The sequence below is a fragment of the Vibrio sp. 1F279 genome, from assembly GCF_041439815.1.
Lineage (GTDB): Bacteria > Pseudomonadota > Gammaproteobacteria > Enterobacterales > Vibrionaceae > Vibrio > Vibrio tasmaniensis_A.
In genome coordinates this window covers 1-57671 of sequence record NZ_JBGOOU010000034.1, presented here as the reverse complement: position 1 = coordinate 57671, position 57671 = coordinate 1, and the positions used below count along the sequence as shown (strand labels likewise).

General features: G+C 44.0%; 46 protein-coding genes and 2 pseudogenes (1 of these 48 running past the window's edge). 15 read left to right on the top strand and 33 right to left on the bottom strand.

Features of this window, described 5'->3' with window-relative positions; genetic code table 11:
- The 3 genes in view from nrdE to nrdH are tightly spaced (each overlapping or abutting the next) and all read right to left on the bottom strand, a layout consistent with a single transcriptional unit that may run on beyond the window.
- Window positions 1-1790 carry the 5' portion of a class 1b ribonucleoside-diphosphate reductase subunit alpha gene (gene nrdE, locus ACED60_RS20425; RefSeq protein WP_371728332.1) on the bottom strand. Its footprint begins 343 nt before the window's first position, so 1790 of the gene's 2133 nt are visible here — the first part of the coding sequence; it begins with the start codon at window positions 1788-1790; its stop codon lies off the left edge, out of view.
- A complete protein-coding gene (nrdI, locus tag ACED60_RS20420; protein WP_012604288.1) occupies window positions 1783-2181 on the bottom strand; it encodes a class Ib ribonucleoside-diphosphate reductase assembly flavoprotein NrdI in 399 nt (132 codons plus the stop codon). The genes nrdE and nrdI overlap by 8 nt, the downstream gene beginning before the upstream one ends.
- Complete coding sequence (nrdH, locus tag ACED60_RS20415; RefSeq protein WP_009847124.1) at window positions 2181-2402, bottom strand: glutaredoxin-like protein NrdH; 222 nt, start codon at window positions 2400-2402, stop codon at window positions 2181-2183. The genes nrdI and nrdH overlap by 1 nt, the downstream gene beginning before the upstream one ends.
- A gap of 185 nt (window positions 2403-2587) precedes the next feature.
- Here nrdH and ACED60_RS20410 point away from each other — a divergent pair, with 185 nt between their 5' ends.
- Genes ACED60_RS20410 through ACED60_RS20385 form a run of 6 tightly spaced genes read left to right on the top strand, consistent with a single transcriptional unit; the run spans window position 2588 to window position 8058 of the window.
- Complete coding sequence (locus ACED60_RS20410; RefSeq protein WP_009847125.1) at window positions 2588-2956, top strand: iron-sulfur cluster assembly accessory protein; 369 nt, start codon at window positions 2588-2590, stop codon at window positions 2954-2956.
- Window positions 2957-2958: 2 nt separating this feature from the next.
- Window positions 2959-4434: a Fe-S cluster assembly protein SufB gene (gene sufB / locus ACED60_RS20405; RefSeq protein WP_371728331.1), complete on the top strand. Its 1476-nt coding sequence runs from the start codon at window positions 2959-2961 to the stop codon at window positions 4432-4434.
- A gap of 1 nt (window position 4435) precedes the next feature.
- Window positions 4436-5182: a Fe-S cluster assembly ATPase SufC gene (gene sufC, locus ACED60_RS20400; RefSeq protein WP_371728330.1), complete on the top strand. Its 747-nt coding sequence runs from the start codon at window positions 4436-4438 to the stop codon at window positions 5180-5182.
- Window positions 5172-6428 (top strand): Fe-S cluster assembly protein SufD, encoded by a 1257-nt coding sequence (sufD, locus tag ACED60_RS20395; RefSeq protein WP_371728329.1) that lies wholly within the window; start codon window positions 5172-5174, stop codon window positions 6426-6428. The genes sufC and sufD overlap by 11 nt, the downstream gene beginning before the upstream one ends.
- Complete coding sequence (locus ACED60_RS20390) at window positions 6421-7653, top strand: SufS family cysteine desulfurase (protein WP_135382630.1); 1233 nt, start codon at window positions 6421-6423, stop codon at window positions 7651-7653. The genes sufD and ACED60_RS20390 overlap by 8 nt, the downstream gene beginning before the upstream one ends.
- Window positions 7654-7656: 3 nt before the next feature.
- Window positions 7657-8058 (top strand): SufE family protein, encoded by a 402-nt coding sequence (locus ACED60_RS20385; RefSeq protein ID WP_102258314.1) that lies wholly within the window; start codon window positions 7657-7659, stop codon window positions 8056-8058.
- Window positions 8059-8190: 132 nt separating this feature from the next.
- Here ACED60_RS20385 and ACED60_RS20380 read toward each other — a convergent pair whose 3' ends face one another.
- From ACED60_RS20380 to ACED60_RS20340, 9 genes and pseudogenes are all read right to left on the bottom strand, one after another.
- A complete protein-coding gene (locus ACED60_RS20380; protein ID WP_017103455.1) occupies window positions 8191-10074 on the bottom strand; it encodes a methyl-accepting chemotaxis protein in 1884 nt (627 codons plus the stop codon).
- 297 nt (window positions 10075-10371) lie between these two features.
- Window positions 10372-11943 carry a BCCT family transporter gene (locus tag ACED60_RS20375; RefSeq protein WP_009847132.1) on the bottom strand — a complete coding sequence of 524 codons (1572 nt, stop codon included), beginning with the start codon at window positions 11941-11943 and terminating at the stop codon, window positions 10372-10374.
- Between the two features lie 271 nt (window positions 11944-12214).
- Window positions 12215-13803: pseudogene (locus ACED60_RS20370) on the bottom strand (BCCT family transporter).
- A 169-nt stretch (window positions 13804-13972) separates the two neighbouring features.
- Entirely contained in the window at window positions 13973-14611 is a 639-nt protein-coding gene (locus ACED60_RS20365; RefSeq protein ID WP_012604298.1) for a response regulator transcription factor, read from the bottom strand.
- Window positions 14604-15959: pseudogene (locus tag ACED60_RS20360) on the bottom strand (cache domain-containing protein). Before ACED60_RS20360 ends, ACED60_RS20365 begins: the two are co-directional and overlap by 8 nt.
- A 104-nt stretch (window positions 15960-16063) precedes the next feature.
- Window positions 16064-17347 (bottom strand): TRAP transporter large permease subunit, encoded by a 1284-nt coding sequence (locus tag ACED60_RS20355; protein ID WP_009847136.1) that lies wholly within the window; start codon window positions 17345-17347, stop codon window positions 16064-16066.
- 9 nt (window positions 17348-17356) lie between these two features.
- On the bottom strand, window positions 17357-17902 hold the full coding sequence (locus ACED60_RS20350) for a TRAP transporter small permease subunit (protein ID WP_052879091.1): 546 nt from the start codon (window positions 17900-17902) through the stop codon (window positions 17357-17359).
- 495 nt (window positions 17903-18397) lie between these two features.
- Window positions 18398-19492: a TRAP transporter substrate-binding protein gene (locus tag ACED60_RS20345; RefSeq protein WP_009847138.1), complete on the bottom strand. Its 1095-nt coding sequence runs from the start codon at window positions 19490-19492 to the stop codon at window positions 18398-18400.
- A gap of 584 nt (window positions 19493-20076) precedes the next feature.
- Window positions 20077-20469: a hypothetical protein gene (locus ACED60_RS20340; RefSeq protein ID WP_012604302.1), complete on the bottom strand. Its 393-nt coding sequence runs from the start codon at window positions 20467-20469 to the stop codon at window positions 20077-20079.
- A gap of 220 nt (window positions 20470-20689) precedes the next feature.
- Here ACED60_RS20340 and ACED60_RS20335 point away from each other — a divergent pair, with 220 nt between their 5' ends.
- Window positions 20690-21490 carry a DUF2982 domain-containing protein gene (locus tag ACED60_RS20335; RefSeq protein ID WP_371728328.1) on the top strand — a complete coding sequence of 267 codons (801 nt, stop codon included), beginning with the start codon at window positions 20690-20692 and terminating at the stop codon, window positions 21488-21490.
- Between the two features lie 107 nt (window positions 21491-21597).
- Here the strand turns inward: ACED60_RS20335 and ACED60_RS20330 are convergent, their stop codons facing one another.
- The 15 genes from ACED60_RS20330 to nrfB all read right to left on the bottom strand — a co-directional run bounded on the left by ACED60_RS20330 (window position 21598) and on the right by nrfB (window position 36373).
- Window positions 21598-22251, bottom strand: coding sequence for an MBL fold metallo-hydrolase (locus ACED60_RS20330; RefSeq protein WP_004733386.1), 654 nt, complete (start codon window positions 22249-22251; stop codon window positions 21598-21600).
- Window positions 22252-22350: 99 nt separating this feature from the next.
- A complete protein-coding gene (locus ACED60_RS20325) occupies window positions 22351-22899 on the bottom strand; it encodes a YcbK family protein (RefSeq protein ID WP_009848830.1) in 549 nt (182 codons plus the stop codon).
- A 199-nt stretch (window positions 22900-23098) separates the two neighbouring features.
- On the bottom strand, window positions 23099-24637 hold the full coding sequence (locus tag ACED60_RS20320) for a murein L,D-transpeptidase (RefSeq protein ID WP_009848831.1): 1539 nt from the start codon (window positions 24635-24637) through the stop codon (window positions 23099-23101).
- Window positions 24638-24718: 81 nt separating this feature from the next.
- On the bottom strand, window positions 24719-25807 hold the full coding sequence (locus ACED60_RS20315; protein WP_371728327.1) for a DUF1513 domain-containing protein: 1089 nt from the start codon (window positions 25805-25807) through the stop codon (window positions 24719-24721).
- The gene (locus ACED60_RS20310) at window positions 25797-26858 is read right to left on the bottom strand and encodes an imelysin family protein (RefSeq protein WP_371728326.1); all 1062 of its coding nucleotides are present in this window, start codon (window positions 26856-26858) and stop codon (window positions 25797-25799) included. The genes ACED60_RS20315 and ACED60_RS20310 overlap by 11 nt, the downstream gene beginning before the upstream one ends.
- Before the next feature lie 158 nt (window positions 26859-27016).
- Complete coding sequence (locus tag ACED60_RS20305) at window positions 27017-28405, bottom strand: di-heme oxidoredictase family protein (RefSeq protein ID WP_371728325.1); 1389 nt, start codon at window positions 28403-28405, stop codon at window positions 27017-27019.
- Window positions 28406-28516: 111 nt separating this feature from the next.
- Window positions 28517-29776, bottom strand: coding sequence for an imelysin family protein (locus ACED60_RS20300; protein WP_009848835.1), 1260 nt, complete (start codon window positions 29774-29776; stop codon window positions 28517-28519).
- 177 nt (window positions 29777-29953) lie between these two features.
- The gene (gene ribA / locus ACED60_RS20295; protein WP_009848836.1) at window positions 29954-30550 is read right to left on the bottom strand and encodes a GTP cyclohydrolase II; all 597 of its coding nucleotides are present in this window, start codon (window positions 30548-30550) and stop codon (window positions 29954-29956) included.
- Window positions 30551-30799: 249 nt separating this feature from the next.
- The gene (locus ACED60_RS20290; RefSeq protein WP_009848837.1) at window positions 30800-30976 is read right to left on the bottom strand and encodes a hypothetical protein; all 177 of its coding nucleotides are present in this window, start codon (window positions 30974-30976) and stop codon (window positions 30800-30802) included.
- Between the two features lie 89 nt (window positions 30977-31065).
- Entirely contained in the window at window positions 31066-31506 is a 441-nt protein-coding gene (locus ACED60_RS20285) for a cytochrome c-type biogenesis protein CcmH (RefSeq protein ID WP_371728324.1), read from the bottom strand.
- A complete protein-coding gene (locus ACED60_RS20280; protein WP_017103446.1) occupies window positions 31503-32090 on the bottom strand; it encodes a DsbE family thiol:disulfide interchange protein in 588 nt (195 codons plus the stop codon). Before ACED60_RS20280 ends, ACED60_RS20285 begins: the two co-directional genes overlap by 4 nt.
- Window positions 32071-33993 carry a heme lyase CcmF/NrfE family subunit gene (locus ACED60_RS20275; protein WP_371728323.1) on the bottom strand — a complete coding sequence of 641 codons (1923 nt, stop codon included), beginning with the start codon at window positions 33991-33993 and terminating at the stop codon, window positions 32071-32073. The genes ACED60_RS20280 and ACED60_RS20275 overlap by 20 nt, the downstream gene beginning before the upstream one ends.
- A gap of 128 nt (window positions 33994-34121) precedes the next feature.
- Entirely contained in the window at window positions 34122-35096 is a 975-nt protein-coding gene (gene nrfD / locus ACED60_RS20270; RefSeq protein WP_371728322.1) for a cytochrome c nitrite reductase subunit NrfD, read from the bottom strand.
- A gap of 2 nt (window positions 35097-35098) precedes the next feature.
- A complete protein-coding gene (nrfC, locus tag ACED60_RS20265) occupies window positions 35099-35785 on the bottom strand; it encodes a cytochrome c nitrite reductase Fe-S protein (RefSeq protein WP_077680270.1) in 687 nt (228 codons plus the stop codon).
- Window positions 35786-35788: 3 nt separating this feature from the next.
- Window positions 35789-36373, bottom strand: coding sequence for a cytochrome c nitrite reductase pentaheme subunit (nrfB, locus tag ACED60_RS20260; protein ID WP_135382619.1), 585 nt, complete (start codon window positions 36371-36373; stop codon window positions 35789-35791).
- 481 nt (window positions 36374-36854) lie between these two features.
- Here nrfB and nrfA point away from each other — a divergent pair, with 481 nt between their 5' ends.
- Together nrfA and ACED60_RS20250 are read left to right on the top strand one after the other, a co-directional pair.
- The gene (gene nrfA, locus ACED60_RS20255) at window positions 36855-38285 is read left to right on the top strand and encodes an ammonia-forming nitrite reductase cytochrome c552 subunit (RefSeq protein WP_017101428.1); all 1431 of its coding nucleotides are present in this window, start codon (window positions 36855-36857) and stop codon (window positions 38283-38285) included.
- 127 nt (window positions 38286-38412) lie between these two features.
- Entirely contained in the window at window positions 38413-38757 is a 345-nt protein-coding gene (locus ACED60_RS20250; RefSeq protein ID WP_009848845.1) for a rhodanese-like domain-containing protein, read from the top strand.
- 51 nt (window positions 38758-38808) lie between these two features.
- On the opposite strand, the gene ACED60_RS20245 is transcribed toward ACED60_RS20250, so the two are convergent.
- Window positions 38809-39438, bottom strand: coding sequence for a tetratricopeptide repeat protein (locus ACED60_RS20245; protein WP_012604320.1), 630 nt, complete (start codon window positions 39436-39438; stop codon window positions 38809-38811).
- 279 nt (window positions 39439-39717) lie between these two features.
- Window positions 39718-42390 (bottom strand): DNA topoisomerase (ATP-hydrolyzing) subunit A, encoded by a 2673-nt coding sequence (gene gyrA / locus ACED60_RS20240; RefSeq protein ID WP_017106649.1) that lies wholly within the window; start codon window positions 42388-42390, stop codon window positions 39718-39720.
- A gap of 258 nt (window positions 42391-42648) precedes the next feature.
- Here gyrA and ubiG point away from each other — a divergent pair, with 258 nt between their 5' ends.
- The 4 genes from ubiG (at window position 42649) to yfaE (ending at window position 47697) form a co-directional block, all read left to right on the top strand.
- On the top strand, window positions 42649-43395 hold the full coding sequence (gene ubiG, locus ACED60_RS20235) for a bifunctional 2-polyprenyl-6-hydroxyphenol methylase/3-demethylubiquinol 3-O-methyltransferase UbiG (protein ID WP_017101817.1): 747 nt from the start codon (window positions 42649-42651) through the stop codon (window positions 43393-43395).
- A 504-nt stretch (window positions 43396-43899) separates the two neighbouring features.
- The gene (gene nrdA / locus ACED60_RS20230; protein ID WP_371728321.1) at window positions 43900-46182 is read left to right on the top strand and encodes a class 1a ribonucleoside-diphosphate reductase subunit alpha; all 2283 of its coding nucleotides are present in this window, start codon (window positions 43900-43902) and stop codon (window positions 46180-46182) included.
- A 103-nt stretch (window positions 46183-46285) separates the two neighbouring features.
- Complete coding sequence (gene nrdB, locus ACED60_RS20225) at window positions 46286-47419, top strand: class Ia ribonucleoside-diphosphate reductase subunit beta (RefSeq protein ID WP_004733365.1); 1134 nt, start codon at window positions 46286-46288, stop codon at window positions 47417-47419.
- Window positions 47419-47697, top strand: coding sequence for a class I ribonucleotide reductase maintenance protein YfaE (yfaE, locus tag ACED60_RS20220; RefSeq protein ID WP_009848850.1), 279 nt, complete (start codon window positions 47419-47421; stop codon window positions 47695-47697). The genes nrdB and yfaE overlap by 1 nt, the downstream gene beginning before the upstream one ends.
- 249 nt (window positions 47698-47946) lie before the next feature.
- Here the strand turns inward: yfaE and ACED60_RS20215 are convergent, their stop codons facing one another.
- The gene (locus ACED60_RS20215) at window positions 47947-49182 is read right to left on the bottom strand and encodes a CinA family nicotinamide mononucleotide deamidase-related protein (protein ID WP_029223972.1); all 1236 of its coding nucleotides are present in this window, start codon (window positions 49180-49182) and stop codon (window positions 47947-47949) included.
- Between the two features lie 208 nt (window positions 49183-49390).
- On the opposite strand from ACED60_RS20215, the gene ACED60_RS20210 reads away from it, so the two are divergent.
- Together ACED60_RS20210 and ACED60_RS20205 are read left to right on the top strand one after the other, a co-directional pair.
- The gene (locus tag ACED60_RS20210) at window positions 49391-50302 is read left to right on the top strand and encodes a DUF3943 domain-containing protein (RefSeq protein ID WP_135442602.1); all 912 of its coding nucleotides are present in this window, start codon (window positions 49391-49393) and stop codon (window positions 50300-50302) included.
- A gap of 252 nt (window positions 50303-50554) precedes the next feature.
- Entirely contained in the window at window positions 50555-51067 is a 513-nt protein-coding gene (locus ACED60_RS20205) for a glycine cleavage system protein R (RefSeq protein WP_009848853.1), read from the top strand.
- Window positions 51068-51177: 110 nt separating this feature from the next.
- Here the strand turns inward: ACED60_RS20205 and nspC are convergent, their stop codons facing one another.
- The 3 genes from nspC to ACED60_RS20190 form a co-directional block, all read right to left on the bottom strand.
- Complete coding sequence (nspC, locus tag ACED60_RS20200) at window positions 51178-52311, bottom strand: carboxynorspermidine decarboxylase (RefSeq protein ID WP_371728320.1); 1134 nt, start codon at window positions 52309-52311, stop codon at window positions 51178-51180.
- A 240-nt stretch (window positions 52312-52551) separates the two neighbouring features.
- Complete coding sequence (locus ACED60_RS20195) at window positions 52552-53802, bottom strand: carboxynorspermidine synthase (RefSeq protein ID WP_065680464.1); 1251 nt, start codon at window positions 53800-53802, stop codon at window positions 52552-52554.
- An 8-nt stretch (window positions 53803-53810) separates the two neighbouring features.
- Window positions 53811-56762 carry a pyridoxal phosphate-dependent class III aminotransferase gene (locus ACED60_RS20190; RefSeq protein ID WP_371728319.1) on the bottom strand — a complete coding sequence of 984 codons (2952 nt, stop codon included), beginning with the start codon at window positions 56760-56762 and terminating at the stop codon, window positions 53811-53813.
- Window positions 56763-57671 lie beyond the last annotated feature (909 nt).

Genomic DNA, 57671 nt, shown 5'->3' with positions numbered 1-57671 from the left:
GAAGCGGTAGAGTCGTTGATATAGCTAATTGAGCCTGTAGGAGGAATGGCCTGTAAGTATCGGTTGTATAGCCCTGAGCTCATGACGAGTTGTTTCAATTCGTTCCACTCAGACACGGTGGGTATTCGTATATCTAAACGGCTAAAGAGATCTTGGACCACGTCCAATTTTGGCGAGAAATCCTGCTGCAAATATTTGTCGAAGAAAGACCCATCACTGTAACTAGACTCTTCGAACCCTTTGAACGTACTCTTTTTCTCTTGCGCCAACTTATTAGAAGCGACAAGGCAGTGATATAAGACACAGGCAAAATAACTACTGGTAAAATCAATAGCCTCTGGAGAATCATAGTGAATGCGTTCTCTAGCCAAAAAACCATGCAGATTCATCTGACCTAAACCAATAGCATGACTTTCATCGTTGCCCTTTCTTATCGAAGGAACACTGTTGATTGCGCTCATCTCTGACACTGCATTTAATGCTCGAATTGCGGTGTCAACGGTTTGAGATAGTCGACCTCCATCCAAGGCTTTAGCAATATTGATCGAGCCTAAATTGCACGAAATATCTCGCCCGACATGACTATAGTTCAAGTCATCATCATAATTTGACGCCTCGTTGACCTGCAATATTTCAGAACACAAGTTAGACATATTTACACGCCCCTGAATGGGGTTAGCCTGATTAACCGTATCTTCGAACATAATGTATGGATAGCCCGACTCAAATTGGATCTCGGCAAGCGTTTGGAAAAGCCCTCTTGCACTCATTTTCCCTTTGCGGATCCTCGGGTCGTCCACCATTTCATGGTACTTCTCCGTCACGCTAATTTCAGAGAAAGGTACGCCATACACTCGCTCAACATCATGAGGAGAAAACAAGTACATATCTTTGTTTTGCTTGGCTAATTCCAGAGTAATATCGGGAATGACAACACCAAGGCTCAAGGTCTTAATTCTGATTTTTTCATCGGCATTTTCTCTTTTTGTATCAAGAAATTGCATGATGTCTGGATGATGAACATTGAGATAGACAGCACCGGCGCCTTGCCTAGACCCCAATTGGTTTGCATACGAGAAACTGTCTTCAAGCAATTTCATCACTGGGACGACACCTGAACTTTGATTTAAGATCCCCTTAATGGGCGCACCTTGCTCTCTTAAATTCGTCAGAAGTAAAGCAACACCACCGCCACGACGTGAGAGTTGCAACGATGAGTTAATCGCACGACCGATGCTCTCCATATTGTCTTCGATTCTCAACAAAAAGCAGGAGATCAATTCACCACGGCTCTTTTTACCGGAGTTAATAAAAGTGGGCGTAGCCGGTTGAAAGCGTTGATGAATGATTTCTTCCATTAGTGCCAGAGCAAATTCACAGTCACCACGAGCCAGTAACAGCGCAGTCATAACCACTCGGTCTTCGAACCTTTCTAAATATCGCTTACCATCACGAGTTTTCAGTGCATAGGAAGTAAAAAACTTATAAGCACCTAAGAACGTGCGGAATCGAAATTTGGCTTGATAGGCGTTTGCCCAGATTTGATGAAGAAAACTGCGATCATATTGCTCAATAACTTGAGCCTCGTAATATCCCTCTCTGAGCAAATAGTCGATCTTCTCGTCTAAATTATGAAAGAAAACGGTATTTTGATTAACGTGTTGTAAGAAAAACTGTCGAGCCGCTTGCTTATCTGCCTCAAACTGAATCGTCCCTTGTTCATCAAGTAGATTCAACATTGCGTTTAAAGCATGGTAGTCAAGGGACTCGTTCTCAAAGTGGTTATCCATGATGTTTCCAAAATTGTTCTAACCCATTTGTCACGATATCAATATCGCTCTGGGTTCCAGATAGTTCGAAACGATACAACAGCGGTACATTGCATTTTTCAGCTACAATGGCACCTCCGCGAGCAAAAAGAGCTCCAAAGTTTCGATTTCCCGATGCAATCACACCTTTAATCAATGCTCGATTATTCGGGTTATTCAATAGACTTATAACAGAGTTAGGCACAGCTCCTCGCCCCTCACCATCGGCATAAGTCGGGCATATGAGTACGAATGGTTGCTCAATCTCTAGCGCCCTTTCATTGGCCTCAGTAGGAAGCCTGATCGCAGGTAATCCTAGCTGTTCGACAAACCGCTTCGTATTCCCTGAAGCGCTAGAATAATAAACAATCATTAACCCAACGCGCTGATCATGTCAGGTCTAAAACCGGACCAATGGCGGTCATTGGCGACAACCACGGGAGCTTGTCGATACCCCATTGATTGAACCCTTTCCATTGCGATTTCGTCGCACGTTAAATCAACAACTGTATGCTCAATACCTTTGCTCTGTAACGCCTTAACCGTTGCTGTGCATTGCACACACTGTGGCTTGGAATAAACGATGACATCCATATTATACAACCTCAATTAAATCTTAATGATAATCATTATTAACAAATAATGGCACATATAGTATTTGGGATTTATGTTTTGTCAACATATTGATCCCCGACCTAAAGACCATAGACAATACATGGTTGATATGCAAATGATAATCAATATCATCTATTATCACCAGTCAAATATGGAGCAGTAAGGTGAGTATTTCGAGTTCCGGTTCTAATGACATATCCATACATGATATGGAGTGGCAAGGCGTTACGTTAAGTGAAAGTGCCGCAAACAGAATTTCCCAGTTATCACATGGGCAAAAGCACTTCCACCTCACGGTTAAGTCCTCTGGCTGTACGGGGTTTGCATATGAAGTGGCGCTGATCGATTCGCCATCCGATGACGACATCAAGTACGAATCACATGACGTCATTTTCTATATTGCACTCAAAGCCCTACCTATGATCGATGGCACAGAGATCGACTTTGTGCGTCAGGGTTTAAACAGTAATTTTGTATACAATAATCCCAAAGTGAAGAACCTTTGTGGATGTGGCGAGAGTTTTGGAGTTTAACCATGTGCGCATTAGAAACGCAGCCTGAAGTTACAGAGTTACTGCACAGCAGTCACTATCGTGAAGGTTTCTACACTGAGTTATCTTCAGATACTTTGTCGAAGGGAATCAACGAACAAGTCGTTCGAGCAATCTCCGCAAAACGTAACGAACCCGAATGGATGTTGGAGTTTCGTCTCAAAGCATTCCGTAAATGGCGAACGATGAAGGAACCGCATTGGTTAAAAGCCGATTATCCAGACCTAAATTACCAAGATTACAGTTACTACTCCGCGCCAAGTTGTTCTAGCTGCGACAAAGATAGTTGTGATAAAGATAGTGGTGATGGCTCGAATGAATTTTTAACCGAAGAAGTCGAGACAGCCTTTGAAACACTTGGGATTCCAGTTAGAGAAGGTTCTGAAATTGCTGTCGATGCAATCTTTGATTCAGTTTCCGTCACCACTACCTATCAAAACGAACTGAAAGAACTCGGAATCATCTTCTGTTCATTCAGCGAAGCTATCCAAGAATACCCTGAACTTGTGCAGCAATACCTAGGCACCGTTGTTCCACCTGAAGATAACTTCTTTGCGGCTTTGAATGCCTCTGTTGCCTCTGACTGCACTTTTGTTTACATCCCGAAAGGTGTGAGATGCCCAAGAGAACTCTCTACCTACTTTCGAATAAACCAAGCAAAAACAGGCCAGTTTGAAAGAACAATTTTAGTGGCTGATGAGGACTCATACGTCAGCTACATTGAAGGTTGCTCTGCCCCGATGAGAGATACCTATCAGCTTCACGCCGCCGTCGTAGAAGTCATCATTCACAAGCGTGCTGAAGTTAAATATTCCACTGTGCAAAACTGGTTCTCAGGAGCAGAGGATTCACAAGGCGGCATACTCAATTTCGTAACCAAACGTGCGGTTTGCGAAGGCGAGTACAGCAAAATGTCTTGGACTCAATCAGAAACAGGTTCTGCGATAACGTGGAAGTACCCAAGCGTAATTCTCAAAGGAGACTACTCTGTTGGTGAGTTTTTCTCCGTCGCTTTAACGAATGGCGTTCAACAAGCCGATACCGGCACTAAGATGGTTCATATAGGAAAACACTCTCGCTCTACCATCATTTCAAAAGGGATTTCAGCAGGCAAAAGCCAGAACAGTTACCGAGGGCTGGTTAAAGTCACCCCTAACGCAGAAGGTGCGAGAAACTTCACTCAGTGCGATTCAATGTTAATCGGCGCTGAATGTGGGGCTCACACTTTTCCTTATATCGAAGTCAAAAACCCGTCTGCTCACGTTGAACACGAAGCGACGACCTCTCGAATTGGCCAAGATCAACTGTTTTACTGCACCCAAAGAGGGATCAGTGAAGACAACGCCATATCCATGAGCGTCAATGGTTTTTGTAAAGACGTATTTTCAGAATTACCACTCGAATTCGCTGTTGAAGCGCAGAAACTTCTATCAATCAGCCTCGAGCATAGTGTGGGATAAAATGTTAGAAATTAAAAATTTACATGTTAGAGTTGAAGAAAACAGCATCCTAAAGGGCATTAACCTAACCGTTAAACCTGGTGAAGTTCACGCAATTATGGGACCGAACGGTTCAGGAAAAAGTACCCTATCCGCCACACTGGCAGGCAAGGATGATTACGAGGTCGTCAGTGGTGAGATTGTTTTCAAAGGTCAAGATCTTACAGAGCTAGATCCAGAACAAAGAGCCGGTGAAGGGGTATTTTTAGCCTTTCAGTACCCTGTCGAAATTCCAGGTGTCAGTAACAAACTCTTTCTAAATACAGCTCTCAACGAGATTCGTGAATATCGAGGATTAGAACCGATCGATCGTTTTGACTTTGAAGATCTATTGGAAGAAAAAGCGCAATTGTTGAAGATGCCAGCAAATTTACTCCAACGCTCTGTCAATGAGGGATTCTCTGGTGGAGAGAAAAAGCGCAATGACATTCTACAAATGGCGGTGCTCTCACCTGATCTTTGTATACTAGACGAGACCGACTCAGGTCTAGATATTGATGCCCTTAAAGCCGTCTCTGAAGGTGTAAACGCGCTACAGAATGAACAACGAGCTTTCATTTTAGTCACGCACTATCAACGTATCCTCAATTACATCAAGCCAGATTTCGTGCACGTGTTGTACCAAGGAAAGATTGTAAAATCTGGTGACCACACGTTAGCTCAAGAATTAGAAGAGAAAGGCTATGGGTGGATCATTGATGAACAATAAACATTCATTGCTTGATTCATTTGAAACCCTTGTTCGACCGCATGAGTGGCAAAAAAAACAATGGTCTAAATTGCTTGGGGTTGAGCTACCGTCCCCTCAGCATGAGGACTGGAAATACACGCCTCTTGACCGATTAAACGAACTAGAGCTAAGCAGCGCACCACAGCAGTCGACAGCTAACACGCCATACAACAAATTCAGTTTAGACATTGATGCTTATCGATTAGTCTTCGTCGACGGCTTCTTTTTAGCTCGATACTCCGACTGGATTCCAAAAGTTCGAGTGACTCCCATCTGCGCGCTCTCTCCAATTGAAATCGATGAGCTATCTCGTTCAATAAAGCCAGACGCTTTTACCTATATTACTGATGCTACCGCTTCAAGTGGCATATTAATCGAAGTCGAAGCGAATACGCAGATATCGAAACCTATTTATCTTCTGCATATCAATTCCGAAAAACAAGGTGATGTATCAAGCCACAGAAGCCATATTGAAGTCGCAGATCATGCGGAAGTCACCGTCATCGAACACCATGTTTCACAAGGTAGTGGTAGAGGCGTAACATTATCTCGCTTAACACAACACGTTGGTTGTGGTGCTCACTATCATCACACTAAAATTGTCGAAGAGGCCTTAAGTCAACATCACTTCGGTCACAACGATTTGATAGTTAATGCGCATGCTAGCGCCTACTCTTGTTGCTTGCTCTACTCCGGCCAATTGATACGACATCAAGTAAGTTCAGAACTGACTGGCGAACAAGGTTTTGTCGCTATGGACAGTATTTCCCTACCTCAAGGTGAGGCAGTTTTTGATACTCGCACCTATTTGAAACACAACTCTCCCCACTGCCAAAGTGAACAAAATCATAAAACCATCGCTCGAAACCAATCTAAGTCTGTTTTCGACGGCATGATCTATGTTGACCCTACCGCGCAAAAAACAGACGGGCAAATGGACACCCACAGTCTGATTCTAGGCGATGACGCCCAAGTTAACTCTAAACCTCAATTAGAGATTTATGCCGATGATGTTAAATGCAGCCATGGTGCAACAACAGGGCAAATCGACCCAAACCAAATCAACTACTTACGCTCTAGAGGTATACCAAAAGAACGAGCCGAACACATGATTACCTCTGCGTTTGTCATTGGCGTTACCGAGAGAATTAAACACCCCGCCCTAAGACAATCTGCGATAGATAAAATCAATGCGTCACTCAATAAAGGATGTCCTAATGATTGATTCGAGCGAAAAGACAAGCCCTTGGTTTAACGACTTCCCAGCTCTAAGAACTCAAGTTTACGACAAGCCTTTGGTCTATTTAGACAGTGCTGCAACGGCCCAAACCCCTCAAATCGTTATCGACCGCATGACTCAGTTTTATCAACATGATTATGCGAGTGTTCATCGCGGTGTCCATTACCTAAGCTCTAAAGCAACCGAAGAAATGGAACAAGTAAGAGAAAAACTTGCTCAGTTCATTTCAGCTAAATCCCGAGAAAGTATTGTGTTCACCAAAGGGACGACAGAGGCCATCAATCTCGTTGCGAATAGCTATTTGCGCCCTAGGTTAAAAGCGGGTGACGAAATCATCGTGACGGAGATGGAGCATCACGCCAACCTTGTTCCTTGGCAGATGCTTTCTGAAATTTATAATGTCAACATTCGTGTTTGGCCAATGGCAAAAAATGGCTATTTGAATCTCAACGACCTTGTGTCGTTAATGAATACAAAGACAAAACTGCTGGCGATTAGCCACGTATCGAATGTTCTAGGTCGCATAAACCCAATTAAAACGATAGTCAAAGCTGCACATAAAGCAAAAGTCCCCGTGTTAGTAGACGGTGCTCAAGCTGTCATGCACGATGAAGTCAATGTGACGGACCTCGATTGTGATTTCTACGCCTTCTCTGGGCACAAACTGTATGGCCCGACAGGCATCGGCGTGCTTTATGCAAAAAAAACACATCTCGACAACATGGTGCCATGGGAAGGCGGCGGAGCCATGATCGATCAAGTGACCCTGCCTTTGGGAACCTCGTTTGGCCAAGCGCCATGGAAGTTCGAAGCAGGTACTCCGAATATTGCCGGCATTTTAGGTTTAGGCGCCGCTCTAGACTACATTGAAGCTATCGGCTTCAAAGAGATCTCTGGCTATGAAAAAAATATAATGAATTATTTGGTGGAGAGCATTAGACAGGTACCAGCAATAGAGCTCTATGGCGACGATGATAACCGCACCGGCGTTTTGGCCTTTAATATGAAAAACCAACACTCTTTTGATGTCGGTTCATTCTTAGATAGGTATGGTATTGCGATTCGTACCGGGCATCTCTGCGCAATGCCCCTTTTAAAACGACTCGGTCAAAACTCGCTGTGTCGCGCATCGATTGGCATGTATACAAGGCCCAAAGACATAGACGCCTTGTGCCAGTCACTAAAACGAATCCACCAACTATTAAGGTAATTTATGTCCCCTGAAAAGCTCCAGAGAAACTTCGAGCGATGCGTTGATTGGGAAGAACGTTATATGTATTTGATAGAATTGGGAGACCGGTTAGAGCCCTTCCCTATGGAAAAGATGAATAAAACACATCTTATCGCAGGCTGCCAAAGTAACGTATGGCTAGATCTTTACATCGGTCAACAGAATAAAATGTCGATACAAGCGACCAGCGATTCTTCATTAGTTAAAGGTTTGCTGGCGTTGGTGTTGATCGCCTATAACAACCAACAACCCGCGAGCGTTCTAGAATTCGATATTAAAGACTGGTTCCGCCAGTTAGATTTAAAATCTCAGCTTAGCGCCAGTCGGAGTCAAGGTTTAGAAGCCATAATAAAACATATTCGGTGTCACGCTCGGGCTGTTTAACCTTCAATAAACAATAGCCCAGCATGATTAGATCACGACATTTTGCTTCTTCTAAAAAGCGAACATAAAAAAGCCCCAACCTAAGTTGGGGCTTCTATCTATCTATCTATCTATCTATCTATCTATCTATAATTACAGCTTAAAACGGCTGATTTCATTTTCTAGTTCATTAGACAGTTCAGAAAGCTGAGCAGCTTGTTCTGCAGCTTGGTGCGCTTCACCTGCTAGCTCGTTAGATACGTCACGGATTCCTTCAGTGTTACGAGTAATCTCAGACGTTACTGACGCTTGCTCTTCTGCAGCAGAAGCGATTTGAGTCGCCATATCACTGATACGTTCAACAGCAGCATGAATTTGCGTTAAGCTAGCGGCCGCTGAGTTTGAATCATCAACACTTGTTTCGGCAAGCGTTCGGCTATCGTTCATGATACTTACCGCTTTGCCCGTTGTACCTTGCAGTAATTCAATCGTTTGTTGAATTTCTTGAGTTGAACCGTGTGTACGTTGGCTCAAAACTCTCACTTCATCAGCAACAACCGCAAAACCGCGACCTTGTTCGCCAGCACGGGCAGCTTCAATCGCTGCGTTAAGTGCAAGTAAGTTAGTTTGTTCAGCAATGCCTTGGATATTGGACAAGATAGCGTTGATGCTATTGCCGTGCTCTTCAAGCTCAAGAATCACGTTCGTTGCAACTTGAACTTCTTGTGCAAGGTTTTGGATTGAGCTTTGAGTCTGTGTAACTTGACCCGTACCGTGCTCACACGCGCCAACAGCTTCAGATGAATTCTGTGCAGTTTGATCAGCATTACCCGCAATCTCTTGTGTTGCTGCAGCCATTTCGTTCACGGCTGTTGCTACCATATTGATTTCGTCTTGTTGCATCTGAATGCGAGCACTACGCTCTTCAGCTTGAGAAGCTGTTTGACGTGCTTGGTTACCCAATGCAGCAGACACTTCACTTAGCTTGAGTACCATGGTGTGCATGTTGCCCACAAAATGATTGAAATTTGCCGCAAGTTTACCAATTTCGTCATCACTTTTGAGCTCAAGACGTTGAGTCAAGTCGCCCTCGCCTGAAGCAATTTCTTCAAGTGCCGCTGAAACGCGGTTTAAGTCGCGGAATAGGAAACTAACCAACATAGAAACCAACACGATAACGATCAGAGTAATTACAACCGCTGTAGTAATGAGTTGCGTAAGAAGTATTGAGTGATTCGCTTCTTCTGTTGCTTTGTCCATCTGAACTGCGAAAATCCAGTTCGTATTAGGCACATTAGTGAAGTAAAGAAGCTTCTCAGCACCGCGCTCTTTGATAATCTCGATGCTACCCGTACGCACTGCGTTTTCGATGATAGGCATAGAAATGTCGTTTGAAAGCTGGCTTACAGGCTTAAGGCTCAGTGCTGAGTCTGGGTGTGCTAGGAATGTGCCGTCAGAGGCATCAATGAGCATTGCGTAAGCGTTGTCACCAACATCTAAGCTGATAACATCGTTGACTAGCTGATCAATAAGTACATCCGCACCAACAACACCAATAAGCTTACCGTTATGACGAACAGGTTCAGCAATCGTAACTAGAAGCGCTTGGGTAATCGCATCTTGATAAGCGGTCGTAATAATTTGCTTACCGGCTGCGTTTGCTTCTTGGTACCAAGGGCGTTGACGAGGGTCGTAATCTGCACGATTACGTTCAGGATGTGAACGGTACATTCCGCCTTCTGGAGTACCTAAAAAGATATCGTCAAAGCCACCCGCTACACGAGCTTGCTTAAGGAAAGGAACAACATCATCCTCTCGTGAAAAGTCATTAAACGCTGATGCGATATCCGTGCGAATATCAATCCAGTTTTTAATACCTTCAGATGCTGCTTCAGATACGCTTTCAGCTCGTTGGTATACGCCATTACGAGTCTCTTCAAATAATTGGTTTGCTGATAACCAAGTCAAGGCTGTTGCCATGACGATAACAGCAGATAGGCTAGCACCTATCAACTTCTGCTTAAGTGTTAATTTCATTAGTAAGTTTCACGAGTGGTGGAAAATCTAGCGAATACTACCCAATTTAAGTAAACGATTCGAGCTATTTCACAGTTTCACATCACATTATATTTGCAATAAAACCAAAAACTTATCTTTCGCCAATTACTTGGCTTTTCGCCAAATTCAAGGCGCCATTTCAACGACGATTCCTACGATATATACAGTGTTACAGGCTGTAAAATGGATAAAAAAAAGGCAGGAGAGTTTCCTCTTCTGCCTTTTGTTTTACTTTGTATTCAACATCAAAAAATGAAAAATCGAATAGTAGCTAGTCTATCTTTTCTCTGTTCGCATACCCATTAGTAGGCTCACACACATCAATAATAGAATGATGGTGAATGGCAACGCGGTTGAGATTGCACCCGCTTGCAGAGCTTGAACGGCTTCAGTTCCGCCAACCCACAATAGAGCTACTGCAATCGCACCTTCAAGGAACGCCCAGAACACACGTTGAGGTACAGGCGTATCAACTTTACCACCAGCAGTAATGCTGTCGATAACTAAAGAGCCCGAGTCAGACGATGTAATAAAGAATACGAGAACCAATACAACCGCAATGATTGAAAGCAGAGTACCAAACGGCAATACATCAAACATTTGGAACATTGCCAGTGATACATCAGTTAAGCCATTTTGACCTAGGGTACCAACCTTATTCACGATTTGATCAATTGCCATACCACCGAACACTGACATCCAAATGATAGTCACTGTCGTTGGAACAATCAGTACCGCTGTAATGAACTCACGAACAGTACGACCTTTAGAAACACGCGCGATAAACATACCGACAAATGGAGACCATGAGATCCACCAGGCCCAGTAGAATACAGTCCAACCATGTAACCAAGCTTCATCTTCACGACCGTGAGGGTTGCTCAACGGAATGATGTTCTCGATGTATGCCATCAATGTTGTAGGGATTGAACCTAGAGTCACTGCGTAGCCGATTAGAGCTACTAGGATAAGCAGTAGGAAAGCAACCAACATGTTGATGTTACTGATCACTTTAACGCCACCATCAATACCACGAAGTACGGATACGACCGCTAGCAAAGTTACTACGGTAATAACAATGACTTGTAACCCTAAGCCTGCCTCAATGCCGAATACATGCTGAATACCACTTGCCGCTTGTTGCGCACCAAGGCCAAGCGATGTCGCCAAACCAAACAGGGTTGCAAGTACAGCAAGAATATCAACGATGTGACCAGCCCAGCCCCACGCTCTATCACCTAAAATTGGGTAGAAGATAGAACGAATTGAAAGCGGTAATCCCTTGTTGTAAGAGAAGAAAGCCAGTGAAAGCGCCACAACACCATAAATAGCCCAAGGGTGAAGCCCCCAGTGATACATGGTTGCACCGAGTGCTAGTTTTGCAGCTTCTGGTGTATTTGCCTCTACGCCAAGTGGCGTTTCATACCAACCTGTGTAGTAAGCCGCAGGTTCTGCAACACTCCAGAACATCAAGCCAATACCCATACCTGCAGCAAACAGCATCGATAACCAAGACATGAATGAGTAATCTGCCGTTGCATCAACACCACCAAGGCGGATTTTACCAAACGGAGAAACAATCAAGCCTAAGCAAAAAATAACGAAAATATTACCGGACCAAATGAACAACCAATCAAATGAATTGATAATTTGCCATTTAACACCATCCAATGCTGACTTCGCTGAAGCGGTATCTGTAAGCAGCACACCGATCAAGAACAAAGTGATGAGTCCCGCACTGATACCAAACACTGGGTTATGAACGTCAAAACCCCATTTTTGGACGTTATCTTGACCAACAGTGTAATCCGTACTGTCGATACTGTATTTATCTATACCTTTAGTCATTATTCCTCTCTACGGAATACTTATAAGGTCTGTTGACCTCATATCCCTTACTTTCCTGTGACTGAATCACAAACTCGAACATACGATCCAAGTAGTACAAGCTGTTGTCACGATAATTCAAATACTTGGATGTCTGAAGTTTAGCAGGTTAACTTATTGTTTTCAGTAAACTAGAATCAGTTCGATGGATTTTCAAACAAAATATAGGTAATCACTTATGTTTGCGGCGAAAAAAAGGCCGACTAAGTCGGCCTCTATTTGAAAAATACTTTTAGCTCAAAGCACTTTGCTGCTTAACCAATTGATTCTCTGTACGTAAACCAAGAAACAAACTTAGGCTAATATGAAGGCAAATGGTAGTGCCATTGAGACTGTTCCAGCTTGTAATGCCTGAATAGATTCAGTACCACCAACCCACAGTAGAACCGCCGCAATCGCACCGCCCATCAATGCCCAAAATACACGCTGTGGAACAGGTGCATCGACTTTACCGCCAGAAGTAATGCTATCAATAACCAATGAACCTGAGTCTGATGAGGTGATGAAGAACACCATAATCAAACCAATCGATACCACTGAAAGCACTGAGCTCATTGGCAGCGCATCATAAGTGTGGAATAGAGAAAGTGTAATATCTTGCAGACCATTTATACCAATCTCACCCACTTTATTCGCCACCTGGTCAATCGCAATACCACCGAAAATAGCCATCCAAATGATAATGACAGACGTCGGGATAAATAAGACTGCAACGATGAATTCACGAATTGTACGACCTTTAGAGATACGAGCGATGAACATGCCTACGAATGGTGACCATGAAATCCACCAAGCCCAGTAAAATACCGTCCAACCTTGCATCCATGTTTCATCATCACGACCATGAGGGTTGCTAAGAGGAATAAAGTTCTCAATGTAGCCCATTAGCGCGGTTAGTATCGCCTTAATACCCGCCATGCCACCCGCGATAGTTACGAAGATCAGCAAGCCTAATGCAACAACCATGTTGACGTTGCTGAGAACCTTAACACCACCGTTAATGCCGCGAATCACCGACATTGTTGCCAACAGTGTTACCACTGCAATAACAATAAGCTGCATACCAATACCGCCATCGGTACCAAATACATGGTTAATACCGCTTGCGGCTTGCTGTGCACCTAGGCCAAGTGATGTTGCAAGGCCAAACAATGTTGCAAGTACTGCGACAATATCAACGATATGACCAAACCACCCCCAAGTTCTATCACCGAGTAGCGGGTAAAAGATTGAGCGAATAGAAAGCGGTAATCCTTTATTGAAAGTAAAGAAGGCAAGAGACAAAGCAACAACGGCGTAGATTGCCCAACCGTGCAAGCCCCAGTTGTAGATGGTTGCACCGAGTGCCAACTTAGCCGCTTCAGGAGAATACGCTTCAACACCGAGCGGTGTTTCATACCAACCGGTAAAGTAAGCAACGGGCTCTGCCACACCCCAGAACATGAGGCCAATACCCATACCTGCAGCAAATAGCATCGACATCCATGATAGATTAGAGTGCTCTGCTTTAGCATCATCACCACCTATACGTATCTTTCCGTAAGGGGAGATAATGAGGACAAAACAGAAAAATACGAAAAGGTTCGCAGCCCACATAAAGAAACCATCGAAGTTACCGATGACTTTCCACTTAACGCCATCAAGTGCCGCTTTAGCTGTTTCAGGTTCTGCAACCAAAAGCGCAATCAGGAAAGCAATTATCGCCCCAGCGCTGATTCCAAATACAGGGTTATGAACATCAAAACCCCATTTCTGAACATTATCTTGTCCTACGGTATAATCAGTATTATCAATACTATACCTATCCTTTACAGGCTCCATGCATCCTCTCTAATTAGTAGCGCACAATTTGCAACATTGCATTTGGCACTTAAATTTCGAAAGGAAGAATAACAACTCGTCGCAAAAATACTAAAAAAACCATCAAAAAACGGGTGTAAACGGCACATTTGGTAATTAAATTACACATTCACTGTAATTTAGCGTAACATCACTCAACAAGCCCAGAGCTAACAGCATACTTGGCAAGCTCTGCCGTAGAGTGAATGTCGAGCTTATGCTTGATATTTTGTCTATGGGTTTCAACCGTTCGGTAACTGATATTTAATCCCTTCGCGATCTCTTTACTGCTCTCCCCTTTAGCCACTAATTTCAACACAGCTTCCTCACGCCTACTCAATGGGTTCTTCACAGATTGTGTGGGAGTAATAGGCTGGGTAAACAAGTTCTGAGTCACTTTTTCACAGAAATAGGTTGAGCCTTGATTGACCGTCTTGATTGCTTGCACCATTTTTTCAGCCGAAATTTCTTTCAACATATAGCCGACAGCACCCGATTGCATCACCTTCATGATGTATTCACGGTTGTTATGCATGGTCAGCATCAGCACTTTAGCTTGAGGATCTTCCTCTTTAATCAGGTGAGTGGCATCAATACCATTCATGATAGGCATGCTGATATCCATCAACACCACATCAGGGCGCAGGTCTTTAACCACTTCAACGGCTTCTAATCCATTGCTAGCTGTACCTATCACGCTAATATCAGGCTCGAGTTCTAATCTCGCCATAAAGCCATCCAGTACCACTTGGTGATCATCTGCAATCACAACTCGAATAACTTCACTCATTCACTAATCCCTCTAGTGTCAGTAACACTGTAATTTCCGTTCCAAAGCCAACCTCACTCATCAATTCAAAGTCACCACCGATGAACTCCACCCGTTCTCTCATGTTACGTAACCCAATACCTCACTTTTCCATTGCTTTATAGGTATTGAAACCGACTCCATCGTCTTGGATGAGCAACTGCAACACATTTCCAATTTGCTGTGCAATAACCGTTACTTTGGTCGCTTGTGCGTGTTTCTCTATATTATTCAGTGACTCTTGCACCACTCGATATAAAGTCGTCGCAGCTTCTGATTTCAACTTTCCCGGCTGCGTATTAAACAAGGTTTCCACTTCAATGCTCGAGTGCGCCTGAAAATCTAATAACAGCGAAGACAACGCCGCTTCTAAGCCGATATCATCCAATGAACTTGGACGAAGTTGATGCGAAATATGCCTCACCTCTTCGATTGCCCGCATCAGTGAATGCTGAGACTTATTCAAATGCGCTTTAAGGTCTTCGCTTTGTAGCTTATTACCGAGCAGTTCTAAGTGACAGCGACTCGACACTAATAACTGGTTAATACCATCATGCAGCTCACGCGCTAGATGCTTCTTTTCGTCCTCTTGAAACATCACCGTCTTATGAGCTAGTTCCTTCAAGTTGTTATCCGCTATCCGATGTTCATGCATGTTAATGGCCAAGGTCAGTACAATGATGACCGCGACCGTCACACTCAGAATCACCACAATCGAAAAGAACGTGGTTTCAATATTCTTGTTAATTGCGGCCTGCATCGAGGCCACTTCTTGATGCACATCCTCAATATACAAGCCGGTGCCAATCATCCAGTCCCAGCGCTCTAACCAAGCGGCGTAACTCAGCTTCGATACCACCTCACCTGTCGAAGGTTTTTGCCACAAATATTGGTGAAATCCTCCGCCTGTTTGTGCTTCTCTTAACAAGGCTTCTATCAGAAAGTCGCCATCTTCATCTTGCAGTTGAAGTAAGTTTTGCCCTATCAACTCTGGCTGGATTGGATGAACCAAATTGGTTCCGTGGCGATCATACGCAAAGAAGTAACCGTCAGAGCCATACCTTAGTTTAGACAATATGGTTCGAACTTCTCTTTTGGCTTGTGCTTCTTGGATATCGGGATCATTGTAGATATGTTCGATGGCATCAAATGCGAGATCAACAGTGTCTTTGAGGGCGTTTTCACGCGACTTAATTAAGCTGTCTCGGAAGATTTCGACCTCTTTCTCACCCAACGTCTTAGTTTGGTGTAACGAGATCCAACTAATGCTCGCCGTTACAATCAGCAACGGGAGTAGCGTCAGCAAAATCAGCTTAACTTTTAGAGGCATTCCTTTTCCTCACAAAAAACGGCTTATTGAACATCAATAAGCCGTTTTACTTTATCAATTTATGGATAGCCGTTGAAACATATCATTCACATTCTAGGCTTCACTCACATTCCATAGAAAGATGGGAAAGCGAGAAGTGATCCAAGTACGAGGATTTGAATCAAAATGAAAGGCATCACGCCTCGGTAGATATCCTTGGTAGTCACACCTTTTGGTGCCACCCCTTTTAGATAGAACAAACTGAAGCCAAACGGTGGCGTCAAGAATGAGGTTTGAAGGTTCATCGCGATAAGGATTGCGAACCAAGTCATGTTGATTCCCATCAGTTCAGCAACAGGCGCAATAATCGGCACAATGATGAAACAGATTTCTACGAAGTCGATGAAGAAACCCAGAATCAAAATCACCAACATGGTAATGATCAAGAAACCCCACTTCTCACCCGGCAACTGCAGCATCCATTCTTCAACCAGATAATCACCGCCAGTATAAGTAAACGCCATTGAGAATGCCGTTGCACCCAACAAGATAGCAAATACCATTGCCGTTACTTTGACCGTCTCTTTAGAGGCGTCATACACCATCGACCAACTAAACTGACCGTAGAGCAAAGCGAGTACCATCGCACCCGCACCACCCAGAGCAGCAGACTCTGTCGGCGTAGCAACACCCGCAAAGATAGAGCCCAATACGACAATAATCAGCGCGAGTGGCGGTATGATTGCTTTCAATGCGTTGATGACTTCTTGTTTACGGCTGATGGAATCATCACGCTCAATTGGTTGAGCGGCTTCAGGGTTAAGCTTCGCGTATATTAAGATATAAACGATATAAGCCCCCACTAACATCACGCCCGGCCAAATCGCGGCTTGGAACAAGTCACCTACCGGAACACCCAATACGTCCCCCAATAGAATCAAGACGATGGATGGCGGAATGATTTGCCCTAACGTACCAGACGCACAGATGGTGCCGCAGGCTAAGCCTTTGTCGTAGTTGTACTTGAGCATGACGGGCAACGAGATAAGCCCCATTGCAACCACAGAAGCGCCTACCACACCGGTTGAAGCGGCAAGCAGTGAACCTACGAGAACTGTCGAGATTGCGATACCACCTCGTACACCACCAAACAGTCGTCCCATAGACTCAAGTAACTGCTCAGCAAGCTTAGTCTTTTGTAGAACAAGTCCCATGAAAACAAACAATGGAACGGCCATCAGCACCGTATTTTCCATGATTGATTGAATTCGATATGGCATGAAGGCAAACATTTCGATGCCTTCCGCCCAAACACCAAAGATTAGCGCGATACCACCAAAGGTAAACGCCACCGGGAAGCCTAGTAAAAGTGCAAACAAGGCTACGAAAAACATTACTATTCCAATCATGTTCAGCCTCTACTTATTCTTTGTATGAGTATTGTTTGCATGGATAAGGTGCGGATTAAAAATTTTGTTCAACGAGTGCAGGATCAAACCGACTCCGCTGAGTGCCATCAAGAAAAATGACAGTGGAATCATGGCTTTGATGATCCATCGATATGGCAGGCCACCCGGGTCACCTGAGGTTTCGCCGAGGTTATAACTCTCTTTGGCAACATCAATACCAAACCAAGCAACCAGCAAACAGAAAGGCATCAGAAAGATCAGTGTGCCTAGCAGGTCAATAATGGCTTGCGCTTTAAAGCTCAATTGTTCGTAGAACACGTCTACTCGAACATGACCACCTGCCTTGATGGCATAAGGAACACCTAATAGAAAAACGGCTGAGAAAAGGTGCCATTCCATCTCTTGGAAGGCGATTGAGACATCATTGAAGGCATATCTCATGACAACGTCATACACAACGTTAGCGATAAGTAGAATAAACAACATACTGGAAAGCCATCCCAGTGCATCACCGATACGATTAAACAGGCGTTCAATATAAATTAGACTTCGCATTCCCGACTCCATGGAATTTGAAAAGACATCGCGCAGCACAACTAACCCAAACTAAAAACGATTCAGTTTATAGCTAGCAATAGGCACGACGTAGAAAGGGTTCTTGGGCGTATTACAGGATTTATCCTGCTTAGGGAGTGTTAACCTTTCGTGGTTAAATTTTGTTCGAGATAAAAGCGTTTTAATCGCGGCGAGGGGGAAGTAGCCTAGTCATTCTAAGCCCCCCCCCCTCAACAAAGAGTAAAACGCTTTTAGCCGAACCCTTCGGGCAGCGTTTGCTGGTCATTTCTACTACGTTATCGGCTTCTCATGGAGGCTAGCTACACATCAAAGCCTCTGCCTTGTATAAATACCCTGCAACTCGCTGCAAAAATCAGCTCGAAAGGTCAACACGCCCTAGTTATTATGGTTAAAATGAACCCGCCGCTTAGTCACTCTTAGTTACCTAACAAGAATAGCTTTGGGTTCATTTAGCTTCAGTTCAAAAACTGTCGATTATTTCGCTTGGCTATTTAAATAAGCTCTGTGTGAAATATCCGTCCATGAACGTACTTGCTCTAGGTAGCTTGCTTGTGAAGCTTGAATCTCTTTTGCCAATGCATCTTTCTCAGCGTGCTTAGCAAGTAGGCGATCGTTCGCTTCTTTCAGTGCAGACATAACCTCTGGTGGGAAATCTTTAACTTGTACGTCTGGGTATTCTGTTTTCATTGAAACCCAGTTCTTGCCACTTTCGTGCGTTGCTTGTGTGTACATGTCGTAAGCCGCTGTACGCATTGCAACACGCAAGATTTCTTGTAGGTCTTCAGGAAGCTTGTTCCATGTACGCTTGTTCACTAGGAATTGAAGCTCTGAACCCGGCTCATGCCAACCTGTGTAGTAGTAAGGCGCGATCTTGTGGAAGCCCATACGCAGATCAAGTGATGGACCTACCCACTCTAGTGCATCGATTGTGCGACGCTCTAGAGATGTGTAAAGCTCACCTGGGGCAATATTGGTAGGTTTAGCGCCTAACTCCGCTAGAATCTCACCAGCAAAGCCAGGGATACGCATTTTCAGACCTTGTAGGTCTTCCACACTGTTGATCTCTTTTTGAAACCAACCCCCCATCTGGATATCCGTATTACCACCTGGGAACGACATCAGATTATGTGGAGAGTAAACCTGCTCCATCAACTCCATACCACCACCGTGATAGAACCACGCATATTGTTCAGCTGGCGTCATACCGAAAGGCATAGAAGTGAAGTAAAGCGTGTTTGGAACTTTACCTTTCCAGTAGTAAGAGCCTGAGTGCCCCATGTCGTATTGACCAGACTTAACCATGTCAAAAACGCCAAGCGGTGCTTTGTGTTTGTTCGCAGAATCGATTCTGATTTGCAGTCGACCGTTCGACATTTTCTCAGCCATCGCAGCCATGTTCTTCGTCGCGTCACCGAATACAGGGAAGTTTGGTCCCCATGTTTCAGCAAGCTTCAAGCGATAAACCTTATCAGCAGCAGTTGCACCAGTAGCGACCAAAGCTAAACAAGCCGCTGCAGTAACTGCAACGTTTTTAAAAACTCGTGTGAGGGAGTTAGAAATGAGACTCATATTCACGTCCTTTGTTGGGTTAACACTCTTTCTATGAGCATTTTTTATGATTCAACATAAGAGTGCACCGTGATGTAGCAACAAGATATCAGGGAGAGCACGCACGACGGACTCACATAAACTGCGTATTAGACCAAAGGATTACGTAGAACTACGTAGGAGATAATTTAGCGATGTCGATTTTAAAGGCTCTGGGAGATTCATTAGGGTAATTAGTATTGATAAATACCTAAGTAGTTATAGTGAAACTGCATTAACAATTGATTTCCATTTCGTGAGGAAGCTCTATTCTCGCCACACATCAAATACGCACTTAAATGCATTTATCCATATAAATCAAAGTTTCAGAGAATTAGACGTCCTACTTTGGTGCCTACTGATTCGAAACATGGGACACGCGAAAGACTGGTGAATAACGGAAGGGGCCTGCCGATTGGAAATAAGGTTTCTGGGGCTAGGTTCGAATATGAGTATGGGGTCGAGTTTAGGATTGAGGATTGAGATTAACATGATCCTCCAGATACAAAAAAGCCTCGATAATCGAGGCTTAAAAACTTTAACGAAGCGAATGTAATCCCGCGGGATTACATAGCTTTGTAGATAACCTTGTTACCTGCAAGTTGCTCTTTCGCTACTAGGTTTTCTTCAAGAAGTTTTTTCAATGCGCCTGTTGCCCATGAAGCTGCTTTCGCGTCTTCTTGACCAGCTGCTAGGCCGATACCTTTAGGGTTAATGCCTTCAGCATTGCTAACAACGATGTCTAGAACTTGTTGTTGCTTAGGAGTCAGTGCTACTGCAACTTCTTTAGTTGCTGCTACTGCTTTCTCTACCGCTGGTTTTGCTGCTACAGTTTTTTCTGCTACAACTTTCTCTGCGACAGGCTTCGCTTTTTTCGGCGTTGCCACTGCTTTAACTACAGCCGCTTTAGTGCGTTTCTGCAGTTTAGCCTGCACCTTACGCTTATGAGCAAGTCTCATTGAATATTTCTCCAGTTCACTGCTCTTTTCGCAGTGGTGAAAATTTGAAGCGCGATTTATACCAAAAAACCGGAGCTATTTGTAGAGTGAAGCGTCGAAAGTCGACGAAAAATACCGATATTGTCTACTAGCGTCTATTATTTAATCATCGACTTATCAATTCAGGGTCATATACACTGGTTATCCATCCAGACAAAAATATGAAAATTTGGTGTTGCCTATGGACACTCGTCACCTTACAAATTTCTCTTTGCCTTCATTCAAACGTTCGTATCGTATTCTCGCCATCATTTTAGGCTTCGTTTGCTTGATCGTTGCGCTCTACAGTGACAACCCAAAGTTACTGATCGTGGGTGCTTTTTGCATTATTGCCCTACTAGGAACTGGCTATTATTTAATGTTGCGCAGCAGAGTGATGTTCACCCTCACACCGACTCATTTTCAGCAGCATTTTTATAAAGGCGGGTGGGTTTTAAAATGGAATAACATCCAAAAGATTGGGCTTTGTACCTATGAGCAAGATGGATGGCACCAACCTCTTCCTTGGATTGGTATCAAGGTTAAAGATTACTCGCCCTACCTCGATTCGATTTGTCCTAAAATCACTTGTGAATTACTGCTCAGCCAACGAGCACTTTTGTACTTGGGAGCGAAGCAAGCGGGTAAAGAATCGAACTTTGAAGATATGGTTTTAGACTCATCGCACTACCACACTCGTTGTACCGAAAACGGGTGTGTGGAATTAAGCCAATATAAAGAATCAAAGAATACCGACGAAGTGAGTTTCAGCGTTCAACAAACGCAAATGGATGCGGATTCATCCGATAAAGCAAATAATCACAACGCGGTGATTAAAGACTATTCTGGATTACAGGCGATGCTTGCCAACAGAATGAAATATCAAAGAGGCTTCCACGGGTATGACATTTTCATATCAACCCATGATCTGAATATCAGTGGGGAGGAGTTTGTTGGACTGGCTCGACGCTACTTGGCGGCAGCCGAACGTCTTTCTGATTAAAATTAAACTGGTTTAAAAGTAAAACCGCACACAATAAAAAAGCTTAGCTTCCATAACAAAAGCTAAGCTTCATTTTCAATCGTTCTTATATTAAATCAAAGATTTAATTAATAAAGAGGCATCTCGTCGGCAACGAATGGATTTGATGCGCGCTCACGACCAAATGTAGACTCTGGACCATGGCCCGGTACAAATGTCACGTCACTGCCTAGCGGCCAAAGTTTAGTCTTGATTGAAGCAATTAGCGTGTTGAAGTCGCCTTGCGGGAAATCCGTGCGACCAATAGCACCGTTAAATAAAACATCACCAACAAACGCCATACGCGCTTGCTCACTGAATAGCACGACGTGACCCGGAGTATGACCCGGCGTGTGAATCACATCGATAACTTGGTTACCAAAAGTCACTTTGTCGCCCTCTTCTAACCAAGTGTTTGGTTCAAAAGCTTTACACAGTGGGAAGCCGAACATCTGGCTTTGATTCTCTAGACCTTGAAGCCAAAAGTTATCGGCTTTATGTGGGCCAACAATGTTCACGTTCAAGATTTCAGCAAGCGGTACTGTTCCGCCCACATGGTCTAGGTGACCGTGAGTCAATACCAAATTCACCACTTTAACACCTAACTCTTCGATGATAGCAGCCAGTTGCTGAACATCACCGCCCGGATCGACAACAATGCCTTCCATTGTCTCATCACACCACACAATTGAGCAGTTTTGAGAGAACGAGGTAACAGGGACAACTTGATACTTAAGAGACATATACAAACCTTAGAGGGCAAACTGAAATTTGGGCAAACTATGACATTGGATGTCTACTTTGACAAGTACCTAGCATTCGCTCGTAAATTCAGCTTAACGCTACCAACTGCGGGCTGGACCTGTATCAATATGGATAAAGTTGCTACGTGCATAATAACCGACACCACCCGCATTCAAGCTTTTAGCAACGTCTCTTAATTCTTTTAGGTTAACGCCATCAATACGGAAATCGATCGCTTTACCTAACATGTGGTAGCTCTTCTTGGCTACGCCACTCGACTTTGAGCGCAGTGCTTCATTGGTCGCTGGAGAACGGTAACCAGAGATGATTTGAACTTCTTTTTGAATACCCAGTACATTTTGAATCTGAGTGATCTGATCAAACAGGTTCTTATCCATTGGATGAATCTCATTACGACGGAAATCACGGCATAGTTTGCTTAGACGAGCCATTTCATCACCAACATAGTTAGTACCATCGAAATAACAGGTCTCTAATCGTTCACCTGTGTGAAGATTGTTCATGCTAATCGTTCTTGGTTGATCAGGGTATGAAGCAAAAGCGATAGAAGGAGTAATTGAGGCGACAACAGCAGTACCACCAGCGTAAGTCAGAAACTGACGGCGTGAAAATAAACTTTGAGACATACAGCAAAAAAACCAATTAGATCGAACGAAAAATGCACGATACATAATGGAAATTGCTGCGTCAACGTACAAAAACCGCCCAAAAGGTTAGTAATTGTAACCTTTGCACGATTAGTTATTGATCCACATCATAATTTTATCAATAGAAGCTTGGTTGTCATTTTTTGGTCAAGATCACCCTTATTGGCTTCAATGATGGTTAACCACCCTCTTTATCATATTGGTAGATGTCACCACGATACTGTATGCCCCCTTCTTCAAACAGCACGGTTTGATAGATGATATGCACGGGGATTCGCTTCTTGAGGCGAACCTTAGTATTAGGAGCAAGATCGTTACTTTGGTTAGGTACTTTCCTTACCTTGGTGGCAAACAACAATTCAGCCAATTCCTCTGCATGTTCGACACGTATACAACCTGAACTGTAAGCACGGAAGTCATCATTAAACAGGCCTTTACTTGGCGTATCGTGCAGATAGATAGCTCGCTTGTTGGGTGTGTTGAACTTGTACAAACCTAATGCATTACGTGAGCCCGCCTGTTGACGCATTCGATATGGGAACGAATTGAAATTGATGGTCTGCCAATCAATATCTGTGGTGTCGACGGTTTCCATGGTGCGCCAACCATCAATCACTTGAAAGTTGTGTGTCTCTAGGTAGCTTTCGTCCGCTTTTACTTTAGGCAAGATGTCTTTGACCATGATTTTCCATGGCACGTTCCAAGTAGGATTTAAGATAACCGAATCTAGGTTTATCTCTAAAAGCGGTGTTTTTCGCGACTTTCTGCCCACGACAACTTTGGACTCAAAGACCTCTTCACCATCTTCCCAATACTTCATATCAAAACTAGGGACATTGACGACGATGAGAGAGTCTCTGTCTCTTGGCCACAAACGAACACGTTCGGCATTGAGAGCCAGCGAAGTCAATCGTTCATCAAAGCTCATGTTGATCCATTTGATCGTATCCGGCCCGACGATCCCATCGTCTGTAAGGCCGTGCATTCGCTGAAAAGACTTAATTGCCGATTGCAGATCTTGGTCAAATACAGGGAAATCGACCGCGATCATCGAGGTATCAACACCAACCAAAGCAATGCGTTCAACAAGAATGGTTTTGTCTGAAAGCTCATCACCTAAGCGTTTCAACCCTTTCTGTCTGTATCGCTCTATATTGAGTTCAGACGCAGTTTCTAGCACGGAGTAGGTCGCCTTGAATTGGTCAAAATCCCCAACAGGCGGCGCATAGGACAATACCATTTCTAATAAGTAATCATTGGTGACACTGCTTTTCAATCTCATCAGGATATGTGGAGAAGGCGCAGGCAACTTGGAATGCAGCTTGCCCGAGAAATACCACTCTTTACCGGCAAGTGGCGCATTCTCAACGTAGCTTAGGTAATAAATAAAGGTATCGGTTAACAAGATGTCCAACTCTTGCCATTGCCCACGAGTTTGATAGTGGCGGATTTGCTTAAGTTGTCGTTCAAAAAGCGGGGCCATTTGCGCTTGTTCGAGAAGTGACAACTGGAATTCAAACGCCTTAACAAGTTCAGGCGAATCCCACAAAATTGGAAGAGATGAGTCTTGATAAATACTTTGGGTAAGCTCTGGATAAATCAGCATAAAAGAGAGCTCTGAATCAGCCGGAATAAATCGGCTCTCGTCAGAACTCGTATAGCTCCATGCATGCACAGAAACTAACACCAATAATCCACAGAAGTATTTTGCTAACATGCTTAACCCCATCACCAATCATCTCATAAGTATGGCAAAGAAATAGGAGTAAGCATGTTATTTTTTAAGGAGTTTTATGAACTAGATTGCACTCCAATGGTTATCCCACTGGACGGATGATTGCTGACTGGATTTTTTATAAGGCTTGCGTTGGCTCACCACACTGCCCGCTCCAGAGCTGAGTCGAAACTCACCATCAAGTAGCACTGCGCCAGAAGCATCAGACAACGCAGAGAGTTCCACTAACTCTTTAGTCTCTTTAGACCAAATACCATAACAGTTGCCTCTTGGCGAAGTCGCAATAATCCAATCATCTGACGCCGCAATACTGGCGATATAGTGATTGAACCTTGCCCATTGCTCTGGTTCCGCGTTCAGTGATTCAAACTGCCCGCCTTTGGTATGCATCGCCAACAGCGAAGGATACTCATCTGGTTCACCACGATATTGCTGGCCACATAGTACGGTTTCAGCACCATCATGGGCTAAGTGTCGAATGCTCAGCTTCTTGTCTAGCAATTCAACCTGATCAAGCAGCGCACCTTCAGGTGAAACATAACTTAAACTCGGTTGCATTGAATTCAAGTTTTTCGGTGTTCTACCGTCAGTATGAACGCCGCCAACACCAATCGCGAGATTACCATCCGGCATGATGATCACTTCATGAGGGCCGATACCAAAGCCCGTGAACTCCTCGACCTTACGATAGCCTTGTGAGACATCGTAAACACCAATCACACCTTGGCTACTGTCGGTTTTCCCTTCCGTGGCATACAGTAACTTGCCATCTAATGAGTAAACGCCATGACCATAGAAGTGGCGATTGTTACCTTTCACAACCATCTTGATCTGCTGACCATTTTTATAGTCAAACACCATAAAATAGTCACCAGGACGACGAGCAAAAACCACCGCATGTGATGATGTTGGGCAAATTGCGACGCCATGCCCACGATCTGGGATCGGCAGCTGACTCAGCGGCATACCATATTCGTCAGCCACAACCGCTGAATATTGGCCACGACCATTCAGCGCACAACCGATCAGTTGAGGATCATTAGATGTGCTTGCGGCGCCAGAGCGACTAGCGCAGCCAAACGGAAGTACAGGTACAGCTGCACAACCCAGTGCAGCCTTGAGTAGCGTTCTTCGTGTAGTATCAGTCACCATCGGTAGCATTAAATCCTATTACCACGCCAAGCTCTATCGCCACTTTTTCATGAATCAAGTACTTCAAACGTTCTAGTTTGTTGTATTGAGTCAGCACATTTCGGTAGCCCTCTTTGCTCTGCAGCAACTCGAACAAACTTGAGTCTGTTGGCCAAGTATCTAACGTTAGCGTGAACTGGTCAGCAACACGGTCAGCAAGGTCATTTAAGCCCTTCTCTCTCAACAAGCCGTCTAAGCCATTGCCATCGGCAAGGTACAAATTCTGAAGTGCTGCTACATTCGCTTTTAGTTGAGTCATCGAAGTTTGTGCACGCCATGATTCTGAGAAGTAAGGACGCGGATGACCGATTTTAGCCATTGGGCGACTCAGCTTTTTCATGCTGTAATCAAGTTGGTTGGTCAATAAAGCGATGTATTCAGACTCCCAACGAGTCTCGTCTAACGCTAACCAAGGGTTAACCTGCCATGCCTGTGCAATCGAAGATGACTTAATCGCTAAGTTTTCAGTAATCGCTTGTGATGTTTGGCAGCCTAATGCTTTGTCTTGAAGCAGTAGCGATTGCTCGTCATAAAGCGACCATTCCAACGCACCCAGCCCTTGAACGGTCACGCTCTGCTGTGCGATTTCGTCTTGAGACCATGCTTTGTCCTGCTGAGTCAATTGACGCATTTTAAGACCGGTGGTGTTCTTCTTATCAGGCCAAAATTGAATATTCCAGCTCTCTTCAAGTGCCGCTGTTGGGCCTCTTTCTTGTCCTTGCAGTGCCATCCAACTGTTCATGGTGAGCTGCCACTGACTTTTCAAAGCATCTAACTCAACATCATTAGTTTGGCAGTAACCCTGCATCAAGACTTCTAGCTCGTTGGCTTGCTTGGCGAATAGGACGGCTGAATCAAACTCTTGTTGATAGACACTGCGACTGATGTGGTCGGTCGTATCAGCTTGATAAGACACACCGTTAACCTCAGATGAAGCAGCTTGTTCACCCGATGATTGGCAGCCTGCCATGATTAATACCGACAAAGGCATTAACAAAAATTTATGCGTCATGCTGTTACCTTACTTCCTAATTTTTCTTTTAATTATATGAATTCATTAAATACCAAACGACCGCTGACCTCGTATTCCTACAAGTTCAGCGGTGCTAAGTGGTTTGATAGCGGCTTTCTTAAGTCACTAGCCGTTAACTAAACTGAATTCAACGCAGCCTATAACGAGTTTAAGAACGCCAATAGCGCTTCACGTTCGCTGCTACTAAGAGCTAAAACGTTTTGTTTCGCCATTTCTGCTTCACCACCGTGCCAAAGTACCGCTTCCATAACGTTTCTTGCGCGACCGTCATGAAGCAGGAACGTATGACCATTCACTTCTTTGGTATAGCCTAATCCCCATAATGGCGTCGTACGCCACTCTTGGCCATTGGCAAGATATTCAGGGCGATTGTCGGCTAAGCCTTGCCCCATATCGTGCAACAACATATCGGTATACGGACTGATTAATTGCTTAGACAACGCAGGTAACCCTTCACGCTCTGCTGTGCGAATTTCAGCTTGGTGGCAACTCTGACAACCAACGTCTTTGAATAATTTTTTGCCTTGCACTACAGCAGGCTTATCGACGTTGCGACGAATAGGGACCGCTAAATGCTGCGAATAGAACTCAACAAAATCTAGAATATTGTCGCTGACTTCTGGCTCGCCACCATTCGGAAAATCATCACAGGTTGATTGCGCTGATGTGCAGTTTTCATTCGGGAATAAGCGACTCGTTAAGCCCAAATCACCGTTAAACGCCGCCGCATTTTGCTGCATTAGGTTTGGCTGGCCAGCTTTCCAACCGAATCGACCCAACGCCATTTCGTTAGTTTGAACATCAAGAACGTAGTTCGCTTTGCCTGAAACACCTTGCTTGTCGGCCAACTGCTGTTTAGCAAATCCGAGAATCGTTTCTTGCGGGATGCTTTCAAGTAAACCAAGGCCAATCATTGGCGGCGCAACACGAGCTGAAAACTCAGTTTTAGGATGCATCTCGCCAAAGGCAAGATCAGTAATCTTTAAAATTGGTTTACGCAAAGTAACGACTGTACCGTCTTTGAATTCAACAGGAACATCGGTGTAGCTGATGTTCACTTTGCCCTCGGGTTTTACACCTTGAAGCGCGAAATCTTGTAACTGGCCGCCGTAAGTTGGTTCAGGAATACCACCATCACGAATGAAGGCTTGTCTCTGTTCTGGCGTTTCAGCAGGGATACTTAAGCGGACCAACAATGAAACCGCGTTCTGGTCATCTTTTTCAGGCGCATGACCACGACCATCTTTGATGTGACAGTTTTGACAACCGTTGGTATTGAACAATGGACCTAACCCATCACGTGCATCGGTTGATGACGGCGCAGGAACCCAAGGGTTTCTAAAGAAGCTGTTACCTACGCTGAAATCCAAACGTTTGCTCATTGGAAGGTTGGCTGCAGGAAGAGAAAAAGCGTTCGCGCCCTCTTTCTTTACTGTGGTTTTGCCTCCAGAGTAGGTTTCATGGGCGTGCAATGGAGATAAGAAAAACAGTGCGGTTAATAGTGAGGCTGAGAGATACGACTTCATACATTGCCTTGCTGTGTTTTTGATTTTAGTTTTTATTAGAGAGTAACTTTTTTGAATAACAAACAATTAAGGGCTCAATAAGAGCCCTTACATTGATTTGGCCTCGGGTTCTTAGAACTCGTGATCCGCTGTGTCTGGGTTTAGGCTATCAATGCCAATAACACCAGCAGCACGCTCGATTGCAGCGGTTTGAGACACTAGCGCAACAATTGTTTTGTTTACTAGCGCGTTACCTGCAGCGTTGTCAGCAGCAATTAGCTGATCGAAGTGCTGGTTATTTTTCTCTGCTGACACAACAAGTTGACCAACTTGCGCACGTGCTAGGTCAAACTGCTTTTGAATCTCTTTCGCCGCTTGCTCGTCTTTTTGCTCTACTAGGTCAAACAGGCTAGGACCAGAAAGTAGAGAACCATCTTCACGCTTGTACAAGCCAGTGTATACGTTGTAGATACCTTGCTCGTTGTAGTAGTGAGAGTTATGCGTGTTATCCGAGAAACAATCATGCTCGTCTTCAGTAGAGTTTGCTTCTAGTGCAACTTTCATACGCTCACCCGCTAGTTCACCTAGAGATAGTGAGCCCATACCAAATAGCATTTTACGTAGGCCGTTCTCGCTAGATTCAGAAAGAAGCTCTTGACGGTAGTTGCCTTTCTCGCCTTCAGCCCACTGCTTTTCCATCCACTCTAGGTCTTGGATAAGTAGTTCAGCTGATGCTTTTAGGTATGCGCCACGACGGTCACAGTTACCATTAGTACACTCAGCACCAACAACGAAATCAGTGTAAGCACGCTCACCTGCACCGCTGTTAGTACCGTTTAAATCTTGGCCCCAAAGTAGGAATTCAATCGCGTGGTAGCCAGACGCTACGTTCGCTTCAGAACCACCGATCTCGTTCAGGTCTGCAATTAGCTCTGGAGTAATGTTAGTTGCGTCTACTGTTGTCTGACCAATTTGGAAAGTCTTATTTGCAACGATGTTTGCGCTAGCGCCTTCGTTACCAAGTTCATATTGGTAATCAGTCGAAACGTAATCGATAAGGCCTTCATCTAGCGGCCATGCATTTAATTGGCCTTCCCAATCATCTACAACAACGTTACCAAAGCGAAATACTTCAGACTGTTGGTAAGGTACACGAGAGTCTAGCCAAGCTTGCTTTACTTGTTCGAAATTGCCAGCAGAAGGAGAAGCTAAGAAGGTATCAATAGAAGAGTTCAACGCTTTTGCTGTAATTACTGAATCTGCAAACACTGCATGAGCAATATCGGCGTAATGTTCTACAACTTGATCTTGAGTTACTGCTGCAAAAGAAGAAGCAGAGGCAAAAATGAGTGACGAAGTTACGGCTTTTGTCACTAAAGATTTAATGGTCATGAAGCATCCTTGTTGAGCTTTGAATTATTATTCGTAGTAATAGTGCAAACCATTATCATTTACACTACAGATTTGAATAATACAAACTTACAATTTTATTGCAAGATAAATACAAAAAAACCTCACATTTGTGAGGTCTTTAAATACTTTTGTGCTATAGCAATAAAAGGAAGCTTATCAAATATCCAGATTATGCTTACCGTGTGAGACTTTCGCCTTCAGGTAACTCTCATTTCCCGACTTGATATGTGCAGAAGTATTCACCACTTCTTCAATCTCAATACCGAAAGATTTCAGCTCATTGATCTTCTTAGGGTTGTTAGTAACCAAACGAATTTTTGTGGTTCCTAAAGCGCGAAGCATTTCTGCCGCTTCGGTAAAGTCGCGTAAATCATCACCAAAACCTAGGTGGTTATTCGCTTCATAGGTGTTCATGCCTTCGCTTTGCAGACGGTACGCATCGATTTTGTTATACAAACCAATACCACGACCTTCTTGGCGTAAGTAAAGAATCACTCCCCCCGTCTCACCCATAATTCTGATGGTTTCATCTAACTGCTCACCACAGTCACAGCGAGAAGAATGAAAAACATCACCAGTCAGGCACTCAGAGTGCATACGAACAAGAGGTATGTCTTGTGTCTTATCCGCTGATTTAAATATCACAGCAACATGCTCTTTATCTGTTTTCAATCCATGAAAAGACAGAAGTTCAGCATCAATACTGCTTGTTACCCCTACTTTGAAATCTATTCTGGCACGCACTTCCGCCATAGCTATACTCACTTGAAAATTCGATGTATTTAACAACACTACACTATATGTCTAGGCAATATTTTGTAGCTAACTATCTAATGATAGACACTATGAGGCTGTTAACAATTTTTTTCAAGGTCGACCACGTACAAATTGTTATATTATAACAATTAATTTTCTGGGTAACAAAAAACCCCACGTTGGGATGACCAACATGGGGTTATAAATCAATCAATTGCGGCTAAGACTACACTTTTTGCGGAACGATCAGCTTAGTTGAGTTTGCTTCCAGATAACAAGCTGCACCCAAGCATTCTCTAATTCACTTAACTCTTCTTGTGTCAGTGTAGAGATGCTCGACTTTGCACTGTATTTTTCTGCCCATTTATCAGAACGGACATGAGTATAGAACTCTTTTTTTAAATTTGAGATTACGTTATCCACAAACACATCCTTATATAACAGTGCTTAGCCTTTATAATCCGTTAATATTACAAAATACAGCTCAATTGGTAAACAGTAATACACAATTTTTATGAGTCCTTCCTAACACTCGCTACTGACAAATATACAAACAAAAGAAATAATAGGCTCGGTAACACCCAAAGTAATATGTTTGAAACACTCATTGCTGGCTTATAAAGCACAAATTCACCAAACCTTTCTGTCATGTACTGAGTGATTTCATTGTTACTCTTCCCTGCTTTCACCATATTGAATACAACAAGGCGTAAATCTTTTGCTATGGGAGAGTTCGACTCAATCAGATTTTGATTCTGACATTGTGGGCAGCGCAGCGATTTAGCCAAACTAATAGCACGCTGTTGTTGATTAGGGCTTTCAAACTCAAATAACTCTACCTGAATGCTTGTATCTTTATCACTCGCCGTAAACAAGTCCTCGGCTATTACAGGGAAGTTGACGACAATAGCGGAGCTAAGTATGAGCACTATGTTGAGCAGGAACTTCATCATCCATTTTTACCTTTAAAATAGTGAGCGAGTTCTTTGCGCCAAACCGATTCATTAATCACACCTAGCAACTTCTTCACTATTTGGCCTTCAGCATCAACTAAATACGTCTCAGGAGTCCCTATGACACCGAGTTCTAAAGCCAACTTCCCTTGAGGATCACTGATCACAGTTGCGTACGGATTGCCGTCGTTGGACAATACATTAAGCGCAGCACCGGGGTTATCTCGATAATTGAGACCGACAATTGGAATGCCTTTCTTCTGCAGTTCGAGTAAAAAAGCGTGCTCGGTTTTACATATTCCGCACCATGAAGCCCATACATTGACCAGTTGGTAAGGATGTTGAGTAATATCAGTAAGCGTAAGCTTAGCCGTTTCAGAGCTTAATATTTCAGAGCTTAATGCTTCAGAATCGAATGACTCATCAGTAACGAGTTTTTCTGCCGTAAATTCAGGGAAAGCCCTTTTTTGATCTGAAACGCTGGTCGTTTGTTGCTTATTGTCGAGCGCATATGAAAATGCAACGACCAAAGCAACAGCCACTGAAAATAGAGCAATGAGTTTATTACGAACGCTGGTATGCATACTGTGCAGCCTTAACGGTTTTCTTTTTACGATTGGTCAGTGAAAGCACAGCACCTAGAATTGAGAACAGCCCACCAAGCCATATCCAACGAGCATACGCTTTGTACTGAACTCGAAATGCGTAAGCGGTAGCGTCAACTTTCTCACCCATGGTGATATACACATCGCCATGCCAGAACCATTTCATTGCGGGCTCGCTCATGTTCATCACTCGAACTTGATAATGTCTTCTTTCAGGTGTAATGGAAAAACTTTGCTCACCAGTTTCTAGCTTAAGTATCGCCTTCTCTGCGGTAAAGTTTGAGGCGACATAAAGCTCTGTATCTTCATGAGCAAGCGTCCAATCCATGAACTCTACTTGTGCTCCTGGGCTCAGTTTATAGCTGCGCTCAAACGAGTGGTAGCTATTCATTGCCGCACCTACCGCTAATATCGCGACACCAACATGGGCAAATGTCATCACCCAGACTTTTCGTTGGAACTTGGAACTGCGCGTTACCGCTAAGCCATAAACATGAGTGAGTAAAACCCAAAATGCGAGTGACCATGTCATCAGAACCATCGCTTGTCGTTGGACTTGTTCCACTTGCCATGAATAACAAATGTACCCAAGCACAAATGACACCACAGTTAACGAGGCAATAACGTCTTTGGTTGCTTGAGGTTTAATGCTAAGCAATGGAGCTAAGCCAACCACGCCAAGTGCGAGCAAAGCCAAAGGCGCAATCAACAGATTAAAGTATGGCGCACCGACCGATATGTTACCCAGCCCAAGCAGCTCAAAGACCATTGGATAAAATGTACCAAACACCACAACAGCGGTCGCTAATACAAAAATGAGCACCGCGACCAGACTTAAAAAACTCTTACTGGCGAAGCTAGTAATCGGGTTAGATTCAAAAGACTCCCCTCTGATGATAAGAAGAGAGAAAGAGCTCACTAGCACCAACATCAATATAAGTAGTAGTGCGATACCTTTGGTCGGGTCGACAGCAAAAGCGTGCACCGACGTAAGTACGCCAGAACGAACAATAAAGGTGCCTAAGATACTCAAACAAAATGTAATGAAAGCAAGGCTTAAAGACCACTTCAAAAGCTGTTGTTTGCCCTTGGCAACACCTAAACAATGCAGCAAGGCTGTCGAAGTGAGCCACGGCAACAAGCTGGCATTTTCAACAGGATCCCAGAACCACCAGCCGCCCCAGCCTAATTCGTAATACGCCCACCAAGAGCCAAGAATGATCCCTGCGGTTAAAAAGATCCAAGCGACTAGACACCAACTGCGACAATGGGCAACCCAATCAAACTCAATAGGATCAACCAGCAAAGCGGCAACGGCAAATGCCAGCACCACAGAAAAACCGACATAGCCAAGGTAAAGTAATGGAGGGTGAAAGATCAGGCCGACATCTTGCAACATTGGGTTAAGGTCACGCCCTTCTAGCGGCAAGATCGAATTCATTTCAAATGGGTTTGATGCGAATAAGGTGAACCAAGCAAATATCGCGAGCAGTAGATTCATTACCCACAACACGCGGCTTTGGTATTCATTCGAATAGTGTTTTTGTAAGGCAATCACGCCAGACCAGACGCTGATCGTCAGTACCCAAAATAACAAGGAACCTTCATGGCCTGCCCATACGGCTGCTAGCTTAAAAAATGAGGGTAATTGAGTATTTGAATGTTCAGCGACATAGAGAATAGAGAAGTCATCACTGACAAAAGCATAACCAAGCAATGCGACAGAAGTGAGAGAAAACAATGTACTTGAAAGAGAGAAACTGCGGATTAAACTTATATTTTGCGTCCGTTTGTTTAGCATTTGATAAAACGAATGCACACCAATAATGCTACTGAGTACAGCAACCAACACTAAACTAAACAGCCCCAAAGAACCGACCATATCACCTCAATAAGGCTCCGCTAGAGCAGAGCCGATCTGAACACGCATCTCATGTTTACTAAAAGCATGTTCATTAATAAGCAGATGTCTAGTATCCAACATCTGCTCACTAATAAACTTGCGCGAAATTAAGCTATCGTTAACTGCCCTGCATAAAGGACAAAAGTTCGCAGCATTAATACGCCCATTAGGCTTAGCGAAGTCACGGAGAAAATATACACCGAGCTATGGCGGATTGAGGTTGGTGTGACGGCATTCAACAACAACGGTAAAACCATACCAACACCGATGACGCCATACCAGAACCAACTCGCCCAGAAACCACTGCCAATTGCGTTCCATACTGCTTGTTCACTTTGACCACCAGCGAAGATCAGCCCAGTAAAGAAAGTGATAAGAACAAACAACTCAAACATCACTACCGGGCGTTCAAATCCGTGGATCCATGAAATACTCGGGCTATAAGGTGATTCTTTAAAGACCAACACACCGAATAAAATACACGCCGCCGCACCCGAAGATAAACTCGAGAACAAGAATAAAATCGGCAGTACTGGGTTATTCAATAGTGGGAAGGTATTTAAAGCTGACAGCAAGAATCCGGTATAAGCGGCAAGCATCAAAGCAAGAACAGCTAGGAATATTTCCAGAGCATTCTCAAACACTTCTAATTTGCCAATCCAGTTCCCGACAAAGTCGAGTCGTCCTTTTAACCATGTTTGGTCATTCAAGAACACGACAATTTGATCTCTAAATATAATGCCGATCCAAAGGAACAAGATCACCATATACACTTGGAATAAGACCACACCCATCGACATCACAGACGTTGGATTATAGAAGATCATGATCTTCCAAAATGACAACGGTTTTGTCAGGTGGAAAACCAAGATCAGCAAGCCTGAGATGATCCCAAATGGCGCAAGAAAAGCTGTCGCCTTTAACACACCATTATGAGCAGGATCGCCTTCAATAACCTTACGCTTGAGATAAATGGAGATCATTACGGCACCCGCCGACATCCCCGCGAGAAATAGATAGATTGCTATAATCCAGTCCCATACCACGGTACCAGACTGAAAAGCTGCGTCCCATGCACTCATAATCAAATCTCCCCTTTTTGGTGTGGCACTTTATAGAGTTTTGGTTGAGTGCCTAGATAGGCTTTATCTCTGTAAACTACCTCGGATTGAAGTACTTGGTTTATCTCACTCTTAGGGTCATTTAAATCGCCGAATGTCAGCGCTTTGGTTGGGCAAGATTCGACACAAGCAGGCAACTTCCCTTGTGCTAGATTGGTATCACGACAGAAGTTACATTTATCGGCTGACTTGTTCTCTGGATGGAAAAAGCGCACTTGATATGGACACGCTAACAAACAGTAACCACAACCGACACACTTCTCTTTGTGGACATCAACAATGCCCGTTTTTTCATCTTTGTAGGCAGCACCTGTTGGGCAAACCATCACACACGGCGCGTTATCACAATGTTGGCAAGAGTTACGAGTAAAACGGTAATCAACATTTGGATATTCGCCTTGGGGTTCGCTCTTAATAATTTCTAAGCGCGACACGCCTTCAGGTACTTTATTCACTTCACGACATGCTTCTGTACAAGCAGTACAACCAATACACGCGGTTTCGTCATGAATCATTCCATAACGTTTAGCACCATCTTCTTGAACATTGGCCAACGTTTTACGACTTGTCACCGCAGCAGTTCCTGCTACACCCGTGGTAAAAATAACGGCACCAGCGCCTGCTAAAAAGTTTCTTCTTGAGCAGATCATAGATTACTCCCCTTCTTTCTTCTGGTTGAAGTCTGAATGGCAATCCACACACAGCTTAATGGTTTGCTTTTTATCTAAGCCCAACACCTTTGCTTCAGTCGCATGAACATCATGGCAGTTTGAACACGTTAAGTTTTGCGCGTGAACATCGTGGGTCCAGCTAGCTTCACGCAGATCATCAGGTTTGTGACAATCGATACATTGGCTATTGGCATCTAAAATTAAGCTAGGATCGAGGAAAACCTTTTCGGTTCCTGGTTGTGATTGAGCCGCGCGATACTTCACCACTTCAGGTGCACCTTCACGGTGATCGGGGCTAATTGAACTATGACAATCGGTACAATTTACTTCACGGCCAAGTAAAGCGTGTGCACTTTCACCATGTGAACCCAATACCGTTTCTTTTGAATCTTTATGGCATTGAACACACTTGTAGTCTTTGTCGCGGATTAATTCGACTTCATGTCTTGCTGATTCTCCTACTGGCGTAACAGCAGGCTCAGCAACAGCATGAATGGAATAACCATAGAGGCAGAATGCTAGAAGGGATTTAAGCATTATGACTATGGCCAATTTAATATTGCCCATTTTATCCTTTCCTTATACCGGCATTATTTAACTCTCAACTAAATAATATTCCGGTTAAACAAAAGTACCCTTAAACGATATTATTACCGCTTAAATGATATCAATTCTTATTTTGGATAAGCCACAACGCTTTCTATAATCAGAATATACCTCTAATTAGGTAATGCGAAATTTCGATAGGTTAATCTGTGAACGCAATCACCCTATTTATATCATGGTCAATTTAGGTAATTGATTGTTATATATGATAATAATTATCACTTGAGTTTTAATGCCACTAACCACCAATACCCCTTTAGGGGTATATAAACTTCAGCGTGATTGAAGTCACTACCATTAATTGATCTAAGACAAGCTATATCCAACACGTAACAAAATGTGTTTGTTTATGAATTAATATAAACAGGAATTCTCCAGTTCTTAATTTGAATAGCAAACTCACAACGCTTGGTATAAGAATCAGTATATTGGAGATATCACTGTGAAAAAGCATTGGATACGTAATTCGGTCACAGCACTATTAATGGTTAGCGCATCACTAGCAAGCGCGACCAGTTTTGCTGCGTCTGAACAAAAAGAAATTGGCGACCCTCGTAACGACCAGTTCGAGCAAAACCACCCAGATCAATATCACTCATGGAGACAAACTTCAGAAAGCGAAGTTATTGAAGACGCACTAAAAGAAGATCCAAACATGGTCATCATGTGGGCTGGCTACGGCTTCGCAAAAGATTACAACAAAGCACGCGGCCACTTTTATGCCATTGACGATGTAAGACAAACACTTCGTACTGGCGGCCCAACGGACGAAAGCTCTGGCCCAATGCCAATGGCGTGTTGGAGTTGTAAGAGCCCAGATGTCGCTCGTGTTATCGAAGAGCGTGGTGAAGATGGTTATTTTGAAGGTAAATGGGCGCGTCTTGGCAACGAGATCATTAACCCTATTGGCTGTTCAGACTGTCACGACACCCAAAGCGAAGGCTTTAAGAATGGTGAGCCTGCACTGAAGGTGACTCGTCCTTACGTTGAGCGTGCATTTGAAACGATTGGTAAAAAGTTTGATGAGCAAAGCCGCTTAGACCAACAAGCTTCTGTTTGTGCTCAGTGCCACGTGGAATACTACTTCACAGGGCCAACCAAAGGTGTGAAATTCCCTTGGGACCAAGGTACAACGGTCGGCGACATGGAACGTTACTATGATGCAATCAACTTTAAAGATTGGACGCATAAAGTATCGAAAGCACCCATGCTGAAAGCACAGCACCCAGGTTTCGAAACATGGCGCGAAGGCATCCACGGTAAGAACAAAGTCGTTTGTGCTGACTGTCATATGCCGAAAGTCACCAAAGAAGATGGCACCGTTTATACCGACCATAAAGTGGGTAACCCATTCGACCGTTTCGAAGATACGTGTGCAAACTGTCACACTCAATCGAAAGAAACTATGCGTAACATCGTTTCAAGCCGTAAAGCGCAAGTACTAAACATGAAGCTGACAGCAGAGAAACAAATCGTTGCTGCTCACTTTGAAGCAGGCGCAGCATGGGAAGCGGGTGCGACAGAGCAAGAGATGGAACCTATCTTACTGGATATCCGTCACGCTCAATGGCGTTGGGACTACGCTATCGCGTCTCACGGTATTCACATGCACGCACCTGAAATCGCTCTAGAAGTGCTAGGTACTGCCGTTGACCGCGCCGCGGATGCTCGTACTAAGATTGTTCGTCTACTGGCGAAGAAAGGCATCACCGATCCAATCGAGATTCCAGATATCTCGACAAAAGAAGCGGCTCAAAAAGCGCTTGGAATGGACATGGATAAGATGAACGCAGAGAAACAGCACTTCTTAGACACGGTTGTTCCTAAATGGGAAGAGCAAGCTGAAAAGCGTGAAGCCAACTACGAATACTAGTTTCTTCCATTAGACCATTAAGTAAAAACCAGTCACACTATTGTTGTGTGGCTGGTTTTTTTAGGTTTTGGGGGAATACACATCAATATCGAGCCCCCGAACCACTCGCCAATTCAAGGAATAAACAATGAAAATTTTACTTTCGCTTTCGGCATTATGTATTGCACTACTCAGTTCAAGCGTTCACGCCTCTGAGCGTGCTGAAACAGGGTGGGAATTAATAGAGAAAGGGGCATTAGTGGTTGATGTCAGAACACCTGCAGAGTTTGAACAAGGGCATCTAGACAACGCCATCAACTACCCTCTTTCTGAAGTGGCTACTCACTTTGCTAAGATAGATAAAGACCAACCCATCGTATTGTATTGCCGCAGTGGCAATCGTTCAGGGCAAGCTTATCAATTCTTGCGTGCTCAAGGGTTTACTCAAATCCACAATGCTGGTGGCTTAATCGAAATGCAGGAAAACCAATAGTCTTCGAAATGAGCTCTTAAGTAAGATCGCCTCTTTAGCAATTAGCCAAGCTTAACGGATCATCTGTTTAGCTTGGTTGATCGAATGGATAATAGAGACACGATCAATGCCCTTCTGATTGGAATCTAAGATTTGAGTCCACGCATCGATCGCTTGTTGATAGCGCATGCTGATGAAGTGATCGGTCGCAATCAACATCAATGCCGTACGATCATTGGGATCAAGCTGCATTGAGTGCTCCAACAGCGCATTAACATCATCACTCATCGCTTGAGAGCTCAGATAATAAAGTGCGGTTGCTTTGGCAGCATAGAGGCCAGAAGGCGCTTGAGGATCTAATCGAATTGCGTAGTCGTAGCAAGTGAATGCCGCATCAAACTCCCCTCTCTGCATGTACACACCACCAAGCTTAAACCACAAGTCGGATTGATTCGGGTCTTGTTTGAGGCTTTGTTGAAGCTCATCTTCGAAATCTGTTGCCGTGTAGTTATTGCTATCATCCAAAGGAAGTTGAGGTAACTCTTGTTTCAGTTGAGACCAAACCAACACGCTCAAAGCCACCGCAGTAAGAGAAATCACCACATTGCCTTTTAGATGGCTGCCATTATTGCTCGCGGCAATAACGACCACAATCAAAAACAGACTCATTAGTACCAACGCAACCAACAACCAGATATCCATTCCGCATCCCTTTTATTTAGATCTGCCCCTACTCTATCGTTTTCGCCCTGCCTCGTTATTGATCAAAGTTTAGCGTTCGAGATTTAGTGCTCAAACTTTCGCATAAAAGCGACGGGTTAAGGTTGGTGTTCAGACCTAAGCCATAAGCCAAATGAGAAGAGAAGAGAAGAGAAGAGAAGAGAAGAGAAGAGAAAAAGAGTGAAATGACAGGCAATAAAAAACCGAGCACTTAGGCTCGGTTTTTTCATTGGTAAGCTTAATTACTTAACGTAATCGAGATTACTCAGTGTCTTGCTCGCTATCACTTTCAGAGTCAGAAGCATCAGATGCTTGCTCTTCACTTGATTCAGAAACAACAGCCGTTTCAGCGTTTACTGCGTCAGCATTTGCTTCTTCAGTTTCTTCGCCTTCAACAATCTCAGCTTCTTCTACTTCGTCGATACGTTGTAGACCTACAACATTCTCGTCTTCAGCAGTACGAATCAGTGTTACACCTTGAGTGTTACGACCAACTTGGCTTACTTCCGCTACGCGAGTACGTACTAGTGTACCTGCGTCGGTGATCATCATCATTTCATCGCCTTCTTCAACCTGAACAGCGCCAACTACTGGGCCATTACGATCAGAGACTTTGATAGATACTACACCTTGCGTTGCACGGCCTTTCGTTGGGTATTCAGCCAACTCAGTACGCTTACCGTAACCGTTTTGAGTCACAGTTAGGATATCGCCTTCGTTTGAAGGAACAATCAGTGAAACCACTTGATCGTCTTCTGGAAGCTTCATACCACGAACACCAGAGGCAGTACGACCCATTGGACGTACTTTGTCCTCGTTAAAGCGAACAACTTTGCCCGACTTCGAGAACAGCATGATGTCGCTATTACCGTCAGTAATATCAACGCCAATCAGTGAGTCATCGTCACGTAGGTTAACTGCGATTAAGCCGTTAGCACGTACGTTTGCGAATTGATCCAGTGATGTCTTCTTAACTGTACCGTCGCCTGTTGCCATGAAGATGAATTTCTCGTTTGAGAATTCAGAAACAGGCAGGATAGCCGTAATACGCTCACCTTCTTCTAGAGGAAGAATGTTAACGATAGGCTTACCACGAGCGGTGCGGCTTGCTTGAGGCAGTTGGTAAACTTTCAGGCGGTACGTTTTACCACGAGTAGAGAAACATAAGATGTTATCGTGAGTATTAGCAACAAGCAGACGCTCAATGTAATCCTCATCTTTCATCTTAGTTGCACTCTTACCTTTACCACCACGACGCTGAGCTTCGTAGTCGCTTAGGATTTGGTACTTAACGTAACCTGCGTTAGAAAGCGTTACTACCACGTCTTCTTGAGCGATTAGCTCTTCCATGTCGATATCATGAACCGCTGCTGTGATTTCTGTACGACGTTCGTCGCCATAGATATCACGTACCGCTTCAAGTTCTTCACGGATCACTTCCATCAAACGCTCAGTGCTTGCAAGGATATGCATTAGCTCAGCGATCTCTTCTAGAAGTGCTTTGTATTCGTCTAGAATCTTCTCGTGCTCAAGGCCAGTTAGGCGGTGAAGACGAAGTTCTAGAATAGCTTGCGCTTGAGTTTCCGTTAGGAAGTATTGACCATCACGGATACCGTATTGGTCTTCAAGCCAATCTGGACGAGCTGCATCAGTACCAGCACGTTCAAGCATTGATGCAACGTTACCAAGATCCCAACCACGAGATACTAGACCAACTTTAGCTTCTGCTGGTGTTGGTGCGTTCTTGATCAGTTCAATGATTTCATCAATGTTTGCAAGCGCTAAAGATAGAGCTTCCAAGATATGTGCACGGTCGCGCGCTTTCTTCAATTCGAAGATAGTACGACGTGTCACAACTTCACGACGGTGATCAACAAAACACTTCAACATATCTTTAATGTTGAAAAGTTGTGGTTGGCCGTTGTTCAGAGCAACCATGTTGATGCCGAAAGTTGTTTGCAGTTGAGTTTGTGAGTAAAGGTTGTTTAGTACAACTTCACCGACAGCGTCACGCTTACATTCAATAACAATACGCATACCATCTTTATCAGATTCGTCACGTAGTGCACTGATGCCTTCAACTTTCTTGTCTTTTACAAGTTCTGCAATCTTCTCGATCAGACGAGCTTTGTTCACTTGATATGGAATTTCAGTAACGATAATTGTTTCTTTACCGTTCTTTTCCATTTCAATGTTCGCGCGCGAGCGCATGTAAACTTTGCCACGGCCAGTCTTATATGCATCGACAATGCCCTTACGGCCACTGATTAATGCTGCTGTCGGGAAGTCTGGACCCGGGATGTAGTCCATTAGCTCATCAATAGTGATGTCTTCATTATTGATAAATGCTAAACAGCCATCAACAACTTCGCCAAGGTTATGTGGCGGGATGTTGGTAGCCATACCTACTGCGATACCAGAAGCACCGTTAACCAATAGGTTTGGTATTTTTGTTGGTAAAACTGCTGGTATTTGCTCGGTTCCATCATAGTTAGGAACGAAGTCAACCGTATCTTTATCAAGATCCGTTAATAGCTCACCAGCTATTTTTGACATACGAACTTCGGTATAACGCATTGCCGCAGCTGAATCGCCGTCAACCGAACCAAAGTTACCTTGGCCATCGACTAACATATAGCGTAGTGAAAACGGCTGAGCCATACGAACAATTGACTCGTATACCGCACTATCACCGTGTGGGTGATATTTACCGATTACATCGCCTACTACACGAGCAGACTTTTTATATGCTTTGTTCCAATCATTACCTAATACATTCATCGCGAACAAAACGCGGCGGTGTACTGGTTTTAGGCCATCACGCACATCTGGAAGGGCACGACCAACGATGACGGACATCGCGTAGTCTAGGTATGAACCTCTAAGCTCATCTTCAATATTTACGGGCGTGATCTCTTTCGCTAGATCGCTCATAGAGCCATTTTCCCTCTATAGTCAGATCGTATTTTTGAATACGTATAAGACCGAAAAATATAACACAAATTTACCTACGGAGGCATCACTTTCCCTCTCCTTTTACCATCTTGTGACCCTTGTAGCCAATCTATTGATGAGAAATTGCACCTCAGCGTCATATCTTGCTGAAACATGGTCACTTTACACTCAATAAACTAGCAAAATTGTAGATCTTCTGGTCAGCAGGAAAAGGCAAGTTATAATGCCTGCAATTTCATGGATGCATTATTTAACTTGGAAATGCCGATTATGACTAAATCACAAAACGTAGACCCAGCAGAAATCAAAAAATTCGAAGACATGGCGTCGCGCTGGTGGGATCTAGAAGGCGAGTTTAAGCCACTACATCAAATCAACCCACTGCGCCTAAATTACGTTCTAGAGAAAACCGAAGGCCTATTTGGCAAGAAAGTTCTCGATGTTGGCTGCGGTGGCGGTATTTTGGCTGAGAGCATGGCCGTTGAAGGTGCGCTAGTCACTGGTTTAGATATGGGTAAAGAACCGCTAGAAGTCGCTCGTCTGCATGCATTAGAAACCGGCACCAAGCTTGATTACATTCAAAGCACCATTGAAGATCATGCTGAGCAAAACCCACAAACTTACGATGTGGTGACCTGCATGGAAATGCTAGAGCACGTACCAGACCCACAATCGGTTATCTCGGCTTGTTCAAAGTTGGTTAAACCGGGCGGCCATGTGTTCTTCTCGACATTGAACCGTAACTTTAAGTCTTACCTATTCGCTATAGTAGGTGCAGAAAAGCTACTTAAGATTGTCCCAGAAGGTACTCACGACCACGAAAAGTTCATTCGCCCAGCGGAACTTATCAAGATGATAGACAACACTCCGCTGCAAGAATTGGGGATTACAGGACTGCACTACAACCCGTTAACGGACACTTACCGTTTGGGCACAAATGTAGATGTTAACTACATAGTCCACACGCAAAATCTCACCCGATAACTATTAATATCACCAGCTTAAAATCTTTTAGAAAAAGACGATTGAAAAGAGTTGTAATTAACATAACTTTACGACTTTTTTCAGTCTAAATTTCGTGCGCTCGCTTCCATTTTGACCACCTAGATTTAATTTTAATCATCCAAAATCCATTGCCCATTTTGCTCAAAGATCAAGGGATTTTTTTTTATGTGTGCGCAAAAATAAAGCAACCTTAAAAGGCTATTTTTATACAATCAAGTCACATCGAACCTCGTCAGTTAGTGGTCACTTACAGTTTTTTTTCAATCCACCACTTATCCACAAGCACTCCCATTTCTTTACCTTGAAAAATATAAACTGTAGCACTATCTTGTAACCCAACAAACAAATGACCCCTATATGTTGTGTTTGAACTACAATGTATGGGTAGACCAAGATCACAAAGCCGAAACGTAATTTACAAAAATTACACAGAAATACACAAAAACACGGCTTTGTTCAGTTTTGTTAGGGAAATTAAGCAGAATGAACCAACAACTTACTGTTACCAAACGTAACGGGCGCAAAGAAACAATCGATTTAGAGAAAATCCATCGAGTGATCACATGGGCAGCTGAAGGCTTGCACAATGTTTCTGTATCACAAGTAGAATTGAAAGCTCACATTCAGTTTTACGATGGCATCACCACCACTGACATCCATGAGACAATCATCAAGTCAGCAGCGGATTTAATCTCTGAAGAGACTCCTGATTACCAATATCTAGCAGCACGTCTGTCAGTATTCCACCTACGTAAAAAAGCGTACGGCGAGTACGAGCCACCGGCTCTATATGACCACGTTGCAAAACTGGTTGATATGGGTAAATACGATAGCCACCTAATGGAAGACTACACGAAAGCTGAGTTTGACGAGCTTGACGCGTACATCGACCACAAGCGTGACTTGGACTTCTCTTATGCAGCGGTCAAGCAGCTTGAAGGTAAATACTTCGTGCAAAACCGTGTAACAAAAGAAATCTACGAGAGTGCTCAGTTCCTTTACATCCTAGTTGCTGCTTGTTTATTCGGTAAATACCCGAAATCAACTCGTCTGGATTACATCAAACGTTTTTACGACGCCTCGTCTACGTTTAAGATTTCTCTACCTACACCAATTATGTCTGGTGTACGTACGCCTACTCGTCAATTCAGTTCTTGTGTGCTGATCGAGTGTGGTGACAGCCTTGATTCTATCAACGCAACAGCAAGCTCTATTGTTCGTTACGTATCTCAACGTGCTGGTATTGGTATCAACGCAGGTCGTATCCGTGCGCTTGGTTCTGAAATTCGTTGTGGTGAAGCGTTCCACACTGGCTGTATCCCTTTCTACAAATACTTCCAAACAGCAGTAAAATGTTGTTCTCAAGGTGGTGTTCGTGGCGGTGCAGCAACCGTGTTCTACCCACTATGGCACGGTGAAGTTCAGTCTCTATTAGTACTGAAAAACAACCGTGGTGTTGAAGAGAACCGTGTTCGTCACATGGACTACGGCGTACAGCTTAATAAGCTTATGTACTCTCGTCTTGTTCAAGGTGGCAACATCAGCCTGTTCTCCCCTTCAGATGTACCTGGACTTTACGATGCGTTCTTCGAAAACCAAGAGCGTTTTGAAGAGCTGTACGTTAAGTACGAAAACGATCCTTCAGTGAAACGTGAAACTGTGAAAGCGGTTGAACTGTTCTCTCTACTAATGCAAGAGCGTGCTTCTACTGGTCGTATCTACATTCAGAACGTTGACCACTGTAATACACACAGCCCGTTTGATTCTGAAGTAGCACCTGTTCGTCAATCGAACCTATGTCTAGAAATCGCGCTACCAACTAAGCCACTTTCTAACGTGGAAGATGACGAAGGTGAGATTGCACTGTGTACGCTTTCAGCGTTCAACCTTGGCGCAATCAATGAACTCGACGACTTAGCAGAGCTTTCTGAGTTGGTTGTTCGTGCACTTGATGCACTGCTTGATTACCAAGACTACCCGCTTCCAGCAGCATACAAATCGACAATGAATCGTCGTACTTTAGGTGTGGGTGTCATCAACTATGCATACTACCTGGCGAAGAATGGTGTTAAGTACTCTGACGGCAGCGCAAATGGCCTGACTCACCGTACTTTTGAAGCAATTCAATACCACTTACTAAAAGCGTCTGTTGAACTAGCGAAAGAACAAGGCCGTTGCCCATCTTTCCACGAGACCAACTACGCGAAAGGCCTACTGCCAATCGATACTTATAAAAAAGATATCGACTTAGTATGTGAAGAGCCTCTGCACTACGATTGGGACACGCTACGTGAAGAGATCATGGAGCACGGTCTGCGTAACTCTACGCTAACAGCGCTTATGCCTTCTGAGACTTCGTCTCAAATCTCGAACGCGACTAACGGTATCGAGCCACCACGTGGTTATGTATCAGTGAAAGCGTCGAAAGACGGTATCCTGAAGCAAGTTGTTCCTGATTTCTTAAATCTTAAAAACAACTACGAGCTACTTTGGAACATTGGCAATAACGACGGTTACCTACACTTAGTGGGTATCATGCAAAAATTCGTTGACCAAGCTATCTCTGCAAACACTAACTATGATCCAAGTGTTTACGACAGCGGTAAGGTACCAATGAAGCAGCTGCTTAAAGACCTGCTAACTGCATACAAGTATGGTGTTAAAACGCTTTACTACCATAACACTCGTGATGGTGCTAAAGACGACCAAGGCGATGCAGTTCAAGTGCCGGAAGAAGATTGTGAAGGCGGCGGTTGTAAGATCTAAACCGCAATAAACATTAAGACCCCAGAGAAGAGTTATCTTCTCTGGGTTTAAAGCATTAACAGGGTCCGTTTTATTGCGGGTCTTTAAAGGATTTGAGGCATTTATGGCTTACAGTACTTTTTCTCAACAAAAAAATGACCAACTAAAAGAACCAATGTTCTTGGGTCAGTCGGTAAACGTTGCACGTTACGACCAACAAAAATTTGAAATCTTCGAAAAGCTTATCGAAAAGCAGCTTTCTTTCTTCTGGCGCCCAGAAGAGGTCGACGTGTCTAGTGACCGTATCGACTACAACAAGCTTCCTGAGCATGAAAAGCACATCTTCATCTCTAACTTGAAGTACCAAACGCTTCTAGATTCTATCCAAGGCCGCAGCCCTAACGTTGCCCTACTTCCATTGGTATCACTACCAGAAGTTGAAACTTGGATTGAGACATGGTCATTCTCTGAAACGATTCACTCTCGTTCTTACACGCACATCATCCGTAACATCGTAAATGATCCAGGCGTAGTATTCGACGACATCGTTGAAAACGAAGAGATCCTGAAGCGTGCTAAAGACATCGCATTTTACTACGACGATTTGATCAAGCTGACGGCTGACTACCACCGCTACGGTGAAGGCAACCACAACATCAACGGCGAAGACGTTAAAATTTCACTTCACGACCTGAAGAAGAAGCTTTACGTATGTCTAATGTCTGTAAACGCACTGGAAGCGATTCGTTTCTACGTGAGTTTTGCATGTTCATTCGCATTCGCTGAACGTGAGCTAATGGAAGGTAACGCGAAGATCATCAAGCTAATCGCTCGTGATGAAGCACTTCACCTTACTGGTACACAGCACATGATCAACTTGCTGCGTAATGGCCAAGATGACTTCGAATTCATGCAGATCGCTGAAGAGTGTAAGCAAGAATGTTTCGACCTATTCAAAGAAGCAGCAGAGCAAGAGAAAGAGTGGGCAGAATACCTATTCAAAGATGGCTCTATGATTGGTCTAAACAAAGACATTCTTTGCCAATACGTTGAGTACATTACTAACATCCGTATGCAGGCTGTTGGTCTAGGTACCGCTTACCCAGAAGCAACGTCGAACCCAATTCCATGGATCAACGCTTGGTTGTCTTCAGATAACGTTCAAGTTGCTCCACAAGAAGCTGAAATCAGTTCTTACCTAGTTGGCCAAATCGACAACGAAGTAAAAGCTGACGACTTTGAAGGGTTTGAGCTGTAATGCCAACAATCAAAATCAACAAGCTGACTTCTATTGAATCTAACCCTTCAAATACTCTATTGGAAACAATGGAACAAGCAGGGTTAGAGCCAGAATACAACTGCCGAGATGGCCACTGTGGCGCTTGCCGCTGTACGTTGGATTCCGGTGAAGTTGAGTACGTTGGTTTTGCTATGGCTTACACGCAAGGTAATGAAATATTACCTTGTATCTGTAAAGCAAAAACAGAACTATCGCTGAGTAACGTTATTCACAGAAATAAGCAAAAAAGTGCTTAATACTTATACTTATACTTAGCTACTTAGCTACTTAGCTACTTAGCACGATTAGTACAATGTTGAATCGTTAACAGAAAAGCTTAAAAATTTAAGGGCCCGATAATCTTCATTATCAGGCCCTTTTTGTATTTCATGTTGGCTCAATCAGACAACTCGCTTATTGCACCAACTCGGCTTTATTGATGTATATGATTTATTACATATATAGCTCTATAGCTTTAACTTGGACTTTATAGCGTTGACTTGGTTTTATAGTACCGCTTTAGGAATAAACATGTCTTTCAATCGCTTAACCGAAGAGTAAGTACCAAACATCGGTTTGTTGTCTAGATGCCTTCTCAGCATATCGGCGGCAACGGTCTTAATCACGTTGCGTTGGTCTTCGCGTGAGTACTGACGATAAAACTCAAGCACCTGTCCCCACTCTCCTGCTTCAGTAGACAATGCGACGCTAAATGTGTTGTCTTCTAACTTACCAGTAACCAAAGCCAGTTCTGTACCGCACTTCTCTCTTGTAGCGCCAGCCAGTGCAAAGGTTGCGGCTAATGGATCACTCTTTTCAAGTTGGCTCTCTTTTGGCTCAGCCATGACCCATGAATGACCAAAGCAGTCTTCAACCTGCTCATTCAATTGCAGCCACGCTGATAGGGCGCCTTTGGTCGACACTTCAGATACAGATAACGTCTTCTTTTTTTCCGCCATGATGTGTCCAATATGGTCAATCATTGGCTCATCAACGCTCACGACATTACTCTCTAGGAGCTTGTAAACCATTTGCAGAAGCTTAACGCGAGTTTCTAAGTCTGCCTTAGGACCAAACAGTTTGACCTCAATAAAAGGCAGATAAGAGCGGTAGCCAAGTTCATAGCCTGCAGGAAGCTTAAGCTGGTCTAACACATCCGAGATACCCGACTCAGACAAACCAAACGTAAACAATCGACTGCATTCAGAGGCAACCACTTGAGGGTAGGTACGCGACAAGTCAGGAAGAATCTCAAACGTAACCATACGTTTGAATTCACTCGGTACACCAGGAGTAAAATAGAAAGTAGCATCGTTGATTTTCAGCTTGAAGCCGCAAGCCGTACCCACAGGATTATCAACAATCTCTGAACTCGCGGGCAATAAAGCTTGCTTAAGGTTACTGTCAGGCATCGGCATGCCACGTCCAGAGAACATCTCTTCCATACGAGTCAGCCACTCAGGGAACATGACAAGCTTTTGATCTGAGGCCGCAGCCGCAGCGGCCGCACTCATATCATCAGTTGTCGGCCCCAAACCACCATTGACGATAACCACATCATAGTTGAAGCTCAGCATCAGCAGTTCTTCAATCAGAGCGTTCATTTGGTCGCCCACAGTTGAACGCTTTGCCAAAGCAAAGCCGTGCTGATAAAACTCAGCAGACATCCAAGCTGCGTTTGTGTCGACAATGTCCCCATGAAGAACTTCTTCACCAGTGCTTAACATTGCGATTTTCGTCATATTTATATCCCTTGTGGCCATTAAAAGACACGGCATTATTTACAAACTAGTCTAAGGTTGAGTTTGAGTCATTCACCTTTTCACAAATATTACTAATGCTTAATCTAAGGTTTTCTTAGGAAAAGCAATAAATTATTAGTTCCCTAAACTAAGCATTTAATAGATAATTGTGACTCAGATCAATTATTAACTTCTCATGGAGACCCTTGTGGCCAAATCACCGTTACTAACGAAGGTTACTGCTGCATTTACAATGCTAATGTCAGTTAACTCGGTTGCAAGCCAATACGACTTCGACCAACCAATCAACCTTTCTTATTCGGATGAATGCGCTCAAGATTACTGTGTTAATGAAAGCTTGTACACCTATAAGCCTAGTAACCATTATGCGCTAAGCGAAACAAGCGACCAATATGATTTAACGATCGAAAAACAACCACTCTACCTTACCGTTAGCGATGGCAAAGATTGGGATTACCTCATGGGCCAAACTTATACCATTCTTGGTTTAAGTGTCGCAACCGTTGGCCTCATGACGCTTTTACCGGAAAGCATCACTAAGTGGGATGATGACCAGCGTGATATCAGTGCACTAGGTAAAAAATGGAAAGATAACGTTTCTGAAGGCCCTGTATGGGACCGTGATGAGCACTTCCTAAACTACGTAATGCATCCGTATTTCGGTGGTGTTTACTACACCGCAGCTCGACATGCTGGTTATGACGAGTTTGAGTCTTTCTTATACTCTTGGACAATGTCGACATTTTTCTGGGAATACGGCGTAGAAGCGTTTGCTGAAGTACCGTCATGGCAAGATATCTTTATTACACCATTCTTTGGGGCTGTTGTCGGTGAAATGATGCTAGAAGCAGAGCAAGACATTGTTGCTTCAGGTGGCGAAGTGATGGGCTCTCAAACCATGGGTGATGTTTCGTTATTCTTCCTCAACCCTGTTGGCCATATCCACTACTGGGTAAGTGATGCATGGGGTGGTGACGCAGAAGTTAATCTGAATACTAACCCTTGGTGGGATAACAAAGACGCAGCCCGATTCGCCTACGATGCAGGGGCAACATACGACTCTCAGTTTGTTGGTATGAACTTTAAAGTAACGTTTTAAATCGGCTTCCAGTCTCTGAACTCTAAGTTACTGCATTTCAAATAAATGCGACAACTCTTCTAAAAGCGGCTCTCTAGCCGCTTTTTTTGTGCCCTACTCTTCATTCTCTTTTTTTGCATCACAGCTTAGTTTCAAAAATTGACACAGGTCAAACATTGTTCGATGTAACCTTCTACACTGAAATTAAAGAACTTTATCGCGTGATATCAAACATTTAATTAGCAACGAACAATTGAGACTTTGGGGGCTGATATGAACAGTACATTTATCGTAAACTTTATCGGACAAGCATCACCAGCAACAATCAAGCAACTTGCTGCGGTTACTCACGAAAACGACGGAAAATGGCTCATCAGTAAAGTTAACTTTATTGAAGATCAAGTTGCAGGCGTATTAAAGATTCAACTTCCTGCCATCAACGAATCAATTGTTAAGGATGCTTTCAGTGCCAATGCTGACTTGATCGTGCAGTTTGTTGATTCAGACCACACTCACAACGCACAAGACACAATACATCACTTACGACTCGACTCTAACGACCGAGCTGGCATCGTCAACGAAGTGACACATGTACTAGACAGACAAGGAATTAGCATTCTAGATATGGATTGTCACCGAGTCTTTATCGCGGGTGGCGGTGGTGTTAGCTCAAGTCTATTTACTTCCAAGATCGCTGTGAAGTTGCCAATTGAAGTCTTGATTGATGATGTCGTGAATGAATTAGAAACGCTCAGTGAAGATACTCGAGTGATGATTGAGAGCTAACGGATAGCATTTCACTTCTATCCTTACTCTTTTCTCTGGTAACAGTTATCTATAAAAAAAAAGAGCAGCTCACCGGCTGCTCTTTTTATTGTTCTAAAACTATGACTCAGTTACTTAACTGACCACTGTGACAAAGAACGTTTAAAGTCTTCATAGCCAAACTCATTCAGCTTTTGAACGCCGCCATTGCTGCGCTCGCAGTAGATTGAAGGCATTTTAAGGCCGTTGAACCAGTTCAGTTTCACCATAGTGTAACCAGCACTGTCCAACAGATGCAGCTTTTGACCAATTTTAAGTGGCTCGTCAAAGCTAGCTTCGCAGAACTGGTCGCCAGCCAAGCATGAACATGAACCAATCACATAGTCATGACTACCATTTTCAGACGCTTCTAATACCGATGCTGGTTCATTATAGATAAGCGTATCAAGGCGGTGTGCCTCGGTAGCTGAATCGACAATAGCGGTTTTCTTCACGTTCTCTACGATATCAACCACTGTCACAACCAAGTCAGTTGTTTTAGTGATGATGGCTTCACCCGGCTCAAGGTACATCTGCACGCCGTGCTTTTCAGAGAAGGCTTTTAGCGCAAGACCAAGCTTGTCGATGTCATAGCCCGGCCATGTGAAGAACACACCACCACCCATGCTCACCCAGTCCAATTTATCTAAATGCTCACCAAACTGCTCTGAGATTGAATCAAGCAAGCCTATAAAGGCATCAACGTCTTTGTTCTCGCAGTTCATGTGGAACATCACGCCATTAATCTCATCGAAGATCTCAGGCTTGATGTGATCAGCTTGCACACCCAAACGCGAGAATTGACGCGCAGGGTTTGCCAAGTCTTGCCCTGCGTAGCTTACGCCCGGATTCAGACGTAAACCCAGCGACGCTTTGCCTTCAACAATATGACGGTACGCTGCGAATTGGCTTTGCGAGTTGAAGATCATCTTGTCGCAGATATCGGCAACTTCTCTCACGTCATCTTCGCTGTAACCGACACTGTAAGCGTGCGTTTCACCACCAAAGGTTTCGTGACCAAGCTTCACTTCGTATGGACCAGAGCTTGTCGTGCCATCGAGGTAAGGTTTGATGATGTCAAACACACCCCATGTCGAGAAACACTTGAGTGCCAATACCAGCTTCACACCTGAAATCTCTTTCAGCTGTTTAGCTATCTCTAAATTCGCAATCAACTTCTCTTCGTTGATCATGAAATAAGGCGTTTTTAGTTCGTTGTTTTGCATGTTAATACCTTGCGGCCCTCGAGTTCACGAGGGCACATGATAATCGAACAAAGCCGACGCTAATGCATCGGCTCGATATAAGTAAGTACATTGGAAATATTTAGTGTATTAGAGATTCCCTATTACACTCGTCCCTCACTTTAGGGAGTGACAATGTTCTTAGTCATCTCATGGAAGAAGTAACCATCAGCTTCGTCATTCCCCCAGTAATTCAAAGCGAGGTAAGAACCTAACTATGTATTACTTCAATTTGTGAATCACAGGCAGACCTTGTGTCGGCTCTAGCTCTTGAACGTGCCAATCTAGACCGATTTCAGGCATGGTTGCTAGGAACGGGTCTGGGTTTAGCTGTTCCATGTTAAACACGCCTTTATCAGCCCATTCGCCACGGAAGAACTGAAGTGCAGCCGTAATCGCTGGAACACCCGTAGTGTAAGAGATTGCTTGGTGTTCTACGTCTTCGTAAGCCACTTCGTGGTCTGCGTTATTGTAGATGAATACGCTGCGCTCTTTGCCGTCTTTCTTACCTTGAACCCAAGTACCGATACACGTTAAACCTGTGTAACCCGGAGCCAAAGAAGTTGGGTCTGGCAGTAGTGCTTTAAGAACATGCAGAGGCTGAACCACAGTACCATCGTGCAGTGTTAGCGGATCTGGGCTAAGAAGACCGATATCACGCATGCAGTTGAAGTAATTCAGGTATGCATCACCAAAGCCCATCCAAAATTCGATGCGCTTAGCTGGGATGAACTCTTTCATTGAACGAACTTCATCGTGCGCCATTGAGTAAACTTTGTGAGAACCACAGTTTGGGAATTCAAACTCAAGCATACGAGAGTGACAAGGTACTTGTTTCCACTCTTCATTTTCCCAGTAGAAAGAATCGCCTTGAATCTCAAGCATGTTGGTTTCTGGGTCAAAGTTTGTCGCAAACTTCTTACCGTGGTCGCCAGCATTCACGTCCATTACGTCAATTGAGTCAATCTCATCGAACAAGTGCTTAACCGCGTGCGCTGCAAATACTGAAACCACACCTGGATCAAAACCCGCACCAAGAATACCTGTGATGCCTGCTTCAGCAAACTTCTCACGGTAACCCCACTGCCAATCGTAAGCTTGTGGTACTTGTTGGCCTTCAGAACATAGGTCAACCGCTACCGATGTATCTAAGTAAGATACTTTTGCTTGGTAACACGCTTCCATGATCGCCATGTTTACCCAAGGAGGACCAGCGTTGATGACTAGATCTGGTTTCACTTCGTTAATCAGAGCAACAAGTGCATCAACATCGTCAGCGTTTACCGCGCGAGCTTCTAGTTTTTTAGTTGAATCTTTAAGGTTGTTTTTACCTTTAATCGATTCGATGATTTTTTCACACTTCGCGATTGTGCGCGAAGCGATTGTGATATCACCCAGTACTTCGTTATTTTGTGCTGCTTTATGTGCAACAACCCAACCCACGCCGCCTGCACCAATTTGTAGAATAGCCATAGTATTAATTACCCTTGTTGTTCTGCTAGCTCAATGGCTAGAGTTTGAATTTTGTTAATTAGAGATTTGAAATCTGACGTCTTTAGGCACGGATTCAAGATAGTGAATTTAAGCGCACTCTTACCATCCACGACCGTTTCACCAAGTACTGCAACGCCACGAGTCAGCGCCTCCAGTCTTAACGTTTGATTCAGTTTGTCTAAATCTAGCTCACCGTTTGCTGACTGCTTATTGTTCGGCTTAAATCGGAACAGCACTGTTGATAGTGAAGGCTCCGCGAGTAGCTCTAAGTCAACTTGGTTTTGAATCAGGTCTGCCACTTCTAGCGTTTGCTCAAGAAGGTGGTCATACATATCACCCAACAGCTTTGGACCAACATTTTGCATAGTCATGAAGACTTTCAATGCATCAAAACGCTTGGTCGTTGCGATAGACTTGTCGACTAAGTTCGGCAGCTCATCGTGTTCACGGTTTAGGTAATCTGCGTGATGCAGAAGGTACTTAAAGTTCGCCTTGTCTTTCAACAACACCGCACCGCAGCTGATTGTTTGATAGAAAAGCTTATGGAAGTCGACACTCACAGAGTCTGCTTTTTCGATACCTTGCAAACGAGCTTTGTGGCTACTTAAAATAAGTGCACCACCGTAAGCACTGTCAACATGGAACCAAAGGCCTTGTTGGTTGGCGATGTCAGCAATCGCGTCAAGATCATCAATAGCACCGTGATCGGTTGTGCCCGCCGTACCGACAACAGCAAAAGGAATCAACCCTTGAGCTTTAAGCGCTTTGACTTCTGCGTCTAGCAAATCTGGCTTTATGGTGCCATTGGCATTGGTATCAACACAGCACACTGCCGCTTCACCTAGCCCTAGTAGCGAGGCAGACTTTTGAACCGTGAAGTGAGATTTGTTTGAACACAAAATACGAAGCTTGCTCGCGTAATCTGGTAAGCCTAGCTTTTGGATTGAGTGACCATCATGTTTATCAGCAATCCAATCTCTCGCTAACAATAAGCCCATTAGGTTGCTTTGCGTGCCGCCACTGGTGAAAACACCGTCCGCTTGGTCGCCAAGTTGGTATTTGTCGCACATCCAATCCACCACACGCTGCTCAACATAAGTCGCAGCAGATGCTTGGTCCCATGAATCCATTGACTGATTCAGTGCCGCAATAATGGATTCCGCCGCTACCGATGCCATTAAAGGAGGAGTATGAAGGTGTGCAATACAGTCAGGGTGTTGCACGAAGATGGAGTTTGCAGCGACAAGGTCTGCAGTGCTATCTACAACATCAACCAAAGCGTGTTGGTTGTTGTCTAGGTCGACAGCTTTGATAGCTGCTTCTAACACTTTTGGATCTAAACCCGAATAAGGGGTTTCAACCTGTTCAAAAACGGCTTTCATCTCTTGAGTGGTTTGGTTCATCACGCTAGCAAATTCGTCACTACCGCCTAAACCTGTCTGGATGAAATGCTTATTCCATTCTTGGTTAGTTTGCTCGCTTGAAGCTGGGTCTTGTTGTAAACCGCCACCCGCTGCGATGATCGCTTCTTCCATGACACGCAGTGCAAAGTCGATCTGCTCGAAAGAGATAATCATTGGCGGAAGGAAACGAATGACCGAACCATCACGACCACCCTTTTCAACCATCAAACCGCGCTCCAATGCTGCTCGTTGAATCGCTAGAGTCAGTTCGCCGTCTGATTGCGGCTCGCCAAATTTGTTGAGTTCACCATTTGGTTGCTTGATCTCAGCGCCAAGCATCAAGCCTTTACCACGAACTTCAGCAATACAGTTCACGCGAGATTGAATCTTCTCTAACCCATGACGTAGGTATTGGCCTGCGATGTTCGCGTGCTCAACCAAACCATCGCGCTCGATGATCTCTAACGCCTTAGCGCCAGATACCATTGCCAACTGATTACCACGAAATGTGCCGGTGTGCTCACCCGCTTTCCAAGTATCGATGCTCTTATCGAATACAAGCAGCGACATAGGCAGTCCGCCACCAATCGCTTTAGACAAGCATAAGATATCAGGATTAACGCCTGACTCTTCAAACGCAAATCGATGACCTGTTTTACCTACACCACATTGGATTTCATCAAAGATCAGTAGGATGCCGTGTTCATCACAGATGCGACGCAGACCTTGTAACCAATAAGCAGGAGCAGGGATCACACCGCCCTCACCTTGCACAGGCTCAACGATCATCGCGGCAGGTTTCATAATGCCGGATTCGTCATCATTCAACATACGCTCGATGTAACGAATGCTCGCGTTGGCACCTGCTTCACCACCAATGCCAAACGGGCAGCGCAGGTTGTATGGGAAAGGCATGAAATGTACGTCAGACATCAAGCCGCTACGACGCTCTTTAGTACCTAGGTTACCCATCATACCCATGGTGCCGTTTGTCATGCCATGGTAAGCACCTCGGAAAGCGAACATTGTGTTACGACCTGTGGTTTGCTTAGCGAGCTTGATCGCCGCTTCCACCGCGTCAGCACCCGATGGGCCACAGAATTGAAGAACCGAGTTATTTGAAAAGTCTTGAGGAAGAAAAGCTTTAACTCGCTTGATAAACGTCTCTTTTGCTTGAGTCGTGATATCAAGAGTTTGGTATGGCAAACCAGAATCGAGCTGATCTTTGAGTGCTTGGTTAATCTCAGGGTGGTTGTAACCTAGAGAAAGTGTACCTGCACCGGCTAAGCAATCGAGAAAGAGTTGGCCACGAGTATCTTCAACTAAAGCGCCACATGCTCGTTTAATAGCAATGGGCAGGCGTCTTGGGTAAGAACGAACATCCGACTCATGCTGTTCTTGCTCGAGCAAAATAGCGTCAGGTGTTAGGTCGTACGTTCCCTCTAAGATAGGAACCATAGTTGAAAATGAATTTGCGATAGTATTGATATCGACTTCAAAGGCGGTAGTCATAAAAATCCCCTTGAATGTGTTCATACTCACCTCCATCAGACGCAATTGCATACCGTCCCTCTATTGATTTAGAGAGAATTCATAATGAAACACGCGTATTGTCTAGAAATGAGATATAGCTGTACGCTCGCATAAGTCAAATGACGAATACGAAATTAGGCCGTCTTAGGACAGCAAAAAAATTAGTTAGCGTGAGCTCAAGGTTCAGTAATGCTACTGTTTTGAAGAATTGGACATTTTTGCAGGATCGGGCAGCTATGAGGAGCTGGTCCCTTTGGAAATGCAGAGCTGATTAGCAATGTTGTTATTAGTGTGTTCAATGTTGGGTTTCCCATTAACATGACGAACTGCGCCATAAGTATCCCGTCTATCAGCTAAAGAATTAGCCGATACCTACCCTACGTAATGTCCCAATCAGCAAGAATGGTCACTACGCGTATCCCCCAGAAGCAATCGCTGCTCTTTTTGAGCATTGTTCATTCCGAGATTGCACGAAAAATAACATAAAGTGAAATGAACGATCAATAGTTTTTAATAATGACTTAAGAAATAAGAACAACGATTAAGCAAGAGCTGTAATAATCATCAACCTAATTTTTAAACAAGATCCTCGGTTCACTCGTTCCTCATGCCGAGGATGACGAAGTAAGTATACAAGCTGTGTTAGAGAGGCTTCGAGAGTATTGCGTCTTTCCGTTCTCCCCAGTATGAGGAGCGGGTTCATAGGGAATCTTGCTTTTAAAACGAAGTTAAAGGTATGAGAATTTCAATATTTTACCCACCGTCTAACTAGGGGGAATCAAATAGGAAAAATGTGAGACCAAAAAAAGCTGAACAACAGAAACCCAAAAGCCCGAACATTTCTGTTCGGGCTTTTTAATTTGGAGCGATACATCGGGTTCGAACCGATGACCTCAACCTTGGCAAGGTTGC

Coding starts and splice junctions, on each gene's coding strand:
- ACED60_RS20355 (WP_009847136.1), bottom strand. CDS start 17,347: ATGATTGGAATAGTAATGTTTTTCGTAGCCTTGTTTGCACTTTTACTA.
- ACED60_RS20305 (WP_371728325.1), bottom strand. CDS start 28,405: ATGAAGTCGTATCTCTCAGCCTCACTATTAACCGCACTGTTTTTCTTA.
- ACED60_RS20380 (WP_017103455.1), bottom strand. CDS start 10,074: ATGAAATTAACACTTAAGCAGAAGTTGATAGGTGCTAGCCTATCTGCT.
- nrdI (WP_012604288.1), bottom strand. CDS start 2,181: ATGATTGTTTATTATTCTAGCGCTTCAGGGAATACGAAGCGGTTTGTC.
- gyrA (WP_017106649.1), bottom strand. CDS start 42,390: ATGAGCGATCTAGCGAAAGAGATCACGCCCGTAAATATTGAAGATGAG.
- ACED60_RS20350 (WP_052879091.1), bottom strand. CDS start 17,902: ATGCGAAGTCTAATTTATATTGAACGCCTGTTTAATCGTATCGGTGAT.
- ACED60_RS20375 (WP_009847132.1), bottom strand. CDS start 11,943: ATGACTAAAGGTATAGATAAATACAGTATCGACAGTACGGATTACACT.
- ACED60_RS20330 (WP_004733386.1), bottom strand. CDS start 22,251: ATGTCTCTTAAGTATCAAGTTGTCCCTGTTACCTCGTTCTCTCAAAAC.
- ACED60_RS20345 (WP_009847138.1), bottom strand. CDS start 19,492: ATGAGTCTCATTTCTAACTCCCTCACACGAGTTTTTAAAAACGTTGCA.
- ACED60_RS20315 (WP_371728327.1), bottom strand. CDS start 25,807: ATGGTGACTGATACTACACGAAGAACGCTACTCAAGGCTGCACTGGGT.
- ACED60_RS20280 (WP_017103446.1), bottom strand. CDS start 32,090: ATGCATACCAGCGTTCGTAATAAACTCATTGCTCTATTTTCAGTGGCT.
- ACED60_RS20335 (WP_371728328.1), top strand. CDS start 20,690: ATGGACACTCGTCACCTTACAAATTTCTCTTTGCCTTCATTCAAACGT.
- ACED60_RS20245 (WP_012604320.1), bottom strand. CDS start 39,438: ATGGATATCTGGTTGTTGGTTGCGTTGGTACTAATGAGTCTGTTTTTG.
- ACED60_RS20195 (WP_065680464.1), bottom strand. CDS start 53,802: ATGGCTATTCTACAAATTGGTGCAGGCGGCGTGGGTTGGGTTGTTGCA.
- nrdH (WP_009847124.1), bottom strand. CDS start 2,402: ATGGATGTCATCGTTTATTCCAAGCCACAGTGTGTGCAATGCACAGCA.
- ACED60_RS20310 (WP_371728326.1), bottom strand. CDS start 26,858: ATGACGCATAAATTTTTGTTAATGCCTTTGTCGGTATTAATCATGGCA.
- ACED60_RS20250 (WP_009848845.1), top strand. CDS start 38,413: ATGAAAATTTTACTTTCGCTTTCGGCATTATGTATTGCACTACTCAGT.
- nrdA (WP_371728321.1), top strand. CDS start 43,900: ATGAACCAACAACTTACTGTTACCAAACGTAACGGGCGCAAAGAAACA.
- sufD (WP_371728329.1), top strand. CDS start 5,172: ATGAACAATAAACATTCATTGCTTGATTCATTTGAAACCCTTGTTCGA.
- ACED60_RS20365 (WP_012604298.1), bottom strand. CDS start 14,611: ATGAGTGAAGTTATTCGAGTTGTGATTGCAGATGATCACCAAGTGGTA.
- nrfD (WP_371728322.1), bottom strand. CDS start 35,096: ATGAGTGCATGGGACGCAGCTTTTCAGTCTGGTACCGTGGTATGGGAC.
- ACED60_RS20285 (WP_371728324.1), bottom strand. CDS start 31,506: ATGATGAAGTTCCTGCTCAACATAGTGCTCATACTTAGCTCCGCTATT.
- nrdB (WP_004733365.1), top strand. CDS start 46,286: ATGGCTTACAGTACTTTTTCTCAACAAAAAAATGACCAACTAAAAGAA.
- ACED60_RS20300 (WP_009848835.1), bottom strand. CDS start 29,776: ATGACCATTAAATCTTTAGTGACAAAAGCCGTAACTTCGTCACTCATT.
- ACED60_RS20205 (WP_009848853.1), top strand. CDS start 50,555: ATGAACAGTACATTTATCGTAAACTTTATCGGACAAGCATCACCAGCA.
- yfaE (WP_009848850.1), top strand. CDS start 47,419: ATGCCAACAATCAAAATCAACAAGCTGACTTCTATTGAATCTAACCCT.
- sufC (WP_371728330.1), top strand. CDS start 4,436: ATGTTAGAAATTAAAAATTTACATGTTAGAGTTGAAGAAAACAGCATC.
- ACED60_RS20320 (WP_009848831.1), bottom strand. CDS start 24,637: ATGTTAGCAAAATACTTCTGTGGATTATTGGTGTTAGTTTCTGTGCAT.
- sufB (WP_371728331.1), top strand. CDS start 2,959: ATGTGCGCATTAGAAACGCAGCCTGAAGTTACAGAGTTACTGCACAGC.
- nspC (WP_371728320.1), bottom strand. CDS start 52,311: ATGCAAAACAACGAACTAAAAACGCCTTATTTCATGATCAACGAAGAG.
- ACED60_RS20390 (WP_135382630.1), top strand. CDS start 6,421: ATGATTGATTCGAGCGAAAAGACAAGCCCTTGGTTTAACGACTTCCCA.
- ACED60_RS20340 (WP_012604302.1), bottom strand. CDS start 20,469: ATGAGACTTGCTCATAAGCGTAAGGTGCAGGCTAAACTGCAGAAACGC.
- ACED60_RS20325 (WP_009848830.1), bottom strand. CDS start 22,899: ATGTCTCAAAGTTTATTTTCACGCCGTCAGTTTCTGACTTACGCTGGT.
- nrfB (WP_135382619.1), bottom strand. CDS start 36,373: ATGGGCAATATTAAATTGGCCATAGTCATAATGCTTAAATCCCTTCTA.
- ribA (WP_009848836.1), bottom strand. CDS start 30,550: ATGGCGGAAGTGCGTGCCAGAATAGATTTCAAAGTAGGGGTAACAAGC.
- ACED60_RS20190 (WP_371728319.1), bottom strand. CDS start 56,762: ATGAACACATTCAAGGGGATTTTTATGACTACCGCCTTTGAAGTCGAT.
- ACED60_RS20275 (WP_371728323.1), bottom strand. CDS start 33,993: ATGGTCGGTTCTTTGGGGCTGTTTAGTTTAGTGTTGGTTGCTGTACTC.
- ubiG (WP_017101817.1), top strand. CDS start 42,649: ATGGATGCATTATTTAACTTGGAAATGCCGATTATGACTAAATCACAA.
- ACED60_RS20385 (WP_102258314.1), top strand. CDS start 7,657: ATGTCCCCTGAAAAGCTCCAGAGAAACTTCGAGCGATGCGTTGATTGG.
- ACED60_RS20215 (WP_029223972.1), bottom strand. CDS start 49,182: ATGACGAAAATCGCAATGTTAAGCACTGGTGAAGAAGTTCTTCATGGG.
- nrfC (WP_077680270.1), bottom strand. CDS start 35,785: ATGATCTGCTCAAGAAGAAACTTTTTAGCAGGCGCTGGTGCCGTTATT.